The organism is Paraburkholderia piptadeniae, assembly GCF_900007165.1.
GTDB lineage: Bacteria > Pseudomonadota > Gammaproteobacteria > Burkholderiales > Burkholderiaceae > Paraburkholderia > Paraburkholderia piptadeniae.
Genome location: NZ_CYGY02000050.1, coordinates 97435 through 155105, shown reverse-complemented (window position 1 = coordinate 155105; position 57671 = coordinate 97435). Strand labels below are relative to the sequence as shown.

The 57671-nt window shown below is 62.1% G+C and carries 46 protein-coding genes, 8 pseudogenes and 1 riboswitch; of the genes and pseudogenes, 26 read left to right on the top strand and 28 right to left on the bottom strand.

Translation table 11 applies throughout. The features are described from left to right. Positions 1-21 precede the first annotated feature (21 nt). Both BN2476_RS25930 and BN2476_RS25925 read left to right on the top strand, forming a co-directional pair. Positions 22-831 (top strand): ATP-binding cassette domain-containing protein, encoded by an 810-nt coding sequence (locus BN2476_RS25930; protein ID WP_087737087.1) that lies wholly within the window; start codon positions 22-24, stop codon positions 829-831. A gap of 30 nt (positions 832-861) precedes the next feature. Continuing rightward, on the top strand, positions 862-2085 hold the full coding sequence (locus BN2476_RS25925; RefSeq protein ID WP_087737012.1) for an ROK family transcriptional regulator: 1224 nt from the start codon (positions 862-864) through the stop codon (positions 2083-2085). On the opposite strand, the gene BN2476_RS25920 is transcribed toward BN2476_RS25925, so the two are convergent. Continuing rightward, positions 2079-5180, bottom strand: coding sequence for a transglycosylase domain-containing protein (locus BN2476_RS25920; protein WP_087737011.1), 3102 nt, complete (start codon positions 5178-5180; stop codon positions 2079-2081). The genes BN2476_RS25925 and BN2476_RS25920 overlap by 7 nt on opposite strands. A 343-nt stretch (positions 5181-5523) precedes the next feature. On the opposite strand from BN2476_RS25920, the gene BN2476_RS25915 reads away from it, so the two are divergent. From BN2476_RS25915 to BN2476_RS46585, 8 genes are all read left to right on the top strand, one after another. Continuing rightward, positions 5524-6801, top strand: a complete 1278-nt coding sequence (locus tag BN2476_RS25915) for an NAD(P)/FAD-dependent oxidoreductase (protein ID WP_087737010.1) — start codon at positions 5524-5526, stop codon at positions 6799-6801. A 117-nt stretch (positions 6802-6918) separates the two neighbouring features. Next, entirely contained in the window at positions 6919-7608 is a 690-nt protein-coding gene (locus BN2476_RS25910; protein ID WP_087737009.1) for a TetR/AcrR family transcriptional regulator, read from the top strand. Positions 7609-8594: 986 nt separating this feature from the next. Continuing rightward, positions 8595-10481 carry a type VI secretion system baseplate subunit TssF gene (tssF, locus tag BN2476_RS25905; protein ID WP_087737008.1) on the top strand — a complete coding sequence of 629 codons (1887 nt, stop codon included), beginning with the start codon at positions 8595-8597 and terminating at the stop codon, positions 10479-10481. A 37-nt stretch (positions 10482-10518) separates the two neighbouring features. Further along, complete coding sequence (locus tag BN2476_RS25900; protein WP_087737007.1) at positions 10519-13050, top strand: type VI secretion system Vgr family protein; 2532 nt, start codon at positions 10519-10521, stop codon at positions 13048-13050. Between the two features lie 3 nt (positions 13051-13053). After that, on the top strand, positions 13054-15375 hold the full coding sequence (locus BN2476_RS25895) for a hypothetical protein (RefSeq protein ID WP_175607936.1): 2322 nt from the start codon (positions 13054-13056) through the stop codon (positions 15373-15375). Positions 15376-15563: 188 nt separating this feature from the next. Beyond that, complete coding sequence (locus tag BN2476_RS45700) at positions 15564-16016, top strand: hypothetical protein (protein ID WP_143811042.1); 453 nt, start codon at positions 15564-15566, stop codon at positions 16014-16016. A gap of 36 nt (positions 16017-16052) precedes the next feature. Further along, positions 16053-16304 (top strand): PAAR domain-containing protein, encoded by a 252-nt coding sequence (locus BN2476_RS25890; protein WP_087737006.1) that lies wholly within the window; start codon positions 16053-16055, stop codon positions 16302-16304. A gap of 741 nt (positions 16305-17045) precedes the next feature. After that, complete coding sequence (locus BN2476_RS46585; protein WP_160111754.1) at positions 17046-17624, top strand: zinc-ribbon domain-containing protein; 579 nt, start codon at positions 17046-17048, stop codon at positions 17622-17624. Positions 17625-17912: 288 nt separating this feature from the next. Here BN2476_RS46585 and BN2476_RS45695 read toward each other — a convergent pair whose 3' ends face one another. From BN2476_RS45695 to aroQ, 8 genes are all read right to left on the bottom strand, one after another. Further along, complete coding sequence (locus tag BN2476_RS45695; protein WP_143811040.1) at positions 17913-18092, bottom strand: hypothetical protein; 180 nt, start codon at positions 18090-18092, stop codon at positions 17913-17915. Next, positions 18064-18849, bottom strand: coding sequence for a LamG-like jellyroll fold domain-containing protein (locus BN2476_RS25880; RefSeq protein WP_143811039.1), 786 nt, complete (start codon positions 18847-18849; stop codon positions 18064-18066). The genes BN2476_RS45695 and BN2476_RS25880 overlap by 29 nt, the downstream gene beginning before the upstream one ends. A 26-nt stretch (positions 18850-18875) precedes the next feature. Next, on the bottom strand, positions 18876-19757 hold the full coding sequence (locus tag BN2476_RS25875) for a hypothetical protein (RefSeq protein ID WP_087737003.1): 882 nt from the start codon (positions 19755-19757) through the stop codon (positions 18876-18878). A gap of 1 nt (position 19758) precedes the next feature. Beyond that, positions 19759-20007: a hypothetical protein gene (locus BN2476_RS25870; RefSeq protein WP_087737002.1), complete on the bottom strand. Its 249-nt coding sequence runs from the start codon at positions 20005-20007 to the stop codon at positions 19759-19761. 216 nt (positions 20008-20223) lie between these two features. After that, positions 20224-20991: a site-specific integrase family protein gene (locus tag BN2476_RS25865; RefSeq protein ID WP_218274542.1), complete on the bottom strand. Its 768-nt coding sequence runs from the start codon at positions 20989-20991 to the stop codon at positions 20224-20226. A 407-nt stretch (positions 20992-21398) separates the two neighbouring features. Next, positions 21399-22757: an MFS transporter gene (locus BN2476_RS25860; protein ID WP_087737000.1), complete on the bottom strand. Its 1359-nt coding sequence runs from the start codon at positions 22755-22757 to the stop codon at positions 21399-21401. 52 nt (positions 22758-22809) lie between these two features. Beyond that, positions 22810-23664 carry a shikimate dehydrogenase gene (locus BN2476_RS25855; protein WP_087736999.1) on the bottom strand — a complete coding sequence of 285 codons (855 nt, stop codon included), beginning with the start codon at positions 23662-23664 and terminating at the stop codon, positions 22810-22812. After that, positions 23664-24119 (bottom strand): type II 3-dehydroquinate dehydratase, encoded by a 456-nt coding sequence (aroQ, locus tag BN2476_RS25850; RefSeq protein ID WP_087736998.1) that lies wholly within the window; start codon positions 24117-24119, stop codon positions 23664-23666. Before aroQ ends, BN2476_RS25855 begins: the two co-directional genes overlap by 1 nt. A 445-nt stretch (positions 24120-24564) precedes the next feature. Here aroQ and BN2476_RS25845 point away from each other — a divergent pair, with 445 nt between their 5' ends. Next, positions 24565-24903 (top strand): hypothetical protein, encoded by a 339-nt coding sequence (locus BN2476_RS25845; protein ID WP_087737086.1) that lies wholly within the window; start codon positions 24565-24567, stop codon positions 24901-24903. A gap of 159 nt (positions 24904-25062) precedes the next feature. Continuing rightward, entirely contained in the window at positions 25063-25377 is a 315-nt protein-coding gene (locus BN2476_RS48430; protein WP_087736997.1) for a hypothetical protein, read from the top strand. A 39-nt stretch (positions 25378-25416) separates the two neighbouring features. Here the strand turns inward: BN2476_RS48430 and BN2476_RS25835 are convergent, their stop codons facing one another. The 6 genes from BN2476_RS25835 to BN2476_RS25810 form a co-directional block, all read right to left on the bottom strand. After that, on the bottom strand, positions 25417-25752 hold the full coding sequence (locus BN2476_RS25835; protein WP_087736996.1) for a hypothetical protein: 336 nt from the start codon (positions 25750-25752) through the stop codon (positions 25417-25419). Between the two features lie 100 nt (positions 25753-25852). Then, positions 25853-26629, bottom strand: coding sequence for an AraC family transcriptional regulator (locus BN2476_RS25830; RefSeq protein WP_087736995.1), 777 nt, complete (start codon positions 26627-26629; stop codon positions 25853-25855). 199 nt (positions 26630-26828) lie between these two features. Next, entirely contained in the window at positions 26829-28139 is a 1311-nt protein-coding gene (locus tag BN2476_RS25825) for an FAD-dependent oxidoreductase (RefSeq protein WP_087736994.1), read from the bottom strand. After that, the gene (locus BN2476_RS25820) at positions 28136-28414 is read right to left on the bottom strand and encodes a 2Fe-2S iron-sulfur cluster-binding protein (protein WP_087736993.1); all 279 of its coding nucleotides are present in this window, start codon (positions 28412-28414) and stop codon (positions 28136-28138) included. Before BN2476_RS25820 ends, BN2476_RS25825 begins: the two co-directional genes overlap by 4 nt. Next, positions 28407-29528: an NAD(P)/FAD-dependent oxidoreductase gene (locus BN2476_RS25815; protein ID WP_087736992.1), complete on the bottom strand. Its 1122-nt coding sequence runs from the start codon at positions 29526-29528 to the stop codon at positions 28407-28409. Before BN2476_RS25815 ends, BN2476_RS25820 begins: the two co-directional genes overlap by 8 nt. Beyond that, a complete protein-coding gene (locus tag BN2476_RS25810; RefSeq protein WP_087736991.1) occupies positions 29525-30490 on the bottom strand; it encodes a 4-hydroxyproline epimerase in 966 nt (321 codons plus the stop codon). Before BN2476_RS25810 ends, BN2476_RS25815 begins: the two co-directional genes overlap by 4 nt. A 347-nt stretch (positions 30491-30837) precedes the next feature. Between BN2476_RS25810 and BN2476_RS25805 the strand changes: the two genes are divergently transcribed. After that, positions 30838-31743, top strand: a complete 906-nt coding sequence (locus tag BN2476_RS25805; protein WP_087736990.1) for a dihydrodipicolinate synthase family protein — start codon at positions 30838-30840, stop codon at positions 31741-31743. 140 nt (positions 31744-31883) lie between these two features. On the opposite strand, the pseudogene BN2476_RS25800 reads toward BN2476_RS25805, so the two are convergent. From BN2476_RS25800 to BN2476_RS45690, 3 genes and pseudogenes are all read right to left on the bottom strand, one after another. Continuing rightward, a pseudogene (locus BN2476_RS25800) lies at positions 31884-32183 on the bottom strand (winged helix-turn-helix domain-containing protein); the annotation flags it as partial. Between the two features lie 46 nt (positions 32184-32229). Continuing rightward, on the bottom strand, positions 32230-33972 hold the full coding sequence (locus BN2476_RS25795; protein WP_087736989.1) for a tetratricopeptide repeat protein: 1743 nt from the start codon (positions 33970-33972) through the stop codon (positions 32230-32232). Positions 33973-34233: 261 nt separating this feature from the next. After that, positions 34234-34486 (bottom strand): annotated as a pseudogene (locus BN2476_RS45690) (Tn3 family transposase); the annotation flags it as partial. On the opposite strand from BN2476_RS45690, the pseudogene BN2476_RS25785 reads away from it, so the two are divergent. Next, positions 34483-34667, top strand: a pseudogene (locus BN2476_RS25785) (DUF3363 domain-containing protein); the annotation flags it as partial. The pseudogenes BN2476_RS45690 and BN2476_RS25785 sit on opposite strands and share 4 nt — an antisense overlap. Before the next feature lie 79 nt (positions 34668-34746). Here the strand turns inward: BN2476_RS25785 and BN2476_RS25780 are convergent. Beyond that, positions 34747-35643: a LysR family transcriptional regulator gene (locus tag BN2476_RS25780; protein WP_087736986.1), complete on the bottom strand. Its 897-nt coding sequence runs from the start codon at positions 35641-35643 to the stop codon at positions 34747-34749. 94 nt (positions 35644-35737) lie between these two features. On the opposite strand from BN2476_RS25780, the gene BN2476_RS25775 reads away from it, so the two are divergent. From BN2476_RS25775 to BN2476_RS25765, 4 genes and pseudogenes are all read left to right on the top strand, one after another. Then, positions 35738-36487: a sulfite exporter TauE/SafE family protein gene (locus BN2476_RS25775; protein WP_087736985.1), complete on the top strand. Its 750-nt coding sequence runs from the start codon at positions 35738-35740 to the stop codon at positions 36485-36487. Positions 36488-36573: 86 nt separating this feature from the next. Then, on the top strand, positions 36574-37104 hold the full coding sequence (locus tag BN2476_RS25770; protein ID WP_087736984.1) for a carboxymuconolactone decarboxylase family protein: 531 nt from the start codon (positions 36574-36576) through the stop codon (positions 37102-37104). A gap of 159 nt (positions 37105-37263) precedes the next feature. Next, positions 37264-37418: pseudogene (locus BN2476_RS45685) on the top strand (epoxide hydrolase); the annotation flags it as partial. Positions 37419-37471: 53 nt separating this feature from the next. Continuing rightward, a riboswitch (ZMP/ZTP riboswitch) is annotated at positions 37472-37587 on the top strand. Positions 37588-37610: 23 nt separating this feature from the next. Then, positions 37611-38227, top strand: a pseudogene (locus tag BN2476_RS25765) (LysE family translocator). 25 nt (positions 38228-38252) lie between these two features. On the opposite strand, the pseudogene BN2476_RS48425 reads toward BN2476_RS25765, so the two are convergent. The 5 genes and pseudogenes from BN2476_RS48425 to BN2476_RS25740 form a co-directional block, all read right to left on the bottom strand. After that, positions 38253-38390 (bottom strand): annotated as a pseudogene (locus BN2476_RS48425) (DUF2158 domain-containing protein); the annotation flags it as partial. 835 nt (positions 38391-39225) lie between these two features. Further along, the gene (locus BN2476_RS25755; protein ID WP_087736982.1) at positions 39226-40860 is read right to left on the bottom strand and encodes a choline dehydrogenase; all 1635 of its coding nucleotides are present in this window, start codon (positions 40858-40860) and stop codon (positions 39226-39228) included. A gap of 2 nt (positions 40861-40862) precedes the next feature. Next, the gene (locus BN2476_RS25750) at positions 40863-41237 is read right to left on the bottom strand and encodes a cupin domain-containing protein (protein WP_235850964.1); all 375 of its coding nucleotides are present in this window, start codon (positions 41235-41237) and stop codon (positions 40863-40865) included. 19 nt (positions 41238-41256) lie between these two features. Then, positions 41257-42120 carry a glycine betaine ABC transporter substrate-binding protein gene (locus tag BN2476_RS25745; protein ID WP_087736981.1) on the bottom strand — a complete coding sequence of 288 codons (864 nt, stop codon included), beginning with the start codon at positions 42118-42120 and terminating at the stop codon, positions 41257-41259. A 56-nt stretch (positions 42121-42176) separates the two neighbouring features. Further along, entirely contained in the window at positions 42177-43433 is a 1257-nt protein-coding gene (locus BN2476_RS25740) for a M24 family metallopeptidase (RefSeq protein ID WP_087736980.1), read from the bottom strand. 160 nt (positions 43434-43593) lie between these two features. Between BN2476_RS25740 and BN2476_RS25735 the strand changes: the two genes are divergently transcribed. Together BN2476_RS25735 and BN2476_RS25730 are read left to right on the top strand one after the other, a co-directional pair. Then, positions 43594-44508, top strand: coding sequence for a LysR substrate-binding domain-containing protein (locus BN2476_RS25735; protein ID WP_087736979.1), 915 nt, complete (start codon positions 43594-43596; stop codon positions 44506-44508). 514 nt (positions 44509-45022) lie between these two features. Then, entirely contained in the window at positions 45023-46243 is a 1221-nt protein-coding gene (locus tag BN2476_RS25730; protein ID WP_087736978.1) for an RtcB family protein, read from the top strand. Positions 46244-46536: 293 nt separating this feature from the next. On the opposite strand, the gene BN2476_RS25725 is transcribed toward BN2476_RS25730, so the two are convergent. Then, the gene (locus tag BN2476_RS25725) at positions 46537-46995 is read right to left on the bottom strand and encodes an Lrp/AsnC family transcriptional regulator (RefSeq protein WP_087736977.1); all 459 of its coding nucleotides are present in this window, start codon (positions 46993-46995) and stop codon (positions 46537-46539) included. 312 nt (positions 46996-47307) lie between these two features. Between BN2476_RS25725 and bcaP the strand changes: the two genes are divergently transcribed. The 3 genes and pseudogenes from bcaP to BN2476_RS48420 form a co-directional block, all read left to right on the top strand. Beyond that, a complete protein-coding gene (gene bcaP / locus BN2476_RS25720; protein WP_087736976.1) occupies positions 47308-48696 on the top strand; it encodes a branched-chain amino acid transporter BcaP in 1389 nt (462 codons plus the stop codon). A 61-nt stretch (positions 48697-48757) separates the two neighbouring features. Further along, positions 48758-50011, top strand: coding sequence for a MalY/PatB family protein (locus BN2476_RS25715; RefSeq protein ID WP_087736975.1), 1254 nt, complete (start codon positions 48758-48760; stop codon positions 50009-50011). An 839-nt stretch (positions 50012-50850) separates the two neighbouring features. After that, a pseudogene (locus tag BN2476_RS48420) lies at positions 50851-51000 on the top strand (dihydrodipicolinate synthase family protein); the annotation flags it as partial. Between the two features lie 140 nt (positions 51001-51140). On the opposite strand, the gene BN2476_RS25710 reads toward BN2476_RS48420, so the two are convergent. Next, entirely contained in the window at positions 51141-51863 is a 723-nt protein-coding gene (locus tag BN2476_RS25710; protein WP_087736974.1) for a response regulator transcription factor, read from the bottom strand. Positions 51864-52126: 263 nt separating this feature from the next. On the opposite strand from BN2476_RS25710, the pseudogene BN2476_RS25705 reads away from it, so the two are divergent. After that, positions 52127-53416, top strand: a pseudogene (locus BN2476_RS25705) (MFS transporter); the annotation flags it as partial. Between the two features lie 208 nt (positions 53417-53624). Beyond that, positions 53625-55109: an MFS transporter gene (locus BN2476_RS25700; RefSeq protein WP_087736973.1), complete on the top strand. Its 1485-nt coding sequence runs from the start codon at positions 53625-53627 to the stop codon at positions 55107-55109. A gap of 106 nt (positions 55110-55215) precedes the next feature. Here BN2476_RS25700 and BN2476_RS25695 read toward each other — a convergent pair whose 3' ends face one another. Beyond that, the gene (locus BN2476_RS25695) at positions 55216-55488 is read right to left on the bottom strand and encodes a hypothetical protein (RefSeq protein WP_087736972.1); all 273 of its coding nucleotides are present in this window, start codon (positions 55486-55488) and stop codon (positions 55216-55218) included. 155 nt (positions 55489-55643) lie between these two features. Further along, positions 55644-56081, bottom strand: coding sequence for a DoxX family protein (locus tag BN2476_RS25690; RefSeq protein ID WP_087736971.1), 438 nt, complete (start codon positions 56079-56081; stop codon positions 55644-55646). A gap of 301 nt (positions 56082-56382) precedes the next feature. Between BN2476_RS25690 and BN2476_RS25685 the strand changes: the two genes are divergently transcribed. After that, complete coding sequence (locus BN2476_RS25685; protein ID WP_087736970.1) at positions 56383-57105, top strand: DeoR/GlpR family DNA-binding transcription regulator; 723 nt, start codon at positions 56383-56385, stop codon at positions 57103-57105. The last annotated feature ends 566 nt before the right edge of the window (positions 57106-57671 follow it).

Sequence of the window (57671 nt, the reverse complement as noted above, 5' to 3'; positions counted from 1 at the left end):
CGTTATCTGAAGGAGACTGTCATGTCGACAACCCCCTCTTCCGCGAATGCCGCCAACGGCAAGACCCCCGTTCTGCAGGCGCGCGGCCTGATCAAGCGCTACGGCCACGTCACCGCGCTCGACGGCTGCGACTTCGAAGTGATGCCCGGCGAGATCATGGCCGTGATCGGCGATAACGGCGCGGGCAAGTCGTCGCTGATCAAGGCGCTCTCGGGCGCGCTCGTGCCCGACGAAGGCGAACTGCTGCTCGACGGCAACGCCGTCAAATTCCGCAGCCCGATCGACGCGCGCCAGCAAGGCATCGAGACCGTCTATCAGGATCTCGCCGTCGCGCCGGCGATGAGCATCGCGGAGAACCTGTTCCTCGCGCGCGAACTGGTGAAACCGGGCTGGCGCGGCAAGCTCTTCAAGATGATCGACAAGCGTCGCATGCTCGACGAAGCGACCAACGCGATGAAGGATCTGCAAATTGGCATCCGTTCGATGCGCCAGGCCGTCGAGACGCTCTCGGGCGGCCAGCGCCAGGGCGTCGCGGTGGCGCGCAGCGCGGCGTTCGCGCGCCACGTCGTGATTCTCGACGAGCCGACTGCCGCGCTCGGCGTGAAGGAAGGCAACATGGTGCTCGAGCTGATTCGCCGTGTGCGCGAGCGCGGCCTGCCCGTGATCCTGATCAGCCACAACATGCCGCACGTGTTCGAGATCGCGGATCGCATTCACATTCAGCGGCTCGGACGGCGCGCGGCGCTCGTCAACAAGAACGACATCCACATGTCGGATGCCGTTGCGATCATGACGGGCGCGAAGCAGGCCGACGTGCGCGCGATCGCGTGACGAATGAGCACGAGTAACCAGATACCGTCGATGGATACGGGCACCCGTTCACCGCTGAAGCGCACGGTCGGATCGAACCAGGTCGGCATGCGGCAATTCAACGAGCGGATCGTGTTGCAGGCGATCCGCTTGCATGGGCCGCTGCCGAAGGCCGATGTGGGCCGGCTCACGCGCCTGTCGATGCAGACCGTGTCGATGATCGTCGAGCGTCTGATCGACGACGGCCTGCTCGAAAAGCAGGCGCGCGTGCGCGGACGCATTGGGCAGCCGTCGGTGCCCATCGCGTTGCGCGCGGAAGGCGCGTACACGATCGGCGTGAAGGTCGGGCGGCGCAGTCTCGACGTGCTCGCGATGGACTTTCTTGGGCGCGTGTGCTGCCGCGAAGTGCAGGAGTACGCGTATCCCGATCCGCGCACGCTCTTCCCCGCGCTCGACAGCAAGCTCGCGCGCGTGAACGACGCGCTCGGCGCGCGGCGCGAGAAAGTGGTCGGCGTGGGCGTCGCGGCGCCGCTGTGGCTCGGCGGCTGGCGCGACTTTCTCGGTGCGCCGCGCGAGGCGCTCGACGCATGGAACGACATCGACATTCGCGCGCGGATCGCGTCGATGACGGGCCTGCCCGTCGAGTTCGCGAAAGACACGACGGCCGCCTGCGCCGCCGAACTCGTGATGGGCCAGGGCCGCGGCATCCACAACTTTCTGTATCTGTTCGTCGGCACGTTCATCGGCGGCGGGCTCGTGATCGACGGACGCCTTCACGGCGGCCCGCACGACAACGCAGGCGCCGTCGGCTCGATTCCAATCATGGGCGGCGGCTCGCGTCAACCCGCGCGGCAACTGCTGCATGCGGCATCGGGCTTCGTGCTCGAAAAGCTGTTCGTCGATGCGGGCGCGCCCGCGACGGCCGCTCACGATCATCGCGCGTTGTCGGCGGACCTGTGGCGTCTGACGGAGCAATGGCTCGACACCGCGTGCCCTGCAATTGCGGGCGCATTGACGAATGCGGCGGCACTGCTCGATCTCGAAGCGGTGGTGATCGACGGCGAAGTGGACCGGCAACTGGTGCGCGAAATCATCCGGCGCACGGAGCGCGTGCTCGACCGGTTCGAATGGGAGGGCATCGTGCGTCCGCAATTGCTGGAAGGCACGATCGGCTCGGACGCGCGCGCGATGGGCGGCGCGATCCTGCCGCTCTACGCCCACTTCGCGCCGATGCACGAACTCTTTCTGAAGCCGGCCACCGACGTCGGCTATTGAACGCGCGGCGCGGCGCCCTCATCCGGCGACGCGCTGCCCGCAACCTTCGGCGCTGTCTTCTCTTTCGATGCAGGCTCGTCGAGCAACGGCTGCAACGCGGGCGCCATCGACTTCAGCAGCTGCACGGCGAGCGCGCTCGTGAAGTCGTAGCGCTTCGCATATGGCTCGTGCACGACGGCCGTCAGCGTGCCGAAGAAGCGGTCGCCGATCGCGAACACGAAGGTCGCCGTGCGGTTGACCTTGCGCGACTCGATCAGCCGGCGGCCCTTCGCGTAGATATTGAGGCGCTGGTCGCCCGTGCCCGTCTTGCCGTAGACCTCCATCGTCCTGCCGTCGGGGAACGTCATGCCGCCCGCGAGGCGCCTCGCCGTGCCGCCCGTGACGACATCGCGCAACATGCCCTGCACGACGCGCGCGATATCCGTCGACACGCCTTCGTTCGGCTGCGGCGCCGCGTGCACGAAGTGCGTTTCATACGGCGTGCCCTTCGCGAACTCGAGATCCGCGATGCTGTGCGTCGGCGCCTGTTCGCCCTGGTTCGCGATCACGCCGATCAGTTGCGCGAGCGCCGCCGGCCTGTCGCCCGACGCGCCGATGGCGGCCGCATACGACGGTGTCAGATGCGCGAACGGATAGCCGAGCGCCTGCCACGACTTGCCGATCGCGTCGTAGGCATGCTGCTCGACCATGCGGCGGATGCGGCGGTCCTGCGTCGCGTGATAGCGCGTCTTGAAGAGCCACTTGTATGCTTCGGCGCGCACGTCGCGGCTCGCGTCCATCACTTCGTTCGCGCTTGCTTCGGGATGCACGCGCAGATAGTCGACGAGCCACAGCTCCAGCGGATGCACGCTCGAAATGTACGCGCGGTCGTTCAGATTGAACTTGTCGATGCCGTACTTTTCGTAGAGTTGCGCGAGCGCGTCGTCGGGCGGATTGGCCTTCGGCGTGTTCTTCAACTGGGCGCGCATCTGCTCGTTGAACCACGCTTGCGGCGCATCGGGCCGCACGCTGCGCAACACGGTCGCAAGCTTCGGCGGCGACTTGCGCACGCCGCGCAGCAGGATCGCGACCATCTCGTCCTGTGTCTTGCCGTGATACTTCGTGTAGAAACGATTCATGTACACACGGCTTTCCTGATCGGCGAAACGCGTCAGGTACATCTTGCGCGTATCGGGATCATCGAGCCACTGTGACGAAGGGCCCGACGTCTTGATCGTTTCGTAGTGGACGATGTCGCGCATGAGCCGCACGAACACGAGGTTCACCGAATGCTGGAAGGCCTGGCGCACGGTGAGGATGCGCGAGTTTTCGTCGGCCTCGAAGTTCGTGAACGTCTGCGCGCCGCCGCCCGTGTAGAACAGCTCGCCCGCATTCGCCGAGTACTTGCGCTCGACGGCCGCATCGAGCATCGCGGAGAGCGAGTGGTCCTTCGTGTGCATCAGGTAGTCGATGGCCCAGCGCGTCAACGCGTCTTCGCGTTCGGGCTTCACGGCGCGCAATTCGTCGACGCTCATCTGCCCGTAACGCTGGTTCAGTTCCGTCACGATCTGCAGATACGTGATCAGCGTGCGCAGCTTCGCCGTCGAGCCCAGGTTCAGGCGCGCGCCCGAGTTGATATCGAACGGACGGTTGACGCTGTCCGTCTGCACGCGCAGCAGGTTCTCGCCGTCACGCTTTTCGAACAGCGTGAAGCTGAGCGCGATCTTCGACGGATCGTCCTTCGGCTGCAGCATGTTGAAGCCGTACAGCCCCGCTGCCTGCGCGCCGTCGCGTGTCGTCGCATCGGCGAGCCGGTCGCTGATGTCCTGCTGAACCTTGTTGTTCATCGTCGACGTGACGCGCACATCGAGGCGGTCGAGGTCATACAGATTCGACACGCCGAGCGACGACATCAGATGCGTGCGCAAGGACGTGACCGCCTTGCGCGCGACGTATGAACCTTCGGGCGTCGCGAGCTTGCCGCGCGTCAGCACGAGTTGCTGCGAGAGCGCCGCGTCGCGCAACTGCGCGCTGATCACGCCGTTCGCGGCCAGGAGGCGCAGGTAGCTTTCCGTCAGCGCATTGAGCTCGGCGTTGTTGCGCAGCAGGAAGTGCGACGGACCGCGCTGTGCGATCATCAGCGACAGCACCTGACGGAACACGAGGCCCTGCTCGGCGAGATTGCCGGGCGTAGACGGCGCTTTCAGCACGCGGTTCGCTTCGTCGAAATCGCGGCCGTACCAGGCCGCGAGTCCGTCGCCGATCCCGTTGATCTCGCCGATGCCCGGCTGCGCGGCGAGCGGCACTGAATTCAGATAGCGCACGACGATCTGCTCGCGCGCGGGCATCGTGCGCGGACCGTCGAGATACGCGCGCACGGACGCCGACGCGATCTGCCGCAGCTTTTCCCGCGGCGTCGCCGTGCGGCCGCCTGGCGAGTGGCGGAACTTCTCGATCTGCGTGGCGAGCGTGCTGCCGCCGGGCTGCGCCTGATGACGGTTGAAGAATCGCATGCCCTGATCCATCAGCGCGCGGCTGAAGCGCGTCCAGTCGATTGCGGGGTTGCGGTTCGGCTGGTCGGCGTCAAGCAGGTGCCGGTCTTCGATGAAAAGCAGCGCCGACACGACGATGGGCGGCACCGACGCGAAATCGTCATAGACGCGCGTCGGATACGACGAGCCGAACAGGTGCGCGCCCGTCGAGTCATAGAGCATCAGCCCCGCCTGGTCCTTTTCTTCGTAAGGAATGAAAAGACCCTCGTCCGAGAGCGAAGCCATGCGTTCCGAATCGCGCGCCTGCGACGCAACCGAGAAACCGCGCTCCTTCAGGCGGCGTTCGAACGCCGGCAGCAGCGCGTAGCCGAGGCGGATGTCGTAGGGGCCGTCGGTGGGAAAACGGATGTTGTCGCTCGGACCTTCGGAAACGGTAAAACCGACGTCCCGGGTGAGTTCGGAGAGGTAGCGGGCCTGCAATCTCGACGTATCCATTTCGATCTGGATAAAGCGCACGCCGATCGCGACGGCCACGAGAAACGCGGCGAAAAAAAGCCACTTGAACCACTTCCAGACGGACGTGGTGCCGATTGCGCGTAGCGGAAACCGTAGTGGCCGGTTCATGGCGGCGTCTCCTTGCAGATGCCTGACCACAATAACCTCGACTAATACCAGTCTACCGCGTAAAGCGCTCTTGCGAGGGGTCGGAAGTGCGACGACTTCGTGAAGTGAGTACGCCGCGCAACATAGCTGTCATGGACGCGCAACGAAGCCACCGTTTTCGACGCGCGGCAGCGGTGGCGCGGGATTCACGAAGCGCCGCGTGCGAGCCTGTCGGGCCGATGCCGGCGCAACATCCTTTGCTTGCGCCGACGCAAAACCGCCAGCGCCGACCGCTTCGGTATACCGAATATGACGCGCCGACGATATTGAGTAACATAGCCGCGCCCCTGACTCTCAACACCCTATGCAGAGCTACTACGAAGCAACCGTCGAGCGGCCCGCGCGCCCCGCATCGGCTGGCAAACTGAGCGCGAACGTGTGCATCGTCGGCGGCGGGCTGGCGGGGCTGTCGACCGCGCTCGGACTCGCCGAGCGCGGCGTGCGCGATGTCGTCGTGGTCGAGGCGAACCAGGTCGGCTATGGCGCGTCGGGCCGCAACGGCGGCTTCGTGTTCGGCGGCTACAGCCTCGATTGCGCGGATCTGCTGAAAATCCTCGGGGCGGCGCGTGCGCGCGAGCTCTATGCGCTGACGGTCGACGCCGTCGAACTGATGCGCGCGCGCATCCGGCGTTACGCGATCGCGTGCGATGCGACGGATGCGGGCGTGATCCTCGCGAACTGGTTCGACGATGCGGCGCGGCTCGAAAGCCAGCGCCGTCTGATGAAGGAATCGTTCGGCGTCGAATGGGAGACGCTGGGCGCCGCCGAACTCGCCGGTCGGCTCAAGACCTCGCGCTATCACGGCGGCCTTTTCGAGCGCAACGCGTTCCATTTTCATCCGCTGAAGTACGTGCTGGGCGTCGCGCGCGCGGCGGAACAGGCGGGCGTGCGCATCTACGAGAAGTCGCCCGTGACGGCCCTGCGCAGGCAGGGCGCGGGCTTCGTCGTCGAGACGGCGCAAGCGTCGATCGACGCCCGGCATGTCGTGATGGCGAGCGGCGGCTATGCGCGCAACGTCTATCGGCGCGTCGAGCGCGCCGTCCTCCCGATCGCGACCTACGTGATTGCCACCGAGCCGCTCGGCGCGCGGCTGGCCGAGGCGATCGACTGCCCCTCCGCCGTCTACGACACGCGCTTCGCGTTCGACTACTACCGGCCGCTGCCCGACACGCGCATCCTGTGGGGTGGGCGCATTTCGATTCTCGATCGCGAGCCCGAGGCGATCGCGCGTCTTTTGCGCCGCGATTTGCTGAGGGTCTATCCGCAACTGCGCGACGTTCGCATCGAACACGCATGGGGCGGCCTGATGAGCTATGCGCGGCACAAGATGCCGCAGATCGGCCAGAGCGCGGACGGCGTCTGGTATGCCGTCGGCTTCGGCGGACATGGCATGGCGCCGACGACCGTTTCCGGCGAGCTGCTCGCGGCCGCGATCGCGGGCGAGCGCCCCGTGCCCGAAGCGTTCGCGACGTTCGGCCTCACGCACACATTCGGTGCGCTGGGCCTCGCCGCCGCGCAGCTGACCTACACGGCGATGCAGACGCGCGATGCGCTCGCGGACCGTCCGCGGCGTGCGTCGTGAGATGCGTGGCGCGGCCTCGCATGCATGCGCCGCGAGGATGTTGCGCATGCCGCCAGGCCGCGCCGGACGGCATTTTCGACATGCTAGAATGAACCGTCATCGCCGCCGGATTACACAATGAAAAAGGGAAGCCGAGCTATTGCGCCCGAGCCAGTCGACACCCCCAAAGAAATCTCCGAACCACGGCGCAAATACGATCCCGAAGAGACGAAGCGCAACATCCTCGAGGTAGCCACGCAGGAGTTTTCGTCGATGGGACTCGCGGGCGCGCGCGTCGACGCGATCGCCGAGCGCACCAACACCACGAAGCGCATGCTCTACTACTACTTCGGCAGCAAGGAAGGGTTGTACGAGGCCGTGCTCGAAAAGGTGTATGGCGACATCCGTTCGCTCGAACAGGATCTGCACGTGAGCGACATGAGCCCCGTCGAAGGCTTGCGCAGTCTCGTCGAGTTCACGTTCGACTATCACGACAAGCATCGCGACTTCGTTCGCCTCGTGACGATCGAGAACATTCACGGTGCGAAGTACATCGAACAGGTGAAGACTTTCAAGAGCCGCAACGCGAGCGTGATTCGCACGATCGAAGATCTGCTCGCGCGCGGCGTCGCGTCGGGCGATTTCCGCGACGACATCGATGCGATCGATCTGCACTTGCTGATCAGCTCGCTGTGCTTTCACCGGATCGCGAACCGGCATACGTTCGGCACGGCGTTCGGGCGCGATCCTTCGCACGCGAGGCTGCGGGCGCGGCATCGCGCGATGATCGTCGATGCGACGTTGAGGTTTGTTAAGCGGAACGGTTAGGGTTTTTGTTTTTTCGTCTGCGACGCTATTGGGTTTTTTGCCTTTGTCGCTGGCATCCGCGATAGCGCCTCGCGGCGCGGGCGTTGCCCCTGTGCGGGGCGGCACTTGCTCTTGTTTGCAACGGCTTTTGTTTTGGTCTTGTTACCTTACCTTTTCGCTGGCATCCGCGATAGCGCCTCGCGGCACAGGGGCATTTTACTCGTAAACCCTGATTCGCGGGAAGCCTTATCGGATAAGGGTTTGCGCCCGCTCCCCGTTTCCCATGTGAGTAGTCTCGTGAGCCGTGGGTGTTTTGTGGGTGAAACCCGGGCGACTCGCGGAGGACGACTTTCGGATTGGCCGGGCAAGAGACCTGGGAGGCGACCGAACCGCTTGCCTACTCCCAAGCGACACGTTAATCCGCCCCGACCTGAGCCGAATAGCACATCATTCATTCCTTCGCATGCACGCAATCCCACCATTGGACATGCGTACTTTACATGGCTCTTTCAGATTGGGAGTTTTCTGATCGACCGCCGAGCGGCGCGCCTTATACATTGCCGGAACGTTGCGCGGTAAAGGTCTTGGAGTCGCGCATGCGTTACCGGACTTCGGCCTGAAAACCCGGTATCACTGGCCCGCTTGATAGCGGGCTTTTTTTGCCTGCCAGTTGAGATTTCGAAGTTCCCTGATAGCGCGTCACTCTCTCATACGGTTGAATGTATAGCCTGATCCGGCCATACGTCCCGGTCGGACCAGGTACGCATGTCCGCATCTGTTTCGAGTCGTCAGATGCGTTTATGGCCCGCCTCGCGCGGGCCTTCTTTCCTCCTGCATCAAAGGCCATGACGATGGCAGAGAAATCCCGCGCAAATTTCGGAGTCTTCTGATAGCGCGTCGCAGCAAGTTGCGCTCCAATCGCTGACCGGCGCCAACGCCTGGATCATTTAATCAGGACCGCATAACGATGAGTGCAACGCCTGTTCAACGCGACGGAAACTGACCGGATGGACCCGCAACTGCTCGACTACTACAACCGCGAACTGCTGTACATGCACGAACTCGCGATGGAGTTTGCTGAGGCGCATCCGAAGATCGCGCGGCGGCTCGGCATGCACGCAGGCGAAATCGGCGACCCGTATGTCGAACGTCTGCTTGAGCACTTCGCTTTCATGTCCGCGCGTATGCAGATGCGACTGGACGAGGCATTCCCCGGATTCATCCTGCCGCTGTTGCAGACCGTGTATCCGAACTACACCTGCCCGACGCCGTCGATGGCCGTCGCGCGGCTCTTTCCGCGCACGCAGGGCAAGCATGCCGCCAATGGAACGGTTGTCCCGCGCGGCACCACCTTCACGTCCCGCCTTCCTGCTGGCGAACGGACTGCCTGTGAATTTCGCAGCAGCCAGGACGTCACGCTTTTCCCCCTGGAGATCGCGCAGGCGAAACTGACGGGCATTCCGCCCGATATTCCGTTGCTGGATCGCTATGTTCCCCCCGGCCGCGCCGTGCGGGGCGCATTGCGCCTGCGACTGCGGACCACGAACGGCACGCCTATCGCAAGCCTGAACGGGCTGGACCGCTTGCCCGTGTATCTCGCGGGCGACGAGGCCAGCGCCTCGCACGTGTTCGAACTGGTTCACGCCGCAGGCGTGGCGACCGTGACGGGCGTCCCCGGCCAGTTTGCAACGGGATCGGTGCATGCCGTGACGCACGAAGCGCTAACCCATGATGCGCTCGAACCTGAACAGAGCCTGTTACCCGTCGTCCCTGGCAAGTTCCACGGCCACAATCTGCTACAGGAATATTTCGCGTGTCCGGCGCGCTTCTGGTTTTTCACGCTGACCGGGCTGCACAAGGGCCTCGCCGCAATCGACGGCACCGAGGTCGAAATCGTCATCCTGCTGGAGCGCGCACCGGACAGGCTGGCGGAAGCCGTAGACGCCTCGCATTTCGCGCTGTTCTGTACGCCCGTCATCAACCTGTTTCCCCAGCGCACCGGGCGGCTCGACCTTGATCCGGCAGAGCATTCGCATCTGCTTGTGCCCGTGCCGTCGGCACCGCACGACTACGATGTGCATTCGGTGGACGCCGCCTGGGGACAGGTCTCGGAGGAATCGGCAGCGTTGCGTTTCGATCCGCTGCACGCAGCCGTCGGCGAAGCGCATCGCCGAAATTCGCGCTATTTCACGATCCGCCGCGAACTGAACCGGCCGGAGATTGACGACCGTCACTACGGTACGCGCCGCGCCTTCGCCGAAACACGCACGTTCATTTGGCTGGTCGACCGCAACGAACAGCCCAATACCGAAGGCATCCGCTATCTGTCGCTACAGGCGTGGCTGACCAACCGTGACCTGCCCTGCGTACTTGAGTGCGACGGCCGCAATGACCTGTTTCTGCATCAGTCGATCCCTGTCAACGGGGTGGGTCTGGTGCGCGTACCGACGACGCCGCGCCCGCCGCTGGCGTTTGGAGATCGCGCCTGGCAACTGCTGGGCCAGCTGAAGCTCGACGCCGGGATGTTTGACGACGGTTACGGCGAACACCAGCGGGGCGAAGGGTTGCGTCGCCGCCTGCGCCTGTTCGTGACGCCGGATGCGGGCCTGCTGGGGCGGCAGGTCGAAAGCCTCGTGAGCGCCAGGTCTCAGCCCGTCAACAGGATATTGCGCGGGAACGGGCCGATGCCGTTCGGGCGTGGCATCGAATGTGACTTCACCTTTGACGAAGGTGGATTCGACGGCCTCAGTCCTTACACGCTCGGCCTGGTGCTTGAGCGTTACGTCGCGCGCCATGTATCGGCGCACTCGTTCACGACGACCGTGCTGCGTTCGAAGCAGCGCGGACAGATCACGCGCTGGCGTCCGCGCACGGGGACACGAAGCGCAGCCTGAACCGGATAACCAACTTAACGCAATCGGGAGGGAGTGGATGACGTGGATAAATTCGTGGCTCAAGCAGCCACGCACGCTGGAGATTACCGGCAAGGCGCTGCCGCAATGGGCGGGCGAACCGCTGTTCATGGTCTCGCGTCTGCGCGGCAAGGAAAAGCTCGGCCGGCTGTCTGATTACGAGGTCGAAGTCACCACGATCGACGATGCGGCACTGACGGCGAGCGAGGCTCAGGCGCTGGTCGATGTCGATGCATTGATCGGCAAGGAAGTGACGGTCCATATAGCCGTCGAGGGCAACGGAACGTGGATCGAAGGCGCAACGGGCAACATGGGCGGGGCGAACATCGGGGCCGATATCCGCAAGCTCACGGGGCTGATCGTGGCGGCGAAATGTATCGGTGCGGATGACCGGCGCGCGCACTACCGGCTCAGGATTCGCCCTTGGCTCTGGCTCGCGACGCTGAACCGTGACAGCAAACTCTGGCAATACCGCTCGGTTATTGAGATAACTGAAGACGTTCTTCAGAAATATCCGTTTCCGTACGAATTGCGTCTGGCCGGTCCCGGCGTGCAGCGCCGCCCCTATCCGAAGCGCGAATACCAGCGCCAGTGGTGGGAGTCAGATTTTTCTTATCTGACCCGCTTATGGCAGGAATGGGGCATTACATACTTCTTTCGCGGCAGTACGCTCGTGCTGTGCGATTCGCCCGGTGCGTACAAAAAGCATGGACCAGCGTATCAGACACTGCGCTATCTCGACCGCGACGGGCAGCGCATCGACGAAGAACATGTTCACGAATTCCACGTTGCGCGGCAGATTACGACCGGCAAGGTGGCGCTCAACGATTACGACTATACACAGTCGCTCGGCAATCTGGCTGTCAGCCAGGAGGATTACAGCAAGCGTGCGTTTGACAACGCCGAGGAATATGCGTGGGGCGACTATTCGCAGCCGTTCGAAGGCCCGATGGGCACGGCCGGGTGGCGTAGCGACCAGCAGTTCGAAGGCGAACATCTGGCACGCGTCAAGGTGGAGGCGCATCGCGCGAAGAGTCTGCGCGCCAGAGGCAAAGGAAATCTGCGCGGGCTGATGACGGGCTACACCTTCACGCTCGAAGGCTATCCGCTCACGCCAGGCGATGGCGAATATCTCGTCACCTCGACCGACATCGAGATCGTCAACAACGATACCGTAACAGTGCGCGGCGGCATCGAGCGCAAATACAGCTGCACGACGAAGTTTACGGCGGTGCCCGCCAACACGTTTTTCCGCACGCCGCAGAAGGCGAAGAAGCCGCGTGCCTATGCGGAAACGGCGGTCATCACCGGCTACGGCGATGAGCCTGTGTACTGCGATGAGTACGGACGCGTGAAGGCGCACTTCATCTGGGATCGTGTCAGCCCGAAGGACCAGGACGCAAGCTGCTGGCTGCGCGTGGCGTCGGCGTGGCATGGCGTCGAGCACGGCGCGATGTGGCTGCCGCGCGTCGGTCATCATGTGCTGGTGGGCTACTACGACAGCGACCCGGACCGGCCGTACATCATCTCCGAACATACGACCGAGTTTCATCAGGCGCCGTGGCAGTTGCCGAAGAACGATGCGCTGTCAGGCTGGCGCAGCCAGGACCTGAAGGGCCAATCGGCCAACAGCGTGCTGACGGATGACACGCCCGGCAAACTTCAGGTGCAGGTGGCGAGTGACCACGCGCAGTCGCGGCTGGTGCTCGGCTACAACACGCGCATCGATGGACACGCTGGACGGGACAAGGCGCGCGGTGAAGGGTTCGAACTGGGCACGGAGGCCGACGGCGTCATCCGTGCGAACCGGGGCATGCTGCTGACCACCGAGACCCGCGCCGGGACATTGTCGCCCGTGAAGGACATGGGCGAGACGGTGCAGCGGCTGACGCAGGCGCGCGAGCAGCACGAGGACCTGTCGCAGTTCGCACAGCGACACAAGGCACAGGATGCGCAGATAAGCCAGGGCGACGCGACCGCAGGCATGAAGGCGCAGAACGAGGCCATCAGAGGCGGCGCGAAAAGCACCGCGAACCCGTCGCCGGAAATGACGCGGCCTGACCTCGTGCTGGCCAGTGCGGCGGGCGTGGCCGTGACGGCTACCGACAGCACGCACCTCGCGAGCCAGAACGATCACGCGATCACGGCTGGCCGTGACGTGAGCATATCGTCGGGCCGCTCGTTTCTCGCATCGGTGCGTGGAGCCATTTCCTTCGTCGCGGCGCAGTTGGGCATCAGGCTGTTTGCCGCGAAGGGCAAGGTCGAGATCCAGGCGCAAAGCGACGAAATGGCGCTTGCGGCATTGAAGGACATCACCATCAGCAGCACGGACGGCAAGATCATCCTGAATGCCGCGAAGGAAGTCTGGATCGGTGCAGGCGGCTCGTATATCCGGATCAACGGCAGCGGCATCGTCAATGCCACGCCTGGCAAGATTCTTGAGAAGTGCGCGTCGTGGAACAAGCCGGGGGCGGATTCGAAGCGTGTGCCACTACCCACGATGCCGCAAGGCAACGTGAAAACAACCAGTCTCTATTCCAAGTCGCGATAAAGCATGATTATCAGCCCACCCTTTTTGCCGCAGTCTGGCCTTGCATCCAGCGACGCGGCCGATGATGATCCGATGATGACGGCGGTAAAGGCATTTGAGCCGGGCTACCACGGTGCCTTTCCCGTTACGTTCGACCGTCGCTGGCATTGCGGTATTCATCTCGTGCCGGACACGGACAGTGAGCCGGTTCGGGCAATTGCCGATGGCGAAGTCGTTGCCTATCGCGTCTGCGAGAAGCCCATTTCGGACGGCCATATCGATGATTCGACAGGTCAGGAGGCCCAGAATACGAACACTGGGTTCGTGCTGCTGCGTCACATCACCGATACAGGTGACGGAAGAACCATCACATTCTATTCGCTGTACATGAATCTGCTGGATCTGACGGCGCAGCGAGCGCTCGCATCGCCGCAACCCGCGACTCCGCCCCAGAAAACATCCCCAACAGCGCTTGCGGGATGGCTGCTCGAAGCGGGTGAAAGCGTCAAGCCGGGCAACGGGAAAAAGGTCTACCGTAAGGATATTCTCGGGCACTGGGGGCAGTCGCAGGGCCTGCGCCACCTGCACTTCGAAATCTTCATGACGGAGGAAGATTTCACAGCATGGTTCGAGCAGTCCGGTCACAAGGTCCAACTCGGTGAAAAGAGACCAGTACAGCCGGCGTCGAGGGACTGGTGGGGGCACGCATACTTCGTGATTCCGGCGACCGCTGAAATCAAGGACCGTCCCGGGACGCCGCATGACGATCCGTGGTTTCCGAAGCTCAGCGCAGGCAAGCTTCCCAAAGACAGCAGCAAGCTGTATGTGGAGGCGTACTTCTCGAAGGGGCAGCGATATACCCGTGCGTGGCTGGACGAAGACGGTGACGGCAATTGCGTGCCGCTGACACCTCAGCCAGTAAAGGATCGCTTTGCTGACTACGAGTACAAGCTCTATGAGCGCTCGATGGCGCTCTACCCGGACTGCCCGAGCGATGGCTATGAGCTGCTTCGCTTTGGCCGCATCCTGTCGGACAACCAGACGCTCTCCAGCCTGAACAGTGCGACCTGGGTCGCGGTGCCGTTCGACGCGAAAGGTACGCTCGGTTATGTGGATATCAGCAAGACATCCGTTGTGAAGTTCTCGGATGCGGATTTTCCGTTCTTTACCGGTTGGCAAAAAATCGACAGCAGCAATGCGCCGCTCAACGCCGATGGCCTGTTCAGCTACCGCAGGTTGCGCCAGCTGGTCGGCGAAGCGACGGCATCCGCATACGAGGTACCGCCGGATGACCCGAAGTTCAGTCTGGACGATCAACTCACGTATTACGTGCAGGGCAATGACAGCGTCCGCAACGACATGGCCGGGTTCGTTTGCCATACGAGGAGTGAGTGGGATCCGGCCAACAACGATCAGCGCTATCAGGACCTGAACAAGCCGGACGGGTACTTCGGCCAGTGCAAGGATACCGACCCGGAGGGCTACGACCGGTTCATTGCGTTCGTGAAGAAACTCCAGTTCATGGACCAGGTTCCGTCGCTGTCTGGTGGAAAGAACTTCTGGTTCTTTCATCCGTTCGCGTTTATCCGGCATTTCAGGAAATGTGGGTGGTTGAGTGCTGCTGAACTGGCGCGGGCCATACCTAATGCAGCTCGAGAAAACGTTGCTCGATATAATTCAGCCATTAACCTTATATCGGCAAAGTATCTGAATTTCGATAAGGTCAGAATTAGTCACCTTCTTGGTCAGACCGCTCACGAGACCGCAAATCTCGGCGGCCCAATGGTGGAGAATGGAAATAACCATCTGAGTCGCGCGTACGAAACCGATAGCCACTACTACCAGGGGCCTGATACGTATTCGTACTTTGTGCGTGCGCATGGATATGAAAAACTGAACAATGCACTCGGAAATGAATATAACTCTGGGGATGGGGTTAAATTCAGGGGACGGGGTGCACTCCAGATTACCGGGCGAGCCGCGTATGCAGACTATTGGGTTTATCGGGCGTGGTTGCAACGGGATGCATTTGATGCGAGCTGGTGGCTCAAACACGGTTGGTGGTCTGTTCCTAGAAATGCAACCATCCGGCCTGCAATTATAAACAATCCGCAAAATATCTCCGCGCGCGCCAATGGAAACGAGTTCAATCCGATGGATGTCGGTGGATGGTTTTGGGCACGCCACACCATAAACAAGGTTTGCGATAGGGAAAGCTCAGTTAGTCAAACCGCAACCAACTCGAATGAAGTGTCGACGATTATTAACCGATACGATACACCGACATTTGAGCGGAGAGAACATAACGTTAATCTGGCGAAGGGGGTGCTATGCGACGCAACGTAATTTATTCTTTTTGGATTTGCATTGTATTTTTCTGCAACTCGGCGTTTGCGGACTGCATTAACGAGCAGAACGCAGATGCCCCCTTGCCAGCAGTCCAAGGGGGCCATGTATGGGCAAAATCATGCGGCGATCAGGACCAAGGAGGGGGCACCGTCTCCTTACGCGTCTCTGGGAACAGACTGAATGAGGTGAATCTGAATACTAGATATGAGCCAGATGCATACGCTTTAACATTGGATACAAATATTTTTTTTGGAAAAAATAAAATCCAAGGAATCGGAGTGGGAACCGGGAGCGGCCGAGACGCCACCGGAATGCATTACTGGATGATTGATGGCACCGGCAAAGCAATTGATTTGGGGGAAACGCCGCAGCTTAAGCGCAACGCTTTCATGGCTGGAACGTATTCCGCTCTCGTGACTAGCTCAAATTCACCTTATCAGTCAATTTTGTATTTTTACCAAATAAAAGAAGGGAAGCTAACGCAAACCAAAGCCGTTGGCTTTGATTCGGGGTCTAATGGAAACATCGCCTCACTATTAACCGTTCTTCCTGGCGATCGGTATAAAGTCGTCAGCAAGCGGCGCCTTACAAAATTAGAGTACACGTCATGTCAGAACGGAAAAAGTGCATGCTGGTAAGTCTTGGTGTGACTTTGATTGGTGGGAGAGAATTTAATGATTAATCTTATCCGGCTCGGCGATACCACCGACCACGGCGGCGAAGTTGTGACCGCCTCTGAAACCATGTGCTTTGACCGTCGTCGCGTTGCCCGTAAGGGCGATGTGGTGACGTGCCCGCTACATCCTGAGATCAATCCCAACCTGATTGTTGAGGGCGACGACAAGATCACAGACCACGGCGTGCCAGTCGCGCGTCACGGACACAAGGCAATGTGTGGTTGCCACCTGATTTCAAGCCTTATCTAATCCGTACCCGACGCTCGCAACTGATCGCATGAAGAACAAGGCAAAGGCGCTGTTACCCGAATCGACTCCGGCGATTGTTCACGCGCCGTCGTCCGTGCGCCGACGGGTGCTGGCGGTACTGGCCACGTGGCCCGCGCGCGCCGGCTACGACCGCCCTGAACGCGATCGCATGGTGCACGACTGCGTAGCAAGAATCATCGAAGCATGGGGTGGGCGCTGGCTAAATCCAGACGCCGATCTTCAGGCGCTTGACGTGCAATGCGCACGCGGCCACATCTGGCGCTTTGGCTCCGCAAAACTTAAAAACGGGCTGTGGTGTCCCCAGTGCTCGCACGAACGGCGCCGCACAGGCCTGGAAGCCATGCAGGCACTGGCGCGCCGACACGGCGGGCGCTGTCTGTCCGACACCATCTGGGTGTGCATCGCAACCTGTGGTGGCAGTGCCGTAACGGACACACCTGGGAAGCGCCGCCGGTACGCGTTCAGATGGGTGTCTGGTGTTCGTCCTGCAAGGAAGTGGCGCACAGCGACGTCTGGTTGCCTCGGATGCATGCTCTTGCGCGAAAGCAGGGTGGAAAATGTCTCTCGCAAGCCTACGTCAACAGCCGCACGAAACTTCAGTGGCAATGCAGGCACGGGCACATCTGGGAAGCGACCCCCGCCACTATCCGTGAGGCAGGTGCCTGGTGCCCGGTCTGCGCACGCGAGCGCCATAAGCTGACGCTGGACGACATGCGAACGATGGCGGCGAAGTACGGCGGGTACTGTCTGTCCACGGCCTATTCGCACGTGACCGCGAAACTGCGCTGGCGCTGCGCCCACGGTCACGAATGGGAGCGGTCAGCAGCGAAGGTCCGCAATGGCGAGTGGTGCGCCATCTGTGTGAAGCGCGGCCGTCAATCTGTCGCGCTTGAGGAAATGTGTGCGCTGGCCACGGAGCGCGGCGGCGAGTGCCTGTCAGACGCGTTCGAGGGCAATCGTTATCCGTTGCGCTGGCGCTGTGAGGATGGCCATGAATGGGATGCCGCGCCGTCTAACATCAAGAGGGGTCGATGGTGTCCGCGGTGCGCGTACATAAACAGACGCCATACCATCGGGAAGATGAAGGCGATTGCGCTGGAGCGCGGCGGGCGATGCCTGTCTGATAGTTACATCAACGTCGCGACGAAACTGCAATGGGAGTGCTCGCGTGGACATGTCTGGTTCACCACACCAATGGGCGTGTTGGCGGGCAACTGGTGTCCCGTGTGCAAGTACATGGACCAGTGCGTGACAGACGAGGCGCGACGCAAATACCTGGACACGGAAACGCGCACCTGAACCCGAGGCCAACATGATTGACACCTTGATGATGCAGGAACGCAATCCGGCGTGGTGAACCAACTGCGCAATGGGTGTGTGTCTGCGTTCCACGCCGCACGGGTTACGCTCAGTTGAGAACGCAGTTCTGATTTCAGGTGCCGTATGGGACGCCGATTTACCGGCCGGATTTCCTACTGCACGCGTGACGGTCGGAGTGCAGGCGACGGTACAGTCCTGAGCGAAAAAAGGGGGGCGTGAACGCCCCCTATGCAGAAATGCAAAATCACACAGCGTCGGACCTGCCCGCTATCGTGCATTGTGCAGATGATGAAGTTGTTCGGAAATCGTCGGCGTTGACTGCGGCAATGACACGCCCCCGCCGTGGCCGCCCGTGTCGCTCACGCTGTTGTTATCACCTTCGATATTGACGAACGTACAGGCGGCGAGCAGCACAGCACTAACGATCAGCAACGCAAGGAGTTTCATAGGGGAAATCATGCGGCACCCGCGAGCCAGTGACTGAGCACCTGCTGGGGCGTAAGCGCGTGACTGTGAGCGCCACCTCGCCGATAGCGCCGTTCAGCGGCCCCTCCGTCCAGCCGATGCTACCGATCTGCAACACTGCCTGGATCGTCACCGCCTGAATGCCGGCGGTGGCAAGCAGTGCCCCGTTCAGGTACATCGAGTAATTGAAATACGAGCCGGCGTTGCTGGCCGCGAGCACGTAGTGCGCCGCCTGTCCCGGCTGTGGCGCGGAGTTCACCGGGGCGTTTGCGTTCTGGTAATCGCGCGCCCAGAGCTGCGGCGCATTAATGACGCTATTGCTGTTCAATGCCATGATGCCCCAGTCGAGCCCCGGCTTGCGTGTCGAGCCGCCGGTCCATGTCGTGTTGCCGATGAAGCGCGCCCCAGTGCAGCCGGGATACGCCCCGTTTGACCCGGCATTGGTATAAGTGGCGATATTCGCCCAGCACTCGATCGACCACGCATTCCCCGCGCAGAACTGGTTCGCCGCACTGACATCGACATAGGAGTTGGCGGTGCCCGTCAGACCGACATAGGCTAACTTCGTACTTGGCACCAGGGGGCCGCACGCGAGCAGCACCCCTGGCTGATAGGTGCCATTGCGCCCATTACCCGAGAGGTCGGCCGCAACGGTCCCCGACGTCTCGTTCAGCCGCCAGTATGCAAACGGCGCATCCGCAAGTATCACCTGCTCATATGGGCGTCGCGGCATCGCCATCAACAGGCGCCTAGCAAGACAGGTCATTACTGGTTCTGCCCCGCAGTGAAACCGCAATAGGTCGCGCCGCCGTCCTGCGTGTAGATCACGAATGTATCGAGCTTGCCCGCTACACCGCAGAGCAAGGGCGCGACGCCTTGCGGCCATTTGATACTCGAAGGCCACACAATCGCGCTGTTAGCACTGTTGTTCACGACGAGCACGAATTCGGCAAGTGTGCCCGCCGCAGGCGGATTGATGATTGATAGCGTGGTCGACGCACCCGACGCGACAGGCAGGTTAAACAGAATCTCAGGAGCGCCCTGCACGATCGGCGTGAGGTCGAGCGCAACATTCGCAGCGGGCGCGACATTGACGATGAGCGAGGGTTTCGCGCTCAATGTGCCGTCGGCCGCTACGGTGGTGCCGGAACCGGCGATGATGCCGCCCAGCTTCGTTGTGGTCGCGGGCGGCAGTGCGTAGGCAGGCGGCGTACCGGCAAGATCACCGTACTGGCCAGACGTGGCCACCTTCGCGAGTGACGGCCTGTTTAGTATCTGCGCGAGACCCGTTGAAGCGTTCCAGTCTGCGTTGACGGGATCAGCCGGTATGTGCGGCTTGCTGGAAAGGTCCGCATAGCTTCCGCTCGTTGCGACCTTCGCGAGGTCCGACATTGCCTCGCTGATCGCAGCCGATATCGAACTGGCGATGGCATTCGCAAGCTGGTCGAGCTTCGAGTAATCGGGCGTGCCGCCGAGCTTGACGATTGCATTGCGCAGTTCTTCCGTGATCGTGTGATACCACCATGCACCCGGCACCGTCCCCTCTACGCCGACAGACGGATCACCGTCAGCGGGGAAGCCAGCCGCACTGTTCGCGGGCACGGCGGGCGGTGCTGCCGCTGCATTGGATTTCCAGTAGCGGTCCATGTCACGCCCCGTTTTCTGGCTCGAAGTCCGCTATCGGGCCGTATTTGCCCGCCGTGAGGTCTGCATAGAGTTGCCGCCCGTAGTCTGCGGGGTCATCGGCGCACGCATGGAATGGCACGGCGCAAGACACAAAGGGGTGGTTGGCAAACTTCACCATGCAATCGATCGCCGTATGACCAGAATCCGCCCAGCGTGCATCCGTAACGGAAGCAACGACGACAGGTTCAGGTGCGGAGATACCTTCCTGCATCACGCGATCCGCACGAAAAGATGATCGTTACCGCCGCCGCCCAGACCCGGCCCCATGCATTGCCATGTGCCCGGATGACCGGTGTTCACGATGTCACCCGGATTGCAGGGCGTCACCACCTGCGTATACGGAACGAGAATATGACGGCGGGTTTGACGGGATCGATAAATGTGTCGTCGAGCCGGTAAACCGGATCGAAGCTGGTGTTTCTGCGAATCAGGTCATGCCGCGCGCGGATATCGGTTTCGCGCCGGTCGAGTGCATCGCGCAGGCGTTCTTCTTCGCATAGGACAGCCATCGGTCGCGCGGTTCGCCTTCGTCCAGTAACGCCTTGTGTTTCTTCTGCACGGAGGAAACGGGATTGCGGTCGATGATCCGGCAGTCGACGGCCAGCGTAAAGAGACCGCACAGGGACTTGAGCTTGCGCGCGACGGTCGCCGGTTTCATGGGCTTGCCGGTACTGGTTTCCTTTTCCAGTTCGTCGTAAATCCAGTCGAGAATCGTCTCGTCGTCGATGATGTTCAGCGCGCCGGGCATCGCATCGCCCATCTTGCGAATCTCCTTGATGGTCCGCTCGGCCTGCTCCTTCCTGGTCAGTTTCAGGCGCAGGTGCTTCGCGTAGCGGTCGTCAAGAAAGCCGTTGATGGTCGGCACAACCATCGCCGCCCTGGTGTCGCTCGCGGCCTTCTCGCGCTTGCGGAGAATCTCACCGGGCGTGTCGATCCTGTGCTCCAGGTCCTGGGTGAATTTAAGCGCGGCGGCGCGCGCTTCGGAGACGGTCTCGCCGGGATAGCGGCCGATGGTCTTGCGACCGTATGAGCCGTCGGGCTTCCTGTAGCGATAACAGAAGCTGATGACGCCTGCGGGCGTCACGCGGACCATGAAACCCTGCTGGTGGTCGTAGATGTCCTGGTGTTTGCCGGTGCCGCCCGCGTTGCGGATTCGGTCGAGAAGGTCGCGGGTGATGTTGGTGCTGCGTGCCATGCTTGCCTCGTATCGAGCGTTAGCCATGCGTAGAGGCGCACCGTGTTTTTCTGTTCGTGGGTATCCTGTGGGTCCCGTGGGTAATCCGTGGGTGAAATCCGGTACGGACAACCGCGAACTGACACGGAGCTGTACGAACCATAAAGTCTTTGCAATCAACGCCTTACGGTCTTGCACGTACTTCTACGCTCCTGCGCGGAGTCTGTATATCCCCCGCACAGGGGCAACGCCTGCGCCGCGAGGCGCTATCGCGGATGCCAGCGCAAAGGCAACAGCACCAAAACAAAAGCCGTTGCAAACAAAAGCAAGTGCCGCCCCGCACAGGGGCAACGCTAGCACCGCGAGGCGCAATCGCGGATGCCGGCGGCAAGCCCAAAAAAACCAAACAGCGTCGCAGACAAAAAACATCAATCCCGCAGCACGATCCGCTTGATATCCCCAACAATGAAGATATACGACAGCGCCCCGATCAACGCAACCACACCGATAAACACCAGCGCGCCCACGAAGGAACCCGTCGCCGACACGATGAAGCCGACCACGAGCGGCGTCACGATGCCCGCCAGGTTCGCTGCGAAGTTGAAGATCCCGCCTGTCACGCCGAGCAACCCGTCGGGCGCGATATCCGACACCAGCGTCCAGCCGAGCGCCGCCATGCCCTGCGCGAAGAACGCCACCGACAGGATCACGATCACCGTCACGTTGCTCTCGACATAGTTCGCGAGAATGATCGTCGACGCGAGCAGAAGACCGGCGATGATCGGGAGCTTGCGCGCCACGTTCGCCGACACGCCACGGCGCAGCAGCCAGTCCGAGAACGTGCCGCCGAACATCACGCCGATCGAAGCCGCGATGAACGGCATGATCGCGAAGAAGCCGATCTTCAGCCAGCCCATGTGGCGCTCGGTCGCGAGGTACGTCGGGAACCAGGTCAGGAAGAATACCAGCGTCGAGTTGCCCGCGAACTGGCCGAGGCAGATGCCCGTCAGCTGACGGTGCTTCAGCAGCTGCCCGATCGTGCGCCAGCTGAAGCCGCCGTTGTTACCGGTAGCTGCCGTTGCTTCCTTCGATGCCTTGCGATGCGTCAGACCGCCGCCCGCTTCGATGTACTCCAGCTCGGCCGCGTTCGCGCCCGGATGATCGCGCGGCTCGCGATAGAAGCGCCACCACACCAGACCGAACACGACGCCCACGCCGCCGACGACCCAGAAGAGCGAGCGCCAGCCGAACGCGCCCATCAGCGCGAACAGGAACGGGCTGAAGAACGCGAGCCCGATGTATTCGCCGACGGTGTAGGTGCCCGTCGCCATCGCGCGCTCGCTTTGCGGGAACCACGTCGCGACGATGCGGCTGTTGGTCGGAAAGCATGGCGCTTCCGTGACGCCAAGACCGAGCCGGCACGCGAGCAGCGCACCGACGTTGTGCACGAAACCCTGCGCGAGCGTGAAGCACGACCAGAGCGTCATCGACAGGTAGTACGTGATCTTGCTGCCGAAGCGGTCGAGAAACAGTCCGCCTGGAATCTGCGACGCGACATAGCTCCACGAGAACGCCGAGAACATCACGCCCATCAGCGCGGCGCTGATGCCGAGTTCCTTCGTCAATTGCGGTGCGGCGATGCCGAGCACCGTGCGGTCCAGGTAGTTGATCATCGTGCCGATCGCAAGCAGCGCGAGGATGCCGTAGCGCGCCTTCGAGCGGCGCGCGGTCGCCACGCTCTTCGGCGGAGCGGCCGATGCGTCGGGATGTTGAATCGATTGCGGCATGGTTGTCTCCGTGTCCTGGGGCAGGACCTGTCGTAGTACTTAGTAGCGGGTGTTAGCGGTTAAGCAGCGACTGCAGGTGCGCGTACATCCGTTCCGGGTCCGGCTCGCGGCCAGTGAAAATGCGAAAAGCGTCGACGGCCTGATAGACGGCCATGCCGCCGCCGCTCAACGTGCGGCAGCCCACTTCTTCAGCGGCTTGCAGCAGCGCCGTTCGGATCGGGAAATAGACGATATCGGCGACCCACAGCGCGCTATGCAGCAGCTCGGCGGGCAACGGCATGCCGGGCAGCTTCGCCATGCCCGTCGGCGTCGCGTGAATCAGGCCCGTCGCCTGCTCCATCGCGCCTTGAAGGAACTCGCCCGCGCTCACCGTCGCGGCAGGGAAGCGCTCCTGCAATTCGGCGGCGAGCGACTTCGCACGCGCACTGTCGACGTCGAATACCGTCAGCGCGCGCGTGCCCATCATCAACGCCGCGTGCGCGACGGCCGCGCCCGCGCCGCCCGCGCCCAGTTGCACGACGCGGTCGAGATTCGCGCCCGGCAGGCCGCGCTGAAACGCGCGCGCGAAGCCGGACCAGTCGGTGTTGTGGCCGATGCGCTTGCCGTCGCGCAACTGCACGGTGTTGACGGCGCCGAGCGCGCGGGCGTCGTCGGAGAGCTCGTCGAGCAGCGGAATGATCTGCTGCTTGCACGGATACGTGACGTTGAAGCCGTTGAAGCCCATCCGCTCGGCGGCGACGATCAGCTCCGGCAGAGCGGACGCGTCGAGCTTCAGCGCTTCGAGATCGATGCGCCGGTAGACGTATTGCAGGCCAAGCCGACGGCCCTCTTCTTCATGCATGGCGGGGCTCAGCGACCCGCCGATGCCCGAGCCGATCAGACCCACCAGATACGATTGCGTGCTCATTACTTCACCTTCTTCGACTTCAGGATTTCTGCCATGCGCTCCAGCGCGAGCACATAGCCTTGCGTGCCGCAGCCGCAAATCACCGCTTCCGCGACAGCCGACACATACGAGTGATGCCGGAACGACTCGCGCTTGTGGATGTTGGAGATATGCACTTCGATCACGGGCTTCGCGATCGCCGACAACGCATCCGCGATCGCCACCGACGTATGCGTATAAGCGGCGGGATTGATCACGATGCCCTGCTGCGTCTCGCGCGCTTCGTGCAGCCAGTCGATCAGCTGATGCTCCGCGTTCGACTGACGGAAATCGATCGCGAGATCGAGCCGTTCGCCCGCCTCGCGGCAACGGCGCGCGACATCGTCGAGCGTTTCCGCGCCGTAAATAGTCGGCTCTCGCGTGCCGAGCAGGTTGAGATTGGGTCCGTTCAGGACCAGCACCGACGCAAAGCTCATGACTGACCGCTCCACAAAATTGACTCTCCGTGCGGAAAACACCAACCGCCTCCACGACGTTGTTCCGCGACGTGAACCGAAGTTTGCACCTGTATCCGGCGTTCGTCTTTTGGGGTTTCTACTAAATTTGTACGATCTAGTTAGTTTTAAATTTGATCGTACAAACCGTTATTTTTCATGTATTTCCCGTGAAGCAGGCAACGAATAGTAGTAACCAAGTGGTGCGAAAGTAGCGTCACTCGGGTAGCGGGAACGCGCTCGAAACGGCGCTTTCGGCCGACGCGGCGAGCGCTTCGCGCAGGGTCCGCATTGCCGCCGCAGCCGTCCGAAAACCGGGCATGTGGCTTGCGCCGATATAATTTCCCGGATGTTTCGCGGCATTTCGCCGACGGGCGCGGCAGTCACGCCGCTCACCGAAGCGCAGCCGTCAACGCGAAGGAGAGTTATGAGGAAGCTAGCCGTCACCCTGTCTGTTCCGCTGTTTCTCACCGCCTGCGCGGCGTATCAGGCCTCGCACAACCCGGATGCCGGTGATCCGATGAAAGACACGATGACGAACCGCTCGACCGACGACGTCATCCAGTGCATGACCCAGGCCGCGGCAAAGCACGACACGCCCGTCAAAGCCACGCCGATTCCGCAGGGCCAGATGCTCGATTTCGGCGATTCGAACATCGTCAAGGTCCGCACCGATAACGGCGGCACGACGTTCCGCTATTACGCAGGCAAGCGCAACACGTCGAATCTGTGGATTGAAGGCGCAAGTAAGGAATGCGCGCCTTAAAAGCGGCTTTCTGCGCTGCGAGGCACCGGGATGTAACCAGATGAAACAACTTCGCCCGCCCGGCAAAGGCCGGCGGGCGGGGACTTTAAGAATCGTTTAAGTCTCGGCCGTCACGATTCGTCTTCGACACTGACCCGCGTTCCGCACGAGGTGCCCTGGATGGATTACCACAACGACCGTAACGACCTGACGAAGCGCAGCGTAGCCGGATCACCGGCCGCGCCGGCCCAAGCCGCCAACACGACGACTGCCCCGCCGAAAAAGTCGACGCTTCTGCGCCGGCTACTGAGCCCGCACGAAATTGCCACACTGCTGCTGTTGCTGCACGCGCCCGTCGCCGCGTTCGCGAAACCGGAGCTTCCGATGCTGCAGGAAGCGGGGCTGGTCGAGACCGTCTCCACCGATGCGGGTGAATCGCACATCCGTCTGACGCCCGAAGGCAACGCGATCCTGCGCGGGCTCGGCGTCCGCTGAACGTCCACGGCAGCGCGCCGCGCCTCTCGCGCCGCGTGATCATGCCTGCCACACGGCATAACCGGCTTCACGCAATCCGATCGCCAGTTCGACCTCCATGTCGCGTGCGCCTTCGTACGGCATCGGGTTGAACACTTCATACAATTCCGGCATCAGCCTCAGGCCGTAATCGCGCACGTAGCGGTTCGACTGGATGCCCGCCTTGTGCCGGTCGAAGCGCAGATCCGGGTCCAGCCCCGTCATTCCCACATACACGCACGGACGTTCGAAACGATAGTCGGGATTCGCGCGCCGAAAGCGCGCCTCGTTCCAGACGGTATCGTCGAGCGCCACCGCGTATACGTAGTAGCGAAGCTTTTGACGGCGAACAGACATCGTTTGCGGGTTTCTTCTTCTGATTGCGAGAGCGCGTTTTGCCCGCGCTCCACTGGATACGCGTACAGCCGTTCGCGGCGGGCGGCGGCGGTATTGGCTGCTAGCCGCGCGCAGTGCCGTGCAACAGCATCCGGTATTCGGTCGGTGTCACGCCGACCGTCGCCTTGAACTGACGCGTGAATGCGCTGTGATCCGTGTAGCCGCACAACGCGGCGACATCCGTCACCTTGTCGTGAGAGACGAGCAGCGACGTCGCCGCATCGAGCCGCGTCTTGAGCAGCACCTGACGCGGCGTCAGATGAAACACCTTGTGGAAATACCGTTCGAGCTGCGCCACCGACATATCCGCCATCGCCGCGAGATGCTTCAGATTCAGCGGCTGCACGTAGTTCTCTTGCAGATACTGAACGACCGTCGCGAGCCGGCTGTACGCGGGGTGGCTGCTTTCGTCGGCGCGCAGGTCGCGCGAGATGCCGGCCAGACCGACCACGCGCCCCGTCGCATCGCGCAACGGCTGCTTGCAGGTCAGGCACCAGCCGGGCTGACGGCCCGGATACAGATGGAGTTCCAGCTGATCGACCATCTGGCTGCCGACATGGATCACGGCCTTGTCCTGCGCCGTATAGATGCGGCCGAAGCGGCTCGGGAACACCTCTTCCGCCGTCTTGCCGAGCAGCGCCTCTTTCTCCTTGAATCCGCAGCGCGACACGAGCGTGCGATTGACGAGCGCGTAGCGCGCCTGCGCGTCCTTCACGAAGAACACGATGTCGGGCATCGCATCGAAGACGGGTCCGAGCAACGCGAAATGCGAGAGCATCCCGGCCAGCGACGCGTCGCCCGGATCGAGCGCGTCGAGCGTATGTGCGAGCGTGTTCATCGTGCGGGTTCCGTGCATGAACTGCGGTGAACGGTGGATGTGAGCCCCGGCAAACGCTCGCGGGGCTGGTCGATTATAGGGCGGCGCGATGCGCGCGAAGAAATTCGCTTTGCGGAAATTGCAGGCGTTTTTCGTCTGATGCGTGCCTGGCAGGTGCGTATCGAGCTTGCCAGTCGGCGCGGTTGACGCTCGCGGCTTATCAGTCGGTGGCCGTTTGTGTGTCGGCGGCCAGCATCAACGTGCCGATCCGCGCGGGACTGATGGGTGGACGTGTCTGAGCGACCTGCCAGCCGAACAGCGTTTGCGCCGCCGCGCCGCACACGCGCCCCTGACATGCGCCCATGCCGCAGCGCGTATGCAGCTTCGCATCGCGCCAGTTCGCATGCATGCGGACCTCGCCAATCGATACGTCTTCGCAGCGGCACAGCAGCGTGTCGTCGCGGGGCATCGCACGCGCGAACTCGCGCAACGCGAATGCCGTCTCGACTCGCTGCGCGAAATGGCGCCAACGCTCGCGTTCTTTCACAAGCGCGTCGATGAGCGTCTGATCGCCGACACCCAGCGCATGCAGTCCGGCGAGCCGCCCTTCGACGTGCGCGAGTTCCATCCCGCCGACGCCCGTGCATTCGCCCGCCGCGAACACGTAGTCGACTGACGTGCGCTGCGAGTCGTCGACGGCGATCGCGCCATCGCCGTCCGTCGCGCAGCCCAACGACTGAGCGAGCGTCGTGTTCGGCACGAGCCCGTAACCGCAAGCGATGCGGTCGCAATCGATCGACTCGGTGCGTCCGTTGGCTCGCTCGATGATCGCGCGCTCGACGCGACCGTCACCCTGCGCGGCACGTACGGCGGCCGACGTCAGATAGCGCAGGCCCGCGAAGCCGCGCGTCAACTGCACCGCCTGCAAGAGCTTCGCCGGCGTCGCCGTAAGCGACGCGCCGAAGCGCATCACGGAAGCCGACGACGCCTGCTCCACGATGGCCACGATCCGCGCGCCCGCCGCGCGTGCGGTGGCCAGCGACGCGAGCAGCAACGGCCCGCTGCCCGCGATCACGATGCGCTCGCCGCGCACAGGCACGCCGCCTTTGATCAACGCCTGCAGGCCGCCCGCGCCCGTCACGCCGGGCAACGTCCAGCCCTCGAACGGTAGCAGCCGTTCGCGCGCGCCCGTCGCCAGAATCAATCGCTCGTAGCCGATGCGCGCGCCGCCGCGTTCCGCCGATTCGATCAGCAGACGGCGTCCGTCGAGCGGCGCGACGACGCGCGTCGATTGCAAGAGCGTCACGCGGGAGTTTGAATCGATATCGCCTGCCGCCCCTATCGCCTTCAAATGAGCGGTCAGCGTCTTTGACGGCGGATGCGCGGGCCCATAACGCCACACCTGCCCGCCGGCGCGCGGATTGTCGTCGAGCACGGCGACGCGCGCACCCGCGTTCGCGACCTCGCGCACAGCAGCGAGACCCGCAGGCCCCGCACCGATGACGACGAGATCGAAGTGCGCGTCGTTCATCGCGGCCTCGCCGTCTGAATGATCTGGCCGTCGCGGCACAGCGTCTGACACGCGAGCACGTGCGCGCGTCCGTCAACCGTCACGCGGCATTCGTGGCAGATGCCCATGCCGCACAACGCGGAGCGCAGCTCGCCCGTCACCGATGCGCGCGTCCCGCTCATGCTCGCGCCGCAGACAGCGAGCGCCGCAGCGACGGTCATGCCCTCGTCGACATCGACAGACTCGCCGTCGATCACGACGCGTACGCGCGCACGCTGTGCATCAGAGTCAGACATGGCAGGCCTCGAAGCGCGCGGGCAGGAACGGATCGGCGTCAATCGCGGCGGGCGTCTGCGTGATCTGCGCGGCGAGCAGCTGCGCCGTGCCGAGCGACGTCGTCACGCCGAGCCCTTCGTGTCCGACGGCGAGCCACACGCCAGGCGCCGCGCTGCCGGCAGGGCCAATCAACGGCAAGCCATCCGGCGATGCCGCGCGAAATCCCGTCCACGCGCGCAGGCCGTTGAGCGCGGGCAACTCGGGCAGGTAACGCGCGGCGCGCTTGAGCATCTGCGCGAGCACGGGCATCTCGACGGCTGGATCGGTCGTCTCGAACTGGCGCGACGAGCCGATCAGCAGTTGCCCCGTGGGACGCGGCTGCGCATTGAACGCGACCGACGTGCCCGTCGCGTGATGCGCGCTCTTGATGTAGCCGAGTTCGAGCAGTTGATGTCGAATGAAACCGGGGTAGCGGTCCGTGATCAGCAGATGACCCTTCTTCGGCTGCAATGGCAGCCGGCGCACGAGCGCCGCCGCATGCAATCCGTTCGCGACGACGACATGCGCACACTCGATACGCTCGCCATTCGAAAGCGTGACCTGATGGCCGTCGAGCGCTGCCACACGCGTATCGAGCCGCACGTCGATCAATGCTGCCGCCGGCGACTGCGTGAGCAGCCATTGCGCGGCGGACGGCGCGTACACGATGCTGTCGTCCGCGATGAGAAGGCCGCCTGCCATGCCCGGCGCAAGCGACGGCTCGCAGTCGTACAGCGCGCGCGCATCGAGCAGATCGGCCACAACCTGTTGCGCGGCGAACGCCGCTTGCATCGCGCGCGCGGCATCGAGTTCTTCGGCATCGGCGGCGACCCAGAGCGTGCCGCAACGCGCGAACGCATCGCGCGCGCGCAACTGCGGCGCGAGCGCGAGCCACAGCTCGCGCGAATAGCGGCTCAACGCGAACTCCGCGTGTGAGTCGTTCATCACGACGATGTGCCCCATGCCCGCCGACGTCGCGCCGCCGCCGATGCGCTGCGCGTCGAGCACCGTCACGCGCAGACCGCGCGCCGCGAGTTCCGCCGCGCACGCCGCGCCGACGATGCCCGCGCCGACGATCACCACATCGGCCGTCATACCGTGCGGATGCCCCACGCGAACGGATCGCGTTCGTCGAAGCACAGACGGCTTTCGGCCATGATGTGCGCGTGCCCCGTGATGGTCGGAATGACGGCGGGGACGTCGTTCTGCGTGCCGCCATCGACGTAGCTCGCTTCGAACAGGCTGCCGATGATGCTCTCCTGCCGCCACACCGCGCCGGACGCGAGCTTGCCGTCGGCGGCGAGGCACGCGATCTTCGCGCTCGTTCCCGTCCCGCACGGCGAGCGGTCGTACGCGTTGCCTGGGCACAGCACGAAACTGCGGCTATCGATCCCTGCACGCGAGCCCGGACCGAACAGTTCGATATGGTCGATCACCGCACCGTTCGCCCCTGTGATGCCCGACGCGATCAGCGCATCGCGGATCGCCGAGCTGAAGTGCGTGAGTTCGGCAATGTTCGACGCGTCGAGCGTACGGCCATGGCCGGCGACGAGGAAGAACCAGTTGCCGCCCCACGCGATGTCGCCCGTCAACGCACCGAAGCCCGGCACGTCGACGGTCACGTCCTTGCAATGCCGGTACGCGGGCACGTTGCGCACCGACACGCTGAGATCATCGTTGAGCGTCGCTTCGACGAAGCCCACGGGCGTGTCGATCAGATGCCGTCCCGGCCCGATACGCCCCATATGCGCGAGCGACACGACGAGCCCGATCGTCCCATGTCCGCACATGCCCAGATATCCGACGTTGTTGAAGAAGATCACGCCCGCCGCGCACCCTTTGTGATCCGGCTCGCACAGCAGCGCGCCGACGACCACATCGGAACCGCGCGGCTCGGTGACGATGCCCGCGCGCCAGTCGTCGAAGCGCGCGCGAAACACGTCGAGCCGTTGCGCAAGCGTGCCGCCGCCGAGATCGGGGCCACCGGACACGACGAGGCGGGTTGGCTCACCGCCCGTGTGCGAATCGATTACGTTCAGGGTTTTCATGCCGCTCATGGTAGGAATGCGGCACGGCGCAGTCTTGAAGCGGCTGCGCGTGGATTGTGACGATTTCGGCATAGCCAGCGAGACGCTGGCTGCGCGTTTGACGCGCTGTCCGCGGGTCCAATGAACGGTCATTGACATACCCTTGCATCGCATCGGGAAGCGGCATGGTTGGCATGCGCCATTTAGGCGGCGCAATGTGGTTCACGGTCACGACGCGACAAATGCACCTTAAATCACGGATCGCCGTCGCACAGCCACTGTGCCGAAATCGTCACGCGCGATGCGCGATTCGCGCAAGACACCCGAAAATTCGCTGCTTACACTGCACTCGACTCATCACTTTCAGGAGAGCAGTCGTGGCGCACATCTGGGAAGGCGTATTGCCCGCAGTCACCACCAAATTCAACGCGGATTTCAGCATAGACCGCGCGGCAACCCGCAAGAACATCGAGGCGCAGATCGATGCGGGCGTCGACGGCATCATCGTGTGCGGCTCGCTTGGCGAGGCGTCCACACTCTCCCTCGACGAAAAGCTGCAAGTGCTCGACGTCGCCGTCGAGGCATCGCGCGGCCGCGTGCCCGTGCTGCTGACGATCGCCGAGAACAGCACGCTCGACGGCTGCCGTCAGGCCGAGACGGGCGCGAAACATGGCGCGGCGGGCTATATGGTGCTGCCGGGCCTGCGCTATCTGTCCGACCGCCGCGAGACGCTGAACCACTTCCGCATGGTCGCCGACGCGAGCCCGCTGCCGCTCATGATCTACAACAATCCGCTCGCCTATGGCGTCGACATGACGCCGGAGATGTTCGCCGAAATCGCCGACGAGAAGAAGATCGTCGCCATCAAGGAGTCATGCGGCGACGTGCGGCGCGTGACGGACCTGATCAACGAAGTCGGCGACCGGTATGCGATTCTTTGCGGCGTCGACAATCTGGCGATGGAAGCGATATTGATGGGCGCGCACGGCTGGGTGGCGGGGCTCGTCTGCGCATTCCCGCATGAGACGGTCGCGATCTATCGGCTGCTGAAGGCGGGACGGCTGGAGGAAGCACGCGCGATCTATCGCTGGTTCGCACCGCTGCTGGCGCTCGACGTTTCGCCAAAGCTCGTGCAGAACATCAAGCTCGCGGAAGCGATCGTCGGCCTGGGCACGGAGCCTGTTCGCCCGCCGCGTCTGCCGCTCGCGGGCGATGAACGCAAGACCGTCGAAGCGCTCATCCGTCATTCGATCGAAACGCGGCCGGCGCTTCCGAAGCTGTAAGCATGAGCGCCTGTGTGGCGTATCCAGCAGGCACGGCCGGTATGAGAAGTGAGCGCGCGGAACCATTGCGCGAAAGCCGTGCACAAAAAGATGCGGCGGCCGAAGCCGCCGCATTGACCAGGCGTGATGCCCGAGCGCGCTCAAGCCGCTTCAGCGTGCTGCGCGACGGCTTCTTCGCTGCGCAGATGCAGTAGCCGATAGCCGCTCTTGTACACGGGCTGCAAACGGAAATCGTTGTGCGGGTCGATTTGCAGCAGCAGGCGCAGACGCGACACATGGCTGTCGATCGTGCGCGTCACTTCGCGGAACTCTCGCCCCCAGACCATCGCGAAGATGTGGTCGCGTGACAGAACGCGGCCGATGTTCGAAAAGAACAGCGACGCCAGCCGGTATTGCGTGCCCGACAGTTGCACGGGCGTGCCGCGCAGCGTGACGAGCTGTAATAAGCGCTTTGGCGCTTAGTCAAAACGCAAACTCTCTCGCGCTCTATTGCGCCCGTGTCGAATCGATCAGCTCGTCCGCCTCGCGATTCAATACGCCGGCTTCGGCCGAACGTTGCGTGTGGCTGAGCAGCGCGCCGAGATTCCGCAAGGTGCGCGCTTCATCCTGCCGCCAGGTCAACGGATCGTCGTGTGCGAGTTTGCGGTACAGATCCAGCGCACGGCGCCACGCGTCTTCCGCTTCGCGCGGCCTGCCCGTGCGGCCGTAGAGCACGCCCAGATTATTCAGTATCCGCGCCTCGTCAGGCTGGTACGCGGCAGGCGTATTGTGCGAAAGGGCGTGAACGATCTGCAGCGCTTGCTGATACGCCTGTACCGCCTTGACCGGTCGCCGTTCGAGGCGGTACAGCACGCCCAGATTGCCCAGCGTACGTGCGAGGTCGGGCTGGTAAAGCGCGGGGCTTTCGCGGGCGAGTTGTTGACGGATTTTCAGAGCTTCCCGGTAGGAGTGTTCCGCTTCTGGCAGCCGCCCGCTTGCGCTGTAGAGGTTGCCGACGTTGTTCAGCGTGCGCGCAAGCGCCGGACGCCAGGCCGCGGGGTTGTCGTGTGCGAGTGCGCGCTGGATGCCGAGCGCTTCGAGATAGGCGAGTTCCGCGTCGCGCGTGCGCTGTGTTGCACTGTAGAGAATGCCGAGATCGTTGAGCGTCGATGCGACCGCGGGCCGATACATGGCCGGGTCCTGTCGGGCCAGCGCGCGGTCGAGGGCAAGGGCTTCGCGCCACGCGTCTGCCGCATCCTGAAGACGTTGCGTGTCGCGATACAACGTTGCGAGGCTGTCAATTGTGCTAGCCACTGCGGGACTGTAGACGGAAGGGTTCACACGCGCTAGCGCCCAGTAGATTTCGAGCGCGTGTAGCCACGCGGTTTCGGCTTCCTTCTGCTGCTGCCGCATCATATACAGACTGCCGAGCTTGCCGAACGTACGCGCGACGGACGGCTGCCACACGGCGGGCTTCTGTTGCGCAAGCGTCCGGTACTGGATCAGCAGTGCTTGATACACCGGCTCCGCGCGCTCGGGCTCGTGCTGCACGAGCAGCGTGTCGGCGAATGCGGTGGCGATGTCCATATCGTCGGGTTGCAGCGCATGGGCCTTCTCCAGGTATGGCAGCGCGTTCCATGGCGTGAAGCGAAGCAGTTCGATGATCGCCGCTTCGTAGTTGCGCGCCGCTGATAGCTGGGTCGTACCGGGTGCTATAGCAATGAGCCGCATGAGTAGCACGGATGCGTCATCCAGATCGAGGCGCCTCGCGGCTTCGCCGAGCTGCATTTCGGTGGGATCCGCGCTGCTTGTGATCGACAATCTGCGCAGCAGATCTTCATAACGTGCGTTCCATTTCGACGCTTCGGCTGTGACGTCGATATCGGCGCGTGTCCTGATCTGCGATGCGAGGCTTTCGAGGATCGGTTCGAAGTTATCGAACGCGGCGTCGTTTGTGGGTTCGCCGTGGTCTGCCAGAGAGACGACCGCGTGCAGCATCACGTTGGCCGCTGTCGCCAGCGCAACACGTTGTTCGGCGGAGAGCCCGTCGCTCTTCATCGCGCGGTTCAGGCGTTCAATGACACGCGCGAGCGCTGGCGCGGAGGCAGTACAGCGGGTCCGCATTTCGAGTCCATTCTGGACGTAGACCTCGGAGAACGACGGCAAACACGCATCGGCCACCCCCGCAGCGGCGCATGCCGTGGACAGCGCGGTCATCGCGATGCCTGAGAGAATCTTGCCCGGACTCATTTCCAGTCAGCCTTGCAGGGTTACTTGTAGGGCGTTGCGCGACGCATCGCTTCGCTTGGAACTCCGCATTGCCATCGCGTGTACTTATTCTATTGAAAACAGGTGAGCCATTTCTGTGGGAGGCAGGCGCCGCCGTGGGCCGAAAAAGTTCGCAAGCTTGAAACTATTGCGCAAGCGGATGACGCATTGCGGCCGATCTCGGTTCGACGCAGTTCGTCCTGCCCCGACAGGCGCAGACCGCCCCCTTCGCGGTCATTCAACTCCAACAATGGAACGTCCGGATGCAACCGCATAGCGGACCGCGCGTTCGAGATAGACGGTGTTCCACAGCATGATCGCCGCGACGACGAGATTCAGGCCACTCACGCGATGACATCGCAGTTCGTATGCGCGATCGTGCAGCTTTCCGAGCCGATTGAAGCACACGGCGCGAGCCAGCGAACTACGCGCCTCTCCCTTTGTTGAGCCCGGCGGTAACGCGTTGCCGTTGGGCCGGGTCGAGGAGCCACTCGATCGGCTGGCATCTACCGCCGTTCCGTCATGCGCGACAGCGGACGCTATGCCGTATGGGATTCAGTCTGGTGCCGTGGAAGCCAGTGATCGAGCAGCAGTCGGGGCGGCAGATCGCAGCGACGGTGAGCGGCGGCGGGGTATCCTGGGAGATTGGACGGCGGCGGGGAATGTCGGTGGGGTGAACATGAAATCAGCGCACGGCGACATGCACCTTTTCGGCCAGGAAATCCAGATGGCATTCACCCGCAGCCGGCCGCGCGGCTACAGGGTCTGCGCCCCGCCGCCGAGATGCGCCAGCAGGCTTTGCATCGGCGCAGATAGAGTGTGCCATTGCTGAAAGCACAGACAAAGCCGCCTTCGTGCCCAGTTATCGCTGATCGTAATAGTTTTGAACGGATATCTGCGTCGAAAGCGCCTGGCGACCGCCAGTGGGATGATCGCGACTCCCACCCCCTGCGACACCATCTGGCACGATCCCTCGAAGTTTTTCATGCGAATACGGAGTGCTAACGTCTTGCGCAGATCGGCAGCGTGTTCGTCGATGTGATCTTGAAGCGCGCTCCCGGCCTCCAGGCCAACGAACTGCTCACCCGTAACATCGGCAAAGCAAACTTCCTTCGATTCTGCGAGTCTGTGCGCCACAGGGACGATCAGGACGAGATGGTCACTGGCGACAGGCTGGATTGTGAGACCTGTGGGGTTGACTGCATCTGATACCACACCCGCTTCGGTCAGTCCTGCGCCGATCATCTTCACAATCTCGGCACTCGTACGCTCTCTCAGATCAATGTTCAGACGCGGACGCTGCGCAAGCCACGGGGCAAGCCTCTGCGGCAAGAGGCCAGTCAGCGCCGCCGTATTTGCGTACAGCAGCAACGTACCTCGCGTACCGGCGCCAAAGTCGCGCAGTTCTCCCTGCAACAGGCTGTGCTGTCGGAGTATCAGACGCGCATGGTGCGCTAACGCTTCTCCTGCCTCGGTGGTTACCACCCCTCTGCGGCTTCTTTCAAGCAGAACGACACCGGCATCCGACTCGATGTTACTGATCCGCTCGCTTGCCGACGCCAAAGCGAGATTTGCCTGTCGGGCCCCGGCTGTAATGCTGCCAGCATCGACCACACAAACGAACAGGCGCAGATCCACGAGATCGAATCTCATACACTCACCAGGACAGATTGCCTTCGGACAATCCGAAGGCAATATCGGAAAAACCGCATTGTGCCAGTTCCCGGTTGAAGGCGTAATACCCTGCATGAATACTCTGACCATCGGATTGACCGGCCTGCTCCTCGCCACTTTTCTCGGAGCCGGTGTCGTTAAAGGCGTGACCGGAATGGGCCTGCCCACGGTTGCCATGGGCGTGCTTGGGGCTGCCATGTCACCGCTTACGGCGGCGGCGATCTTGATAATTCCGTCCTTCGTGACCAACGTGTGGCAAATGCTGGTTGGGCGAGACACACTCCGCATCATGCGACGGCTGTGGGCAATGATGCTCTGCATCGTGATCGGTACCGTTCTGGGGACGCGACTGCTGGTCGTCGTCGATCCCGTCTGGTCGGGACGTGCGCTGGGAATCGCCCTGATCGCCTATGCGGCCTATGCGCTGTTCTTGCCGACGCTCTCGTTCCCGGAACGGCTCGAGTCCTGGCTTTCGCCCGTCATCGGCATTGTTACCGGGTTGTGGACTGGCGCCACCGGCGTCTTCACGATTCCAGCTGTGCCCTATCTGCAATCGTTGGGTCTTCAGAAAGACGAGCTCGTGCAGGCTCTTGGCCTTTCGTTCACCGTCTCCACGGTTGCTCTCGCAGCAGGGCTCCTGGCCCATGGCGCGTTCCGGCTCGACCAGCTCGGCCTGTCGCTGCTGGCTGTCATTCCCGCTCTCGCTGGAATGTGGTTGGGGTCGATAGCGCGGCAGAAGATCAGCCCGAAAGCCTTCCGCCGTTGCTTTCTCCTATTCCTCATCATCCTGGGCCTCGAACTGACGCTGCGTCCGTTTTCCTGAGTCCTCGCCACCTGATGAAGAGCTCACACCATGAGCCGTATCGCTATTCCCGCCACACCTGATGAAGAGTTCACACCAAGAGCCGTATCGCTATTCCTGACATCACGTCCGCCACCGGCGCCACTGCCGATATCTATGCGCGGGTGAAGAAGATTTCCGGTGGCCGCGTCCCCAATACGTACGCCGCGTTGGGCTACCTTGTACCGGCGTCTTTGGCCGCGGTGCTCGACGCCCAAGGCACATTGAACTCGGGCAGCCTGAGCAGGCAAGAGCACGAAACCATCAAGCTGTTAGTCAGTGAGAAGACCGGTTGCGACGTTTGCGTGGCCGCGCACAGCTTCGTGGGCAAATTGGTGGGCCTGCCGGTCGATTCGCTGCGTGCCATTCGCGCCGGACAGCCCACGGGTGACGCCAGGCGTGATGCCTTGGTGCGCTTCGTGTCCCACCTGCATTCCACGAGCGGCACGACTAGCGAGGACGAGTTTAATGCCATCCGTGCGGCCGGCTACACCGACATCCAATTGGCGGAGATCTCGCTGACCATTGCGCTCGGCATCTTCACCAATACCTTCAATCGTATCAACGGCACCGACGTCGACTTTCCGCCAGTCAAGTAAGCCGCCTTGCCGGGCGTGCATGGCATCACACATCCTGGGTTCGCCCGGCTCCTCATGGACATAGCGCGTGCCGATACGAGAGATATCAACTTATGACCGCACAAGCCTTCGAATTTGACGGACCGCGCGGCTACCGGCTCGCCAGCAGATTGGAATTGTCGGACGATCAGCCAGCCGCCGCGCTCGTGGGTCGAGGCACGTTCAATGTGCTGCAATGGACCGATATGCCGCATGGCGGTCATTTCGCGGCGCTGGAACAGCCGGCACTGCTGGCCGAGGACCTCCGGCGATGCTTCAGACCACTGCGCAGCTAAGGTGCGTTGCGATGGCGCAGCCAGGCACAACAGCCGTTGTCGTGGAATGATCAACGGGTTCGCGCAACTGGCGCTGCGAGATGGGCCACCATCAGGGAACGCGAACCGCGCTTCGACGTCGCTTCCCGTCGGCCGGAGCCGCGAACCGCCGCGCGCTTGGGCATTACCACGATCTTGTCATGGAGACATGCGATGCCTGAACACACTTCTCTTCTGGCCTTCGGCCTCGTCGCACTGGGTATCGCGCTTACGCCGGGCCCGAACATGATTTACCTGGTCTCACGTTCGATCTGCCAGGGCCGCGCCGCGGGGCTGATCTCGCTAGGCGGCGTCGCACTCGGATTCGTCGTCTATATGTTGTGTGCGGCACTTGGCATCACTGCGCTGCTACTCGCGGTGCCGTTTGCGTACGACGCTTTGCGCTTCGGCGGCGCGCTTTATCTGCTTTGGCTTGCATGGCAAGCGGTGAAGCCGGGCGGAGGTTCGCCGTTCCAGGTACGCGACCTGCCGGCCGACAGCCCTCGCAAGCTGTTCATGATGGGCTTCGTGACGAATCTGTTGAATCCGAAAATCGCGGTGCTTTATCTTTCGCTGCTGCCGCAGTTCATCGATCCGCGGCACGGTAGCGTGCTGGGACAGTCGCTCGCACTCGGCTTCGTATCAGCGTGAACGCATTAGTCGCGATGACTGCGGGCTCGATCGCCGGATTTCTCGCGCGCCGGCCCAGATGGCTAGCGATGCAGCGCTGGATGATGGGAACCGTGTTGACGGGCCTGGCCGTTCGGATGGCGATGGAAGCGCGCCGGTAGCGGATTTGCGCGCGCGCCGCAGGCTTCAGGTAAGCGCGACCCGGATGAATGTGTGCAGTTGCACCGAACCCGCGGGAATCGAGCGCGGCTCGCAACGCACGCTATCCAGATCGAAGGTGTCCTGGCGCAATTCGCCGTGCTTATCAAACCATTGGCAGACCAGTCTAAACGGGAACCGTGCTCGCTTCGCGACCGATCCGTATCGAGGAGACGACACGCACAATGAGCGGCAACCTGCAGATCGAATCGACTGACCTGATACTTGCCACGCTTGCGCGGCAAACCTTTCTCACGTAAGGGCTGGCTCTTCGAACTAAAACTCAAGTAGGCACCTGGCCTCGCGCTGCCTTTCAGAGGCTTGCCTAGCATGAGATTGGTATGTCCATAATAGTCGCCGCCGACGCGCCGAATGTGCGGATTGCAACGGCAAGTTGTCGTTTCGGTAATCGTCTTGTAAGTCGACCGTGTCGACTCACTCATCACCTGGCGCACTTCGGCGGACGCAGTTCCGCATAACGATTATTGAATGGCCGTTTGCTGAGCGGAACTGCCGTCTGAACGCATTGCTTAAGGAACGGTCGACTCATCTGCCAATATCGCATTGCCTGGAAATAACCGGACCGTAGCGGCCGCGCCTCGCTGTCCCGCGCTCCTGATGACCGACTGCCACTAAACGCCGCCACTCGCGTTCGCCTTTATGGTCGACGTTTGGGTGCAAAGCTCAGCCAGACAGGTTGTCCGCCACGGAAGAGAATGCACCGCCTATCAGCAAGCCATCAGCCCAATCCCGGCTCCAGGCTGACGTCCGGGTTCCTGGACATCACTCCGCTGCGTCCTGTAGGAGCCAAGGTGGACTTGCGGATGGTTGACTGACTCTCCTTCAGGCAACCAGAGCGGCCGTTTTACCCGGCCGTTATATGGCGAATTGCTAAAGCCGACCCGACAGTACCCTTTGTTAGAGCGAGCACGGCGTACCGAAACCGTTCGGCAAATCTCGGTCAGGCAGCGAACTGCAGAGGTTGTGCTTGCATCGTTGGTTGCCCGAGCACAAGATCGCTTGCTCGCTCGGCTAGCATGATGGTCGCAGCGTTGATGTTCGCGCTTGGAATCGACGGCATAACCGATGCATCGATGACACGCAGTCGCTCTATGCCCCTGACTTTCAGATCTGGACCCACGACGGCGGACGGATCGTGCTTCGCTCCCATCTTGCAGGTTCCACAGGGGTGATAGGCGCTTGACGCGTCCTGCCTGATGAACTCGTCGACGGCCGCGATTGCGCTTACATCGACGCCCGGCATGTCTTCACGGTAGTGAAAGCGACGGAAGGCGGGTTGTCGTGAAAACAGCAGGCCGAGTCGTACCGACTCGCGCATCACGCGCCAGTCTTCCTCGGTGTCCAGGTATTTCGGATCTATCGAAAGCGGGTCTTCGGCGTGCATCGACTTCAGTCGGACACGTCCGCGACTCGTTGGGCGCATCGGACCTACTCCGATTCGATATCCGTTTGTTTGCCGTGTGGGTATCCAGTCCTTGTTGAAGAACACCGGAAAAAAGTGGAACTGAATATCCGGATGGGGAATGTGGAGGGCGCTTTTCAGAAAGGCGCCGACATGACACTGGTTGACGGACGCAACGCCCGACTTGAAACCGAACCACTGCACGCCAGCCCACAGCATTCGGTGAAGCTGCAGTTCCCGGTTGAGCGAGACAGGTTCCCTGGTTTCGATCTGGATATGACATTCCAGATGGTCCTGCAGATTTTCTCCAACCCCTGGCAACTCGACTCTCGGGACTATCCCTTTTTCCATGAGATGATCGACCGGCCCGATTCCTGACAACATCAGCAGTTGCGGGGAACCGAAGACTCCAGCGCAAAGTAAAGTCTCCTTACGTGCAGTGACGTTCACGACAGAGTCGCCGTTCAGCACCTTGAACCCGGTCGCCCTGTTGCCGATAAGGTTGATCTGCTCGAGTGTGCTCTGCGTCCAGATCGTCAGATTACCGTCGTCCTTGCGCGAGTGAAGGTAGCCGTATGAGGCGCTGTTGCGAATACCGTGATCGACGCTCATCTCGAAGCGCGACACACCTTCCTGCTGGTATCCGTTCACGTCGTCGGTGAGCGGAAAGCCAGCTTCGACGCCCGCATCGAGAAAGGCCTGGTTGAGCGGACAGAGATGCTCCTGACGCTGCGCATGAATGAACCCGTCGGCACCCCGATAAGCGCTGCTGACATCACTTCGCTCGATCTTCCGGAAATACGGCAGACAATCCTTCCAGCCCCAGCCCGTCGCCCCTTCCCGCTCCCAGCGCTCGTAGTCGAGGGGATGACCGCGAAGCCATGTCATGCCGTTGATGGAAGATGAGCCGCCCAGAACGCGACCTCGCGGCTGCAGGATGCGGCGGTTGTCGAGGTTCCGCTGCGGCTCGGTCTCAAACCAGTAGTTGTATTTCGAACTCGGCTTGAAAATCGATCTGAGGCCGGCGGGCATACGGATCACCCACGAACTGTCACGTGGACCCGCTTCGATCAGCAATACCTTATTGCCGGCATCAGCGAGTCGGCGCGCGAGTACGCAGCCGGCCGAACCCGCTCCGCCGATTACATAGTCAAACTCCAGAGCCTCGCTCATGATCACGCCTCTGTCGCTGCACCGCGATCCTCGTGATAGGTGTAGCGGGTTTCGATAGGCGCTGATATCTCCCACACCGCCTCCGCGCCGTCGCCGATGGACACGAAGTCCCCGGCCTCGATGTCGAGTTGCGCGCCATGTGCGAACGTCAGCCGTGCCCGGCCATTAACGACGTAGAACGTCGCGCCCGGTACATAGCGATGCTGGAACGTGTCGCTGTCGCAATGCCACGTGTCCCAGCCGGCGGTCGTGTGTTCGATGTCGTCCGGCGCTGGTTGCCTGGAGATGGATGGAGTCGTGATGGAAACGTTCATGTCGGATATGAAGAGTAAAAGCTGGAGTTGACGCAAACTGAGGAGCAAGGCGTCGGGATTCATCGCCGCGTGTTACGCAGGCTTACTTCGTCCACTGCTGAACCAGCGTGCGGTTCGCGTCGATCCAGGCCTTCGCGCCTTTCTCAGGGTTTGACACACCTTGCTTGATGATTTCCGACATCAGCCCGCCCAGCGAGTTGTCATCCATCTTCCATTGCTGCAACCACCGCTCGACGTCGGGATGCTGCTTCTTGAATGCCTGGGTCTCGATTCCATAGATAGAGTCGGTCGACCCATAGGCGCCTTTCGGGTCCTTCAGATACTTGAGCTTGTATTTAGACCAGATCCAGTGGGGTTTCCAGAGCGTCACGACGACAGGCTCCTTGCGCTGAATCGCACGTTCAAGCGACAGGACCATCGCAGACTCGGACGATGACTGAACGTCATAGTCGAGCTGATAGGTCGTCTTCGCCTTCTCCGTCAACTGCATGAGGCTGCTGCCGGAATCGATGCCGACGATCTTCGGGCGGCCACTGGACGCGAAGAGACTTTTGTTCGCATTCAACTGGTCGATGCTGTCGACGGCAACATAGTCAGGAACGACGAGGCCCAAATTTGCCTCCTTGAACCAAGGCCCGATCTGCACCACTCTGTCCTTGACCTTGTCGAACGCGGGCTTGTCGCCTGACGGAAGCCAGACTTCGAAGGTCAGGTCGATTTTCCCCTGCGCGACGCTGTTGTAGATCAGCGCCTTGTCCGCGTTCTGTAACTGGACCTTGAGCCCTTTCTCGTCGAGAAGGACTTTCCACATGTTCGCGACAGCGATGTTCTCCGCCCAGTTGTTCACGCCGATCGTGATCGACCTGTCTTCTGCACGCGCCGTGGCGCCCGTTAGCAGAAAGACGACGGGCAGTAACCACTTGAACAATCCCAGCAACTTGATCATTTTCTACGCTTCCATTTGAGGGTTGAAACCGTCCAGCACATGCAGCGTCGCCTTGCTTATCGCAGCAATGTTTCTTCGAACGGGAAAAGTGAAAGCAGGCGAGTTCCTGTCTCCGTCACGAGCAGTTGCTGCTCGAGCTTCACGCCTTCCTGTCCAGCGTGCTCGCCGATGTAGCTCTCGACGCACAGCGTCATTCCCGGTTGTATTTCACCGTCATAGCCAGACGCAGCGAAGTCCGCATGATGGTAGAGGTACGGATATTCGCCCGTCATACCGCAACCGTGTGCCGACAGGTAATAGCGATTCGCGTGGTATTTGTCCGGGATGTTCCAGGCCTTGTCGCTGTATTCCCTGAACGTCATGCCCGGACGAATGATCCCCATGTTGTGATGTACCTGCTCGTGAGCGAGCTTGTAGAGCGTGCGCTGGTTCTCGCTCGGCTTATCCGGCCCGGCGTGGAAGGTACGGGAAAAGTCAGAGTAGTAACCGTGACAGCCGACGACATCGGTATCCAGCGCGATCAGCTGGTTTGGTTCGATGACATGGCTGGATGTTTCCTGGAACCAGGGGTTGGTTCGACGCCCGGCACTCAACAAGCGCGTCTCAACGTAGTCGCCATCCTGAGCGATGACCGATTGATGCAGCACAGACCAGAGCTCGTTCTCCGACATGCCGGGCCGGATCGCGTCCCGAAGCTTTCCGACGGCAGCTTCTGTCGCCCGCAGCGAAGCGATGACGCACTTCAGTTCCTCGGCCGACTTGATGGCGCGCGCCATCTCGATCGGCTCCTGCGCATCCACCAGACGCACGCCATGCCCGGCCAGCGCAATCGCGACTCCGGCGTTCATGCGCTCGATACCGACCGTGGGCCGGGGACCGACGAGTTCAGTCAGCGTGGCTACCATGTCGGCCGCCCATGCCTTTTCGCGCGCCACGATGGCCGGGCCTGCCGCGACGAAACTGGCGGTTGACGATGGACGGACTTCGTCGATCGTCTCCAGGCCGTCGGCCAGGTGCTCGCAACCAGTGAACTCGAACAGAATCGTCCGGCCTTCCGTGACGATGAGGTAGCGCGAAGGCGTGTTACGGGCGCAAAAAATCTGCATGTTGCGCGCGCCCGTGGCGTACCTGATGTTCACTGGGTCACTGATGATCAAGGCCGCGATATCGCGTTTTCGCATTTCGGCCCGAATTCTGCCAAGGCGATACGCTCGCACCGACGGGAGGTCGATGTCCGAGCCGTGCGAGGAGTGATCGAGCGACTGAAGATCGGAAAGATCGTGGCGCCCGCGGTGCCACTGTAGCGTAGTCATAAGAACGTCCAGATGGGGAAAACACCAACCTCTAGTTATAAGGCTTGTCGCTGCAGCCGGCGCGCTGAATCACCGGATTGCTCTGCCATGAAACGACTTTACGAGCTACCAATTTCCCTGTACACAGATAAAATCTCATGTGCATTGATAACCTTACGTTATGAAAAGCCTGCGACATCGCCTTCCGCCGCTGACCAGCCTGATGTTTTTCGAGGCAGCGGCCCGGACGTTGAATTTCACGCGGGCCGCGGAAGAGCTTCACGTTTCACAGGCAGCGGTAAGCAAGCAGATCCGCCAGCTTGAGGAGGGGCTTGGGTTTGTACTCTTCGAACGGGTCGGTCGACGGGTACAGCTGTCGCCGCGCGGAACGCAGCTTCATAACAAAGTCAGCGCGGCGTTCAATTACCTCGCTGATGCCGTGGACGAGATCAGCGACAAGCGGAGCGCGAGTATGGTGACGGTGGCCGCCAACACGGCGATCTCGCATTTCTGGCTGAGTGAGGTCATGAGGGACTTCCGTGATCGCAATCCGAGCTTCGCGGCGAGCATTCGCACAATCACGTCCGATCAGCCTTCTGATCTTTTTAACGACAGCGTCGACCTGGCCGTGGTGTATGACCCGGGTCAGCGGATCCACTGGACGGCGCAGTTGTTATTCGAGGAAGAGATATTCCCTGTCGCGAGTCCGGCTTATATCGAAAGCCATCCGCTGCTCAGCGACGGTCCTGAGGCGTTGCTATCACAGGTGCTTCTTGAGTATGAACGCGTCCAGCCAAACTGGATCAACTGGTCTATCTGGTTTAAGTCGCTAGGAATTGAACCGAGCCGCGTGAGGGCGACCGAGTATGGCAACAACTACATCGTGCTTGTGGACGCCGCCACGCGAGGACGAGGTGTGACGTTGGGCACTCGCCATCTTCTTGACGCGGAAATTCGCAGTGGACGACTCGCGCGCCTATCCTCGTTGAGCGTGCGCCCAGGTCGCGGCTACTTTCTGATGCGCAATGACCAGCGCCCGCTCGGCACCGACGTTGAACAGCTGTATAGCTGGATCGCCAGTTACCGGGTGAACTAGGATATTCGCGAAGGCACGTTCGCGCCTCCTGCTCATCCGCCTGATACGACAGGCGTAGTTATGGCGCGACGTCGCGCGTCGTCGATGCGGTCCGGCAAGCGGATGGCGATGCCGCTATCGTCTACAACACGCACACGTATCGGGAGTCGACCGGTACACGTCGACACGTCTATGAGTCGACCATCGAGCGGACAGAGATTGCTGTCGTCCGATATCGATAGGCTCGCGCCCGTTCGCGGCATCGCAAGCTCGGTGATACAGATCGAATTTGCAGCGTTTGCGTCGCGACTCTCAGCGCGCACCGATTGACGACCTTGAAGGAGCAATCCAACGCGGCAGCGTGAACCAATGGCTGATCCGATGGCACGGATCGCTTGCGATGAATCAGAGGCCAGGGCTTGATGACGACGCTCATGACGTGCAGGTTGTCAAAACAGAAAAACCGGCTCACGCTAACGTCGTACGCTACGCACTGACCCGTGCCGATGAGCGAAGCTGACGAAGGGACAGAGACATGAGCCTGGTCGATTATCAACTCATGGAAGTGGCAAGCGACAAGGCCGTGAAGATGTGGACACGGGGCGTCGTGATTGAGGAGGCGGCTCGCCGGCAACTGAGCAACACGGCCCGCATGCCGTTCGTGTTCAGGCACGTTGCCGTCATGCCGGACGTGCACGTGGGCAAAGGGTCGACGATCGGCAGCGTGATTCCGACACAAGGCGCGATCATACCGGCGGCGGTGGGCGTCGACATCGGCTGCGGAATGATGGCGGTTCGCACGTCACTGACGGCCGCCGACCTGCCCGATTCACTTTCCGGCGTGCGCGGCGCGATCGAGCGCGCCGTGCCGCACGGCGGTGCGCCGGGGCGACGCGACCCAGGTACATGGTCGCGTCCGCCGCCCGCCGTCGACGATGCCTGGAAGCTGCTGGCACCCGGTTTTCAACGCATCGTCGACAAGTATCCTTCCCTTGCGCGCACGAACAACCACGCGCACGTGGGCACCCTCGGCACCGGCAATCACTTCATCGAGGTATGTCTCGACGAAGATGACAGCGTCTGGTTCATGCTGCATAGCGGATCGCGTGGCGTGGGCAACGCGATCGGGACCCTCTTCATCGAGCTGGCCCAGGCCGACATGCGCCAACACCTTGCGAATCTGCCGGACAAGGATCTCGCGTACCTCAAGGAAGGCAGCCGGCACTTCGATGACTACGTGGAGGCGGTCGGCTGGGCTCAGAACTACGCGCGCAGCAACCGTGAGGTCATGATGAATGCCGTGATCGACGCGGTGCGCTCGACTATCGGGAAACCCTTCACCATCGACGAGCACGCAGTGAACTGCCACCACAATTACGTACAGAGGGAACGGCACTTTGGCGCCGACATGTTCGTCACGCGTAAAGGCGCGCTGTCGGCGCGAGTGGGCGAGTTCGGCATCATTCCCGGTTCGATGGGCGCGAAGAGCTTCATCGTTCGCGGCCTCGGCAATGAAGAGAGCTTCTGCTCATGCAGTCACGGCGCCGGGCGCGCGATGAGCCGGAAGGAGGCCAAACGGCGCTTCACGGTCCAGGATCAAATCAGCGCAACGGCGCATGTCGAATGTCGCAAGGATGCAGGGGTCATTGATGAAATTCCGATGGCCTATAAGGACATCGACGCAGTGATGGCCGCGCAGCGGAGCCTGGTCGAGGTGGTACATACGCTGCGGCAGGTGGTTTGTGTGAAAGGTTAGGCCCTGATTGCTTTGCGACCACCCCGCAGGCAGCGATTCCGGATGTCGGTCGTGGGTCAACTCCGGCCTTGTGATCTGCTCGCGACCGGCCATTCGCGGAACGCCAGCTTGAGCGTCGCGGGCGCAAGTGGTGATCGGCGGGAAATGATCAATCGCCGCACGATCGCCCTGTACATCGCCATGGACGGCGGCAAGCTACCCATTGCAGCCCGTTGACGTAGTTCCGCGTCAAGGTCGGCGTTTTGATGTTCAGCGGACGCGCATCCGTGCGCGTTGGCGGACAGGCTCCGACCTCATAGCGGGAGGCTCGTCGAGCGCTTGATCTCCTTCAATGAGAAGCCCGTATACATCTCCTTGATGTTGCCGAGGTTGCGGATCCGGTGCATCGCGAGTTGATGGAATGCCTCCATATCCCGCACGACGACCTGAAGCAGATAGTCGTACTTGCCGGATACATTGTGGCAAGCCACCACATTCGGCAGCGCCATCACACCCGACTCGAACGCACGCATGGCTTTCTCCGAGTGACTGTCGAGCATGATGTTGATGAAGGCAAAGAGGCCGAGCCCCAGTTCCCGCTGATTCAGCGTCGCGTGATAACCCTGAATCACCTGCTTCTCCAGCCGCTTCAGTCTTTTCCAGCAGGCGGGTGCAGACAAGCCAATCTTCTCCGCAATATCCGCATTGGACAGTCGGCCGTCGACTTGCAGCAACTCCAGGATCTTCCTGTCCGTATCGTCCAGATCTGTCATTTCCACTCCTCTCCATTGCCTCACGGCATTGCGACGACCGCACACCGGTGCGCCGAATCCCATTCACCCACTGTCTTGGGACTGGTTCGCAGCAAGCCCGGGTTGGTTAATTATATTCACCATGAGCACAGAAAAGCTTATCCGCGTGAAATCCTCTTAACCACACTATCGACGATCATTAACCAAACAACGACGGACGAGTGACGGTCTCGCGCCGCAGTTCGCGGCGTCCGCATTGCGTCCGCGATGTCTGAACGGATGGAGCCCAGAAACGGGTTCTTGCGATCTACACAAAAGAACTGGAGGAGTCGGATGAGTCTGTTTAGAACCAAGGATCTCGCGACGATGGTTGCCGCGAGTCACGCACCGCATGGCCTGAAGAAAGTGCTTGGCCCATTCGATCTGATCCTGATGGGGATCGGAGCGATCGTCGGCACCGGAATTTTCGTCTTGACGGGAACAGGCGCGCTTACGGCTGGACCAGCTTTGACCGTATCGTTTGTCATCGCCGCCCTGGCCTGCGGATTTGCGGCGTTGTGCTATGCGGAGTTCGCTTCGTCGGTGCCGGTTGCCGGCTCGATCTACACCTACAGCTATGCCACGATGGGCGAACTGGTCGCCTGGATGATCGGATGGGACCTGATGCTCGAGTATGGGCTTGCGAGTTCCGCGGTGTCGGTGGGTTGGTCAGGCTACTTCCAGTCGCTCATCGGCGGATTTGGCCTGCATCTGCCCGCTGCGCTGTCAGCGGCGCCGGGCGCGATTCCCGGCGTCCATACGTGGTTCAACCTTCCAGCGTTCCTCGTCATGCTGGTGTTGACCGCACTGCTGTCATTCGGTGTGCGCGAATCGGCTCGGCTCAACAACGTGATGGTCGGCTTGAAGATCGGCGTCGTGTTGCTGTTCATTCTGGTCGGTGTACGCCATGTTCAACCGGTGAACTGGCATCCGTTCACGCCCTTCGGTTATTCGGGCGTGTTCGGTGCAGCGGCACTCGTGTTCTTCGCGTTCATCGGATTCGACGCGGTCACGTCCGCCGCCGAGGAGGTGAAACGGCCGGCGCGCGATCTGCCGATCGGCATCATCGGATCGCTGGCCGTCTGCGCGGTGCTATACGTCGCGGTATCGGCCATCATGACAGGCATCGTTCCATACCAGAAGTTCCTCGGCGTCGACCACCCGGTGTCGCTTGCACTGCAATACGCGGGCGAGAACTGGGTTGCGGGCTTTGTCGATCTCGGCGCTATTCTCGGCATGACCACCGTCATTCTCGTGATGACCTATGGGCAAACGCGCATCGTCTTCGCGATGTCGCGCGACGGCCTTTTGCCGAAGAAGCTGTCGAGCGTTCATTCGAGTCTCGGCACGCCGTTTTTCGCAACCTGGATCGTCGGAATCCTGTTTGGTCTGGTCGCAGCCGTGGTTCCGCTGAACGTGCTGACCGAACTCATCAACATCGGGACGTTAGCGGCGTTCAGCCTGATTTCCGTCGCCGTCATCATCCTGCGAAAAACCCGCCCCGACCTGCCGCGCGCATTCCGCTGCCCGGCCGTGCCGCTGGTGCCTCTGCTTGCGATCGCGTTCTGCATCACGCTGACCGTGTTCCTGCAAGCCACGACCTGGATCGCGTTTCTGGCCTGGCTCGCGATCGGGCTCGTCGTGTACTTCACGTACGCGCGGCAACGGTCGCTCCTTAACTGACTTCGGGACATCGCCCGGAGTATCGGCCCGTACAGCCTCTTCACTGAATGACTGAACGCATATGAGTTACGACTTTGATCGCCTGATTTCCCGCTGCGGCACCAATGCCCTGGCGGAGGACGGCTTCGAAAACTATCTGTTCGGCGCGGATGCACCCGCGCCCGCGCTCGATGTGCCGAGAGAGGAATTGATCTCGATGTGGGTGGCGGACATGCAGTTCGCCGCGCCGGATGCGGCAATCGACGCGATCTCCGAGCGCCTGAAACACCCGGTCTTCGGCTACACGATGAACTTCGACGATCAGCTTTATCAGGCTTTTCATGCCTGGTGTGTCGAACGATACGACTGGCGCTTCGCCCGGGAAGACATGCTGGTCGCGCTGGGCGTCATACCGGCGCTCTTCGGGCTCGTCGAATATGTCTGCCAGCCCGGCGACAAAGTGCTGAGCCTCACACCGGCCTATGGATACTTCAAGCATGCGACGGTGCAGCGCGATCGGGAATTCGTGACGTCGCGCCTGCTTGCTTCCGGCGATGGCGGCTACACGATCGACTTCGACGACTTCGAAGCGAAAGTGAGCGACCCGGCCGTGAAGCTCTTTTTCCTCTGCCATCCGCACAACCCAACCGGCCGGGTCTGGACGGAGGAAGAACTGCGCCGCATGGGTGAGCTTTGCATCGCCAACGGCGTCAAGATCGTTTCCGACGAGATCCATTGCGATCTGCTCAGAAGCGGAAGCCGGCACACGCCTTTGGCCAGGCTGTTCCCGGGCAGCAGGGACATCATCACCTGCATGGCCGTCAGCAAAACCTTCAACCTTGCAGGCATGATGATCGCGACCGTGATCATCCCGGACCCGGCATTGCGCTCGGAATGGAAACGGCGGCACTACCCGTTCGTGAACCCGCTCAGTCTCTCGGCCGCCATTGGCGCCTATCGGAATGGCGCGCCGTGGCTGGACCAGTTGCGCGCGTATCTCGACGACAACTTTGCGTGGACCCAACGGTTTCTGGAAAAACACTTGCCCAAGGCCGAGTTCCGCATTCCAGATGCGACCTATCTCGCGTGGGTCGACCTGCGTGCCTATTTCGACGAGTCGGTCAACCTCACCCGGTTCTTCCTTGAGAAGGCCGGCGTCATCCTCGAGGGCGGCGAGATGTTCGTCGAGAACGGCCATTGCAGAATCCGGCTCAACCTTGCATGCCCGCGAGCGCAGGTACGGCGGTCGCTGGAAAAAATACGCGACGCGATCGTCGGCTTCCGCGAAGGCCAACGCATCAACTGCAACAGTCACCCCCTCGATCAACTTTCGTAACAGAGGAAGCCCATGAACGATTGGAACGAGTATCGCGAGCAACTCACGATTACCGTTCAGGGCAATGCCAATCACGCGGGTACGACGCCAACGCGGCTGCGTAGACCAGCGAACCCATCATACCGCGGCGCCGGCAGCACTATAAAACCCGCACATCAGCCCGTGACGCAGCGAAGATGTCCACTCGCTCGGCATGCAATGCCTGCGCCATCGTCTCCTGGTTCTTGCAAGGCGGTCCATGAAAGTATCTTCAGTGGACGGTCCGACCCGGCGCAGGCCAATCGAGTATCCAGTCTGACTGCTGCCACAGTGCGCTTCGATAGAGGATACGCAGATGCGCCCGGCGAACAAAACGGGTTTCGCTGCGTTACCGCGTTGTATAGGGCAATTTCACGAGAAATGCAGCGCGCGACCTGGCCCGTTCAGCGGGTCAGGGAACCGTGTGCCACCGGGCTTCATCCAGGTCCGGGTATCGGGACCACGGATCGCTCCCATCCCGACACCTTGCAAGTGGATTCAGGCCTCGGATAGGGGTGCAGCGTCTCCCGGCTCGGCGACGGGAAGACGTACTCGGTGCTGCCAGTGGGTTACCGCCATCTCGTCCAGCATGATCTGTCGATCTTCCGGCGGACGCGAGAGAGATGCCGGACAATAGGCGCGCGTTCCGATGCTTGCATGCAGGCAGGCCAGATGAGATCGGGGACTTTGGACTCGACCATTGGCGTGCCGCTTGCGGACGCATCGTCCGGGATTCGCTGCCGCATCTTCCAGTCCCACCACCACAGCAAATCCATGGTTTCCTGGAAGTCCTATGCGTTCCGGGAAAAGGTTGGCCCTCGCAGAGCATCAAGCTCGCTGAAGCGATCGTCGGCCTGGGAACGGAGCCTGTTCGCCCGCCGCGTCTGCCGCTCGCGGGCGATCAACGCAAAGCCGTCGAAGCGCTCATCCGTCATTCGATCGAAACGCGGCCGGCGCTTCCGAAGCTATAAGCATGAGCGCCTGCGCGGCGTATCCGGCAGGCACGGCCGGTATGAGAAGTGAGCGTGCGGAACCATTGCGCGAAAGCCGCGCGCAAAAAAATACGGCGGCCGAAGCCGCCGCATTGACCAGGCGTGATGCCCGAGCGCGCTCAAGCCGCTTCGGCGTGCTGCGCGACAGCTTCCTCGCTGCGCAGATGCAGTAGCCGATAGCCGCTCTTGTACACGGGCTGCAAACGGAAATCGTTGTGCGGGTCGATTTGCAGCAGCAGGCGCAGACGCGACACATGGCTGTCGATCGTGCGCGTCACTTCGCGGAACTCTCGCCCCCAGACCATCGCGAAGATGTGGTCGCGCGACAGCACGCGGCCGATGTTCGAAAAGAACAGCGACGCCAGCCGGTATTGCGTGCCCGACAGTTGCACGGGCGTGCCGCGCAGCGTGACGAGCTGGCGACGGGTGTCGAAGTGATAGTGCCCGACATCGAAGCTGTCCTTGCCGTACCGTTCCGGATAAGCCCGGCGCAACAGCGCGGAAATCCGCTCGCGGAACTCGGCATGTCGCGTGGGCAACGTGACGTAGTCGTCGGCGCCGAGCATGAACGCGCGCACGACGCTTTCTTCCGAGTTGTCCTTTGATGCGAACACCACCGGCATGCGCTCGCCGCCGACCGAGCGGACTGCCTTCAGCACATCCGTGCCCGACAGACGCAGCGCGTGCCAGTCGAGCACGAGCATGTCGATCGTCGAGCGGGCCAGCACTTTCGACAGCGCGAGGCCGTCGTCGTAGAGCATGCAGCTGTGGCCGGCCTGCACGATGATCTTTTCCAGCATTTTGCCCTGCACAGGGTCACGCTGAAGAATGGCGATACGCATGGTGGTTCCCCCGACGATTGATCACGGATCGCGATTCTCATCAGGCACCGCCATTAAGCCCATAAGACTTGTCCGAATTTGCAAAGATTCTGCGACAAATTACATGTTGTAAAATCGCGCGCTGGCCAAATTCGTCACCACGCCGCCTTATCCGGGCCGGCGTGCCGTGTCCCGTGCGTTACCCCGCACCGTCGCACTCCCCGCCTGACGACCGCCGTACTCCGCGCGCAACGCGCGGCTTCTCTATTTCATTACGACAGGCAATGCAAGCAACAGAACTGGGTAGACCACACGCCAGGGAGATCGCGCACGCGCGTCCCCTGACCCGCCACGACTACAAGACGCTCAGCCTCGCCGCGCTCGGCGGCGCGCTCGAGTTCTACGACTTCATCATCTTCGTGTTCTTCGCCCCCGCGATCGGACAACTGTTCTTCCCGCAATCGATTCCCGACTGGCTGCGCCAGTTGCAGACCTTCGGCATCTTCGCCGCCGGCTATCTCGCGCGTCCGCTCGGCGGCATCGTGATGGCGCACTTCGGCGACCTGCTCGGGCGCAAGCGCATGTTCACGCTGAGCGTGCTGCTGATGTCGCTGCCGACGCTGCTGATGGGCGTGCTGCCCACCTACGCGAGCATCGGCATCATGGCGCCCGTGCTGCTGCTCGTGTTCCGCGTGATGCAAGGCGCGGCCGTCGGCGGCGAAGTGCCGGGCGCATGGGTGTTCGTCTCCGAGCACGTGCCGCAGCGTCACGTCGGCTATGCGTGCGGCACGCTGACGGCGGGCCTTACGGCAGGCATCCTGCTCGGATCGCTGGTCGCGTCGGCCGTGAATCGCCATTTCGCGCCCGCCGATATCGCCGCTTTCGCGTGGCGCATTCCGTTCCTGCTCGGCGGCGTGTTCGGCCTGTTCTCGGTTTATCTGCGCCGCTGGCTGCACGAGACGCCCGTGTTCGCCGAGATGAAGCAGCGCAAGTCGCTCGCCGCAGAAATCCCGCTGAAGGCCGTGCTGCGCGATCATGGCCGTGCCGTGATCGTGTCGATGCTGCTCACGTGGATGCTGTCCGCCGCGATTGTCGTCGTGATCCTGATGACGCCGACGCTGCTGCAAAAGCAGTTTCACATCGCGCCTTCGACTGCCCTCTTCGCGAACAGCATCGCGACGCTGTGCCTGACCATCGGCTGCGTGCTCGCCGGTTCGCTCGCTGGGCGCTTCGGCGCGGGCCGCACGATTTTCGTGGGCTGCGTCGCGCTCGGCATCGCGTACTACGCGCTCTTTCGGCAACTCGCCGTCGATAGCGCGATGCTCGTGCCGCTCTATGCGATCGCGGGCCTGTTCGTCGGCGTGATCGGCGCGGTGCCGTTCGTGATGGTCAACGCGTTTCCGCCCGTCGTGCGCTTCTCGGGCATTTCGTTTTCGTACAACGTCGCGTATGCGGTGTTCGGCGGCCTCACGCCGATCGTCGTGTCGCTGATGATGAAGTCGAACCCGCTGGCGCCCGCGCTGTACGTCGGCGCGTTGTGCGCGATCGGCGCGCTGACCGCGTGCTTCGTGAAGCGGGACGCGGGACGCGGGACGCGGCACGATAAGCCGCATGCCGTGGCGTGCGTGGGCACGCCACTTGCGCCTGTCGGTGCATCGACACCGCAATCGACACTTCGAGCCGGTCCGAAACGTCGCATGGCGCGACGGTCCTATCATCGAGGCATGGATATTTCTGTCGACGGGAGCCGGTGCTTTATCGCTTGCTTCCGTCCCATGCCAAATGACCCACACACCTCGTTTCACACCGACGCTCGCGCGCATCGTCGCGACCGTCAGCATCGGCTTCGTCGTCACGCAACTGGACGTGACGATCGTCAATATCGCGCTGGCAAAGATCGGCTCGGACATTCGAGCGAACGTCACCGGCCTGCAATGGATCGTCGATGCGTACACGCTCGCGTTTGCGGTGCTGATGCTGTCGGCGGGCGTGCTCGGCGACCGCTACGGCGCGCGGCGTCTGTTCGCATTCGGCCTTGGTCTCTTTGCGGCGGCATCGCTTGCGTGCGGACTCGCATTCGACGCATCGACGCTCGTCGCCGCGCGCGCCGTGCAAGGCATCGGCGCGGCCGCGATGCTGCCGAATTCGCTCGCGCTGCTCAATCAGGCCTGCGGCCATGATCCGAAGCTGCGCGCCCGCGCGGTCGGCTTGTGGACGGCGGCGGGCGCGGTTGCGATTGCGGCAGGCCCCGTGATCGGCGGGCTGCTGATCGCCGCGTTCGGCTGGCGCGCGATCTTTCTCGTGAATCTGCCGATCTGCGCGCTCGGGCTCTTCGCGACGTTCGCGTGGGTGCCTGCTTCGCGGTCTGCATCATCGTCATCGCACGATGCGGCACGCGACGGCGCGGCCATGCGCGGCATCGATCCATCGGGTCAGATGCTGGCAATCGTCGCGTTGACGGCATTCACGGGCGCCGTCATCGAGTGGCGGCCGCTCGGCTTCATGCATCCCCTCGTCGGCGGCAGCTTCGTGCTCGCGCTGATCGCGGCATGCGCGTTCATCGTCAGCGAGCGGCGCGCCCATGCGCCGATGCTTCCGCTCGCGCTCTTTGGCAACCGCACGTTCAGCGCGGCCGTGCTGTTCGGCATCTGCGTGAACCTCACGTACTACGGCGTCGTGTTCGTGCTGAGTCTCTATCTGCAACACGCGCGCGGCGAGACGGCGCTGCAGGCGGGCCTCGCGTTCCTGCCGCTGACGGGCGGCTTCCTGATTTCGAACGTCGCGAGCGGCTGGGTGGTCGGGCGGCTCGGCGTGCGCGTGCCGATGATCGCGGGCGCGATCACGGCCGCGCTCGGCTACGGACTGCTGCATTTCGCCGATGCCGCATCGCCGCTCTGGACGCTGCTCGTGCTCTTCCTGCTGATCCCGTCCGGCATGGGCCTCGCAGTGCCCGCGATGACGACGGCCGTGCTCGCCAGCGTCGACGCAAAGCGCGCGGGCACGGCATCGGCGGTCCTGAACACTGCGCGCCAGGCGGGCGGCGCAGTCGGCGTCGCGCTGTTCGGCGCGCTCGCGAGCGCGGCAGCGGCGGCGAGCGCCACGGGCGCGGCGCATATCGTGACCGGCCTCAAGGCATCGACGCTGATTTCCGCGTGCCTGCTGCTGATTGCGCTCGTGCTCGCGTGTCTCGTGCATCCGCAGCCGCATGCGCACGGCCGGCCACGCAACGCTGCTGCCGGCGCGCGGCCCGCCAGCGCGAACGAATGACAATCACGCGACCGATACACGGGCCAGGCACCGCGCCCTAAAAGCACAACACCCACGACGCACGCGCATCGTGGGTGTTTCAATGTCCGGCAAACCCGGAAAAGCGCTACAGCGTTGCCTGCTGGATCACGCCTGTTTCAAGCGCTTTCTCGATGAGCCCATCGCTCTGTGCCTTGCTGATCGCATCGGCGATCTGCTTGTCGGGCTCTTCCATATCCGCCTTGATCGAGCCGATCAATCCGGCTGCATCGAAAACGACGAGCGTCTCCGCTGTGTCGGCCCGGCTGATGATCACGCGGTGGTGCATCGGCCCTTCGCCGAGACTTGCGCAAAACCGCATGATCGTGCCGCCGATCGCATGGTCGAAAGCTTGAATCATCGCGTGCTCCTTTAAGTCGAACTGGCTTGTCCGGATGCTGCATCCCGAACGACGCAGGAATGATGCCCGCTCTCACCTGGGCGCCGCGAACCCGACTGCGACATCAATTCAATAGGCCCCCGTCGCAACGCTTCGCGCGACGGTGCGCGCAACGATCACAGGCTGCTGCTCAGGCCGCCCCTCGGCGCGCGCGCGCCGTCGATGCTGATCCGCCCCGCGCCCGTCACGCATAGCAACAGGAAGCCGCCTGCGATGCCGACGTTCTTCCAGAAATGGATCACCATGTCGCGCTGCACCGCCGCGTCGGTGATGTTCCAGAAGTCGTGCCCAATGATGGCCGTCGCGATCGTGTAGACGGCCATGAACAGCCCGAGCGCGCGAATCTTGAAGCCGACCACCAGAAAGATGCCGCCCAACACCTCGACGGCCGTCGCCACCGGCGCGGCGATGTGCACGAGCGGCACGCCCTTCGAGTGCAGATAGCCGACGAAGCCTGCATACCCGACCAGCTTCATCACGCCGCCCCATAAAAAAAGTGCGGCAAGCATGAGCCGGGCAAGAAGAATTACGCCGGAATCGACGGGACGCGTCATAGGTGTGGCTCCTGAATTGAATTAAGCAGCAGACCGACCGGCACGTCATCAGTTCCCGGGCGCTGCAGTCAGAATAAGTGCAATGCTCGCGTTTTCCAAGGCGACTGATTAGGCCGAGTCTGCCTGAATTCCTGGGTTTGCGTGCGTGGAGCGACGACAGAAATGCGGATGGGTCGCGGACCATCAAGGTCAAATTCCCCGACCCGCCGATGCGCGCGTTTGTTATAATCCTCTCATGAAATCGAACAGAATCTAACGCGCGTTTTTCACCGCCCTCTATTGCGTTAGCGAGACCTTCCCCATGCTGAAAACCGAACGTCTGCGCATGCTTGCCGATGCGCTGGCCAAACAGAACGTGATGCGCCTGCGCGACGCGGCGACGCTGCTCGGCGTTTCGGAAATGACGGTGCGGCGCGACATTGCGGCGAGCCCAGACCATTTCACGTACCTGGGCGGCTACATCGTCAGCGCGACGGACGTGCCCAACACGGCCGGCTATTCGCTGGAGCAGGAAAAGGACCACTTTGCTCAGGCCAAGGCGGAAGCGTCGGCGATTGCTGCGAAGCTGATCGGCAACAACGAGACGCTTTTCATCGATTGCGGCACGACGCTCACGACGCTCGCCCGTTTGATTCCGAACGAGATGCACGTGACCGTCGTCTGCTATTCGCTGAACGTCGCGGAAATTCTGCGGCGCAAGCCCAACGTGCGGATGATCCTGCTGGGCGGCGTCTATGTGCCGTCATCGGATTCGTTCTCCGGCGACGAGAGCATCGAGGTGCTGCGGCGCATGGGCATCAACAAGGCGTTCATCTCGGCGGGCGGCGTCGACGATGCGCGCGGCGTCACGTGCTGGAACTTTCACGAAGTCGCGCTGAAGCAGGCGGCGATGGCGAGCGCGGTGGAGAGCCATCTCGTCGTCGACAGCAGCAAGTTCGGCGTCGTGAAGGCCGTGCGGTTCTCGAAGGTCGAAGACTTTACGTCGATCATCACCGAGAAGGGGCAGGAAGTGCGGAAGGGTTAGTTTTTTGTTTTTTTGTCTGCGACGCTGTTTGGTTTTTTGCCTTTGCGTTGGCATCCGCGTATGCGGTTTGTGTCTGCGACGGCTTTTTGTTTTTTAGCGTGCCGCCGGCATCCGCGATGCGNNAGAAAGCGGGCTCACACCGTTAGTGCTTGACCTTTACCCACGGGCTCTCAACGGCCCCATCCTTCACGCGGCAACATACTGGCCCATGTTCGTTGCCAGCGCGCTACTTAAACGCCTCACCTGCATCGTGCACCCGAATTGTGGCTTGCGACATCGAACAGTCCAGCGCCCCTTTGCGGCAAACTGTGTGTAGGCATTCGCGCCGCACAGGACACCTTCGCTACGCAATGCGCTACAAGTGCGGGCGGCGTCCTATGCGACACAGCAACCCATATTCACTACCGACATGCGGCGCTGAAACGTTCGATGCCCTAAACCGTGCCACAGGTGCGTGAAGCGGGTGAGGCGTTTAGCCAGAGCGTTGGCAACGAACATAAGTTAGTACACGCCGCGTGAAGGATGGGGACGTTGAGAGCCCGTGGGTAGAGGTCAAGCACTGGCGG

What these genes read in the sequence shown, in the direction of transcription:
- BN2476_RS25930 (WP_087737087.1), top strand. Translation starts at nt 22, where the DNA reads ATGTCGACAACCCCCTCTTCCGCGAATGCCGCCAACGGCAAGACCCCC.
- BN2476_RS25925 (WP_087737012.1), top strand. Translation starts at nt 862, where the DNA reads ATGGATACGGGCACCCGTTCACCGCTGAAGCGCACGGTCGGATCGAAC.
- BN2476_RS25920 (WP_087737011.1), bottom strand. Translation starts at nt 5,180, where the DNA reads ATGAACCGGCCACTACGGTTTCCGCTACGCGCAATCGGCACCACGTCC.
- BN2476_RS25915 (WP_087737010.1), top strand. Translation starts at nt 5,524, where the DNA reads ATGCAGAGCTACTACGAAGCAACCGTCGAGCGGCCCGCGCGCCCCGCA.
- BN2476_RS25910 (WP_087737009.1), top strand. Translation starts at nt 6,919, where the DNA reads ATGAAAAAGGGAAGCCGAGCTATTGCGCCCGAGCCAGTCGACACCCCC.
- tssF (WP_087737008.1), top strand. Translation starts at nt 8,595, where the DNA reads ATGGACCCGCAACTGCTCGACTACTACAACCGCGAACTGCTGTACATG.
- BN2476_RS25900 (WP_087737007.1), top strand. Translation starts at nt 10,519, where the DNA reads ATGACGTGGATAAATTCGTGGCTCAAGCAGCCACGCACGCTGGAGATT.
- BN2476_RS25895 (WP_175607936.1), top strand. Translation starts at nt 13,054, where the DNA reads ATGATTATCAGCCCACCCTTTTTGCCGCAGTCTGGCCTTGCATCCAGC.
- BN2476_RS25890 (WP_087737006.1), top strand. Translation starts at nt 16,053, where the DNA reads ATGATTAATCTTATCCGGCTCGGCGATACCACCGACCACGGCGGCGAA.
- BN2476_RS46585 (WP_160111754.1), top strand. Translation starts at nt 17,046, where the DNA reads ATGGCGGCGAAGTACGGCGGGTACTGTCTGTCCACGGCCTATTCGCAC.
- BN2476_RS45695 (WP_143811040.1), bottom strand. Translation starts at nt 18,092, where the DNA reads ATGAAACTCCTTGCGTTGCTGATCGTTAGTGCTGTGCTGCTCGCCGCC.
- BN2476_RS25880 (WP_143811039.1), bottom strand. Translation starts at nt 18,849, where the DNA reads ATGGCGATGCCGCGACGCCCATATGAGCAGGTGATACTTGCGGATGCG.
- BN2476_RS25875 (WP_087737003.1), bottom strand. Translation starts at nt 19,757, where the DNA reads ATGGACCGCTACTGGAAATCCAATGCAGCGGCAGCACCGCCCGCCGTG.
- BN2476_RS25870 (WP_087737002.1), bottom strand. Translation starts at nt 20,007, where the DNA reads ATGCAGGAAGGTATCTCCGCACCTGAACCTGTCGTCGTTGCTTCCGTT.
- BN2476_RS25865 (WP_218274542.1), bottom strand. Translation starts at nt 20,991, where the DNA reads ATGGCACGCAGCACCAACATCACCCGCGACCTTCTCGACCGAATCCGC.
- BN2476_RS25860 (WP_087737000.1), bottom strand. Translation starts at nt 22,757, where the DNA reads ATGCCGCAATCGATTCAACATCCCGACGCATCGGCCGCTCCGCCGAAG.
- BN2476_RS25855 (WP_087736999.1), bottom strand. Translation starts at nt 23,664, where the DNA reads ATGAGCACGCAATCGTATCTGGTGGGTCTGATCGGCTCGGGCATCGGC.
- aroQ (WP_087736998.1), bottom strand. Translation starts at nt 24,119, where the DNA reads ATGAGCTTTGCGTCGGTGCTGGTCCTGAACGGACCCAATCTCAACCTG.
- BN2476_RS25845 (WP_087737086.1), top strand. Translation starts at nt 24,565, where the DNA reads ATGAGGAAGCTAGCCGTCACCCTGTCTGTTCCGCTGTTTCTCACCGCC.
- BN2476_RS48430 (WP_087736997.1), top strand. Translation starts at nt 25,063, where the DNA reads ATGGATTACCACAACGACCGTAACGACCTGACGAAGCGCAGCGTAGCC.
- BN2476_RS25835 (WP_087736996.1), bottom strand. Translation starts at nt 25,752, where the DNA reads ATGTCTGTTCGCCGTCAAAAGCTTCGCTACTACGTATACGCGGTGGCG.
- BN2476_RS25830 (WP_087736995.1), bottom strand. Translation starts at nt 26,629, where the DNA reads ATGAACACGCTCGCACATACGCTCGACGCGCTCGATCCGGGCGACGCG.
- BN2476_RS25825 (WP_087736994.1), bottom strand. Translation starts at nt 28,139, where the DNA reads ATGAACGACGCGCACTTCGATCTCGTCGTCATCGGTGCGGGGCCTGCG.
- BN2476_RS25820 (WP_087736993.1), bottom strand. Translation starts at nt 28,414, where the DNA reads ATGTCTGACTCTGATGCACAGCGTGCGCGCGTACGCGTCGTGATCGAC.
- BN2476_RS25815 (WP_087736992.1), bottom strand. Translation starts at nt 29,528, where the DNA reads ATGACGGCCGATGTGGTGATCGTCGGCGCGGGCATCGTCGGCGCGGCG.
- BN2476_RS25810 (WP_087736991.1), bottom strand. Translation starts at nt 30,490, where the DNA reads ATGAGCGGCATGAAAACCCTGAACGTAATCGATTCGCACACGGGCGGT.
- BN2476_RS25795 (WP_087736989.1), bottom strand. Translation starts at nt 33,972, where the DNA reads ATGAGTCCGGGCAAGATTCTCTCAGGCATCGCGATGACCGCGCTGTCC.
- BN2476_RS25780 (WP_087736986.1), bottom strand. Translation starts at nt 35,643, where the DNA reads ATGAGATTCGATCTCGTGGATCTGCGCCTGTTCGTTTGTGTGGTCGAT.
- BN2476_RS25775 (WP_087736985.1), top strand. Translation starts at nt 35,738, where the DNA reads ATGAATACTCTGACCATCGGATTGACCGGCCTGCTCCTCGCCACTTTT.
- BN2476_RS25755 (WP_087736982.1), bottom strand. Translation starts at nt 40,860, where the DNA reads ATGAGCGAGGCTCTGGAGTTTGACTATGTAATCGGCGGAGCGGGTTCG.
- BN2476_RS25750 (WP_235850964.1), bottom strand. Translation starts at nt 41,237, where the DNA reads ATGAATCCCGACGCCTTGCTCCTCAGTTTGCGTCAACTCCAGCTTTTA.
- BN2476_RS25745 (WP_087736981.1), bottom strand. Translation starts at nt 42,120, where the DNA reads ATGATCAAGTTGCTGGGATTGTTCAAGTGGTTACTGCCCGTCGTCTTT.
- BN2476_RS25740 (WP_087736980.1), bottom strand. Translation starts at nt 43,433, where the DNA reads ATGACTACGCTACAGTGGCACCGCGGGCGCCACGATCTTTCCGATCTT.
- BN2476_RS25735 (WP_087736979.1), top strand. Translation starts at nt 43,594, where the DNA reads ATGAAAAGCCTGCGACATCGCCTTCCGCCGCTGACCAGCCTGATGTTT.
- BN2476_RS25730 (WP_087736978.1), top strand. Translation starts at nt 45,023, where the DNA reads ATGAGCCTGGTCGATTATCAACTCATGGAAGTGGCAAGCGACAAGGCC.
- BN2476_RS25725 (WP_087736977.1), bottom strand. Translation starts at nt 46,995, where the DNA reads ATGACAGATCTGGACGATACGGACAGGAAGATCCTGGAGTTGCTGCAA.
- bcaP (WP_087736976.1), top strand. Translation starts at nt 47,308, where the DNA reads ATGAGTCTGTTTAGAACCAAGGATCTCGCGACGATGGTTGCCGCGAGT.
- BN2476_RS25715 (WP_087736975.1), top strand. Translation starts at nt 48,758, where the DNA reads ATGAGTTACGACTTTGATCGCCTGATTTCCCGCTGCGGCACCAATGCC.
- BN2476_RS25710 (WP_087736974.1), bottom strand. Translation starts at nt 51,863, where the DNA reads ATGCGTATCGCCATTCTTCAGCGTGACCCTGTGCAGGGCAAAATGCTG.
- BN2476_RS25700 (WP_087736973.1), top strand. Translation starts at nt 53,625, where the DNA reads ATGACCCACACACCTCGTTTCACACCGACGCTCGCGCGCATCGTCGCG.
- BN2476_RS25695 (WP_087736972.1), bottom strand. Translation starts at nt 55,488, where the DNA reads ATGATTCAAGCTTTCGACCATGCGATCGGCGGCACGATCATGCGGTTT.
- BN2476_RS25690 (WP_087736971.1), bottom strand. Translation starts at nt 56,081, where the DNA reads ATGACGCGTCCCGTCGATTCCGGCGTAATTCTTCTTGCCCGGCTCATG.
- BN2476_RS25685 (WP_087736970.1), top strand. Translation starts at nt 56,383, where the DNA reads ATGCTGAAAACCGAACGTCTGCGCATGCTTGCCGATGCGCTGGCCAAA.